Source organism: Paraburkholderia sp., assembly GCF_004298475.1.
In the GTDB taxonomy this organism is placed as follows: domain Bacteria; phylum Pseudomonadota; class Gammaproteobacteria; order Burkholderiales; family Burkholderiaceae; genus Paraburkholderia; species Paraburkholderia denitrificans.
Window position 1 is genome coordinate 57,255 of sequence record NZ_SCRP01000023.1, and the last position, 56,313, is coordinate 113,567.

Genomic DNA, 56,313 nt, shown 5'->3' on the forward strand with positions numbered 1-56,313 from the left:
CGTGACGCCGGCGGTCGTGCAGGACACGACGGTGTATCCGCCGGAAGATGTCCTGAAGAAGATGACGCTGATGAAGCCGATGCCCGCCGATATCCTGCGTCTGGAAAACCGTCTCTGGGCGCAGCTCAAGACGGGCCACTGATGCCCTGAAAGCCCCTGAAGAAAACATGAAGGAGACACTGCGGAAGAGGGATCGCTCGACCCCTCCCCGCCTGAAGCCTGAAGTCTGAAGTCCGGTTGTGCCGCGCCGTATTCCGTGACGGCGCGCACGGCATCCCCCGAGCCTCGTTCGCAGTACTGATATCCGCGAGTCGCGTCATGCGCCCCGTGCGGGACCGCTCGCGCCTGCGATCAGAAAGGAACTACAAGGTTACATCATGAATTCGACGTCAACAGTCAGCGCCAATGCGGCCGCGCGTGCATCGGGCGCCGCGGCTATCCCCAACGACGCCTTCGTGCGAATCGAAAACGTCGTCAAGAAATTCGGCGACAGCACCGCCGTGGATCATGTCAGCCTGAACATCGCCAAGAACGAACTCTTCGCGTTGCTCGGCAGTTCGGGCTGCGGCAAGTCCACGCTGCTGCGCATGCTCGCCGGGCTCGAAACCGCCACGTCGGGCCGCATCTTCGTCGACGGCGAAGACCTCGCGACGCTGCCGCCGTATCGTCGCCCCGTCAACATGATGTTCCAGTCGTATGCGCTCTTTCCGCACATGAGCGTCGAATCGAACGTCGCATTCGGCCTCAAGCAGGAAGGCGTGCCGAAGAACGAGATCCGCGAGCGCGTGGCCGACGCGCTGAATCTCGTGCAGATGAGCCGATATGCCAGGCGCAAGCCGCACCAGCTTTCCGGCGGCCAGCAGCAGCGCGTGGCGCTCGCGCGCTCGCTCGTGAAGCGTCCAAAGCTGCTGCTGCTCGACGAGCCGATGTCCGCGCTCGACAAAAAGATTCGCCAGAAAACCCAGCTCGAACTCGTGAACATCATCGAGAAGGTCGGCGTGACATGCGTGATGGTCACGCACGATCAGGAAGAAGCGATGACGATGGCCAACCGGCTCGCCGTCATGAGCGAAGGCCGCATCGTGCAGATCGGCTCGCCGAGCCAGGTCTACGAATTCCCCAACAGCCGCTTTTCCGCCGAGTTCATCGGCTCGACCAACCTCTTCGAAGGCAACGTGGTCGAAGACGAACCCGATCACATCTTCGTCGAAAGCGAGGATCTGGAAACGCGCATGTACGTGAGCCACGGCGTCACCGGCCCGCTCGGCATGCCCGTGGGCATCTCCGTGCGCCCCGAGCGCGTGCGCGTCACGCGCGAAAAGCCTGCCTCGCAGCACAACTGGGCGCGCGGCGTCGTCACGAACGTCGCGTACATGGGCAGCTACTCGCTCTATCACGTGCGCCTGCCGGGCGGCAAGGTGGTCGTCTCGAACCTCTCCAGTTCGCACCTCACGAGCGACGATGCGCCCGTCTGGAACGACGACGTCTATGTGTCCTGGTCGCCCGCCAGCGGCGTTGTGCTCACGCAATGAGGAGGATGCCAACATGAATACGTCTCTTCCCACTGCCAACGCGCAGGCCACGGCCGGGCGCAGCGGCGCGCCGCGCGCGGCGCTCGCGCGCTTTCTCTCGCGCCTTTTCTCACGCTTTGTGCCCTCGGGCCGCACCGCCGTGATCGGCATCCCGTTCCTGTGGCTGACGCTCTTCTTCGCCCTGCCCTTCGTGCTGGTGCTGAAGATCAGCTTCGCCGACCAGATCATGGGCATTCCGCCCTACACGAACCTCATCGAGATCAAAGACGGCGTCGTGCATTTCGCCATGCAGCTCTCGCATTACGCGTTCCTGCTGCAAGACGATCTGTACATCGCCACTTACATCAGCTCGCTCAAGATGGCTGCGGTCTCAACCATCTTCTGCCTGTTGATCGGCTTTCCGATCGCGTATTACATCGCGCGCTCGAATCCGGCCACGCGCAACCTGCTGATGATGGGCGTGATGCTGCCGTTCTGGACGTCGTTCCTGATCCGCGTCTACGCATGGATCGGCATTCTCAAGGATGACGGCCTGCTCAATCACGCGCTCATGGCCATCGGCCTGATTCATTCGCCGCTGCGCCTCTATCACAGCGACGCGGGCGTTTATATCGGCATGGTGTATTCGTATCTGCCGTTCATGGTCATGCCGCTCTACGCACACCTCGTCAAGATGGACCTCACGCTGCTCGAGGCCGCCTACGACCTCGGCGCGAAGCCGTGGGTCGCGTTCACGCAGATCACGCTGCCGCTTTCGAAGAACGGGATCATCGCGGGCAGCCTGCTCGTGTTCATCCCGGCAGTGGGCGAGTACGTGATTCCCGAACTGCTCGGCGGCGCCGACACGCTTATGATCGGCCGCGTCATGTGGGACGAGTTCTTCAACAACATGGACTGGCCGATGGCGTCCGCAGTGACCGTTGCGATGGTCGTGCTGCTGCTCGTGCCGATGGCGGTCTTTCAGTATTACCAGGTCAAGGAACTGGAGGAAGCCAAATGATCAAGCCCAACCGCGCCCTCTCGGCCAGCGTGCTCGCAGCCGGCTTCCTGTTTCTCTACATCCCGATCATCAGCCTCATCGTCTACTCGTTCAACGAGTCGAAGCTCGTGACCGTCTGGTCGGGATTCTCGCTGAAGTGGTACAGCGCGCTGCTGCGAGACGAAGAACTGCTCAGTGCTGCGTGGCTTTCGCTGAAGATCGGCCTGATGACCGCCTTCGCTTCGGTTGCGATCGGCACCTGGGCGGGTTATGTGCTCGCGCGCATGGGCCGCTTCAAGGGCTTCACGCTCTACACGGGCATGATCAACGCGCCGCTCGTGATTCCCGAAGTGATCCAGGGCATCTCGCTCTTGCTGCTGTTCGTTGCGCTCGAACAGATGCTCGGCTGGCCGAAAGGCCGCGGCATACTGACGATCTGGATCGGCCACGTCATGCTCTGCGTCTCGTACGTCGCCATCATCGTGCAGTCGCGCGTGAAAGAGATGAATCGCTCGCTCGAAGAAGCCGCGCTCGACCTCGGCGCGACGCCGCTCAAGGTGTTCTTCGTCATCACGCTGCCGCTCATCTCGCAGGCCCTGCTTTCCGGCTGGCTGCTCTCGTTCACGCTCTCGATCGACGACCTCGTGCTCTCCGCGTTCCTCTCGGGACCCGGCTCGACCACGCTGCCGCTCGTCGTGTTCTCGCGCGTGCGCCTCGGCCTCAATCCCGAGATGAACGCGCTCGCCACGCTCTTCATTACCGCCGTGACGATAGGGGTAATCCTCGTGAATCAGTTGATGATGGCCCGCGAGAAAAAGCGCCTGCGCGACATGCAAATGGCCTTCGTGCAGCCGGATCCCGCAGAAGGCCAGAAGCCCGCAGCGCCCACGGGCGCCGTGGGCCAGCCGATCGGCCGCCGGGCGGCCTGAATGGCCTGGGTTGCCTGTGTTGCCTGAGCGGCACACATGAAGTATCCGGGGAGCACAACGCAGCAATACAACCTGAAGCACAACGCGAAGCGAGAGCGCGGTAACCGTGCGGATCGATGTGCGGCTCGTGGGGACGAGCCGCACATCGACGGGGTATGCAGGCTAAACGCCGATGTCTTTGAAAAAACGACCCACAAGGAGAATCCTGATGAGGAAGAAATTAATCTGTTTGCTCGTGGCCGGCGCCCTGCCGGGTCTGGCCACGGCGGACGCGACCAGCGACCAGCTCAAGGCCCTGCAGGCGCAGTTGAACGCCCTGCAAAAAGAGGTGAAATCGCTCAAGTCCGAACTGGCCGCTTCGAAAAACGCGAAGGCCTCGAAGACCACGACCGCGACGGCTGCCGGTGCAGCCCCGGCCGTCGCAGCGGCGCCCGCGCCGTTGGTGGATGTGTCGTCGCCCGACTATGGCAAGGCGCCGGCGCGTCTGACCAACGACGAAGTCGAAGCGATGAAGCAGCAGATCGCCAATCAGCAGCTGAAGGTGGATTCGCTGAGCGATGCGGCAAATACGGGCCCGCTCGCCGGACTTTCGGTTACGGGCTACATCGACCCGACCTATATCTATAATCGCGCGCCGGGCACGTCGTCGTTCCTGTTCGCGAACCGCTCGGCCCAGTACAACTACTTCAACAGCACGTTCGGCGACATCTACCTCGACATCAAGAAGACCTTCGGTGTCGGGCCGATGGCGCCGTCCGCCGAAATCACGCTCATGCCGAGCCGCGGCAACGGCATCACGCTGCTCGCCGACGAGCGCGGCAGCATCACCGGCAACATCCTGAACACGGCCGTCATCACCGTGCCGGTGACGGCCACCGGAACCTTCGTCGCGGGCCTGATGCCGAGCTTCGGCGGCTACGAGGTGCAGCAGTCCAACCTGATGCTGACGCTTACGCACAACCTGCTCTACGACTTCTCGGATCCGGGCAGCTACGTGGGCCTGGGCTGGAACTGGACGCCCAGCGGCAGCAAGTGGGCGTGGAAGTTCATGATCGCCAACGAGCAGTACCGCACGAATGGCGCGGTCACGCAGACCGGCTCGAACTCGCTGCCCTTCCCGCTCACCCAGGACCCGATCACGAGGAGCAACAGAATCCCGACGTTCACCGCGCGTGCCGACTACACCTGGTCCAGCGCACTGGATATCGGTGGTTCGTTCAATATCGGACGCCAGACGCTGGGAGCCGGCACCAATCCGTTTACGGGCAACCAGGGCTTTGGCCCGGGTGCGAATGCAACGACTTCGGGCGGCTACTTCTTCTTCGGCGAACTGGATGCGACCTACACGCTCGCGGATCTGCAGTACAACGCCGAACTCGACTACGGCCAGCAGCAGCACGCGGCGTTCAACGGCGGCAACGCGCAGTGGTACGGTTTCTCGCTGCTCGCGCACCGCAAGTTCAGCATGCCGGGGCTGGGCCGCATGGGTGCGACCGTACGCTACGACCTGCTCGCCAACAGCAAGAACGGTGGCGGCGGCGGCGGCATCGTGCTCAACGGGAACGGCATGGACGTGAACAACGGCTTCGGCGTGGGCGCGGACTGCCTCGTGAACTCCGTGAACAATGGCCGCGCCGGTCTGGAGTGCAAGGGCGCAACGCGCCAGGACGTGGCACTCGATCTGCTGTTCTTCCCGACACAGCAGATCACGGTCAAGGTCGAGTATCGCCACGACTGGGCCACGCAGCGGGTGTTCCTGCGCAGCGACGGGTCGTACAGCAAGAACAACGACCTGATCGGCACGCAGCTCATCTACTCGTTCTGACGAGGCCGTGGCGGACGGCGGCTGGTGCGGCGCCGTCCGCTTTTCATTTCGACATTCACCCATGCTCAAATTCGCCAATCAGCCTCACGCCGAATCCTGGTACGCGGCCACCGCCAACGACGCCACCCGCCATCCCGTCCTGGAAGGCACGATCGACGCCGATGTCTGCGTGATCGGCGCCGGACTCACCGGCGTTTCGGCGGCGCTCAATCTCGCCGAACGCGGCCATCGCGTGGCGCTCGTCGAGGCATCGAAGGTCGGATGGGCCGCGAGCGGACGCAACGGGGGGCAGCTGATCGGCGGCTTCGCCTGCGACATCGACACGTTCGCGGCCTTCATGTCCGAGGACGAAATCAGGCAGATCTGGGCCATGGGCCTTGAAACGCTCGACATCGTGAAATCGCGCGTGGCGAAGCACAAAATCGATTGCGCGCTCACGCAAGGTTATTTCACCGCCGCCAACAAGCCGCGCGATATCGATTCCCTCAAGCGCTGGCGCGACGAAGCCGCCACGCGCTTCGGCTACGACAAATTCCGCTATGTCGACGCGCAAGGCGTCGGCCAGTACGCACAGTCGTCGCGCTATCCGGGCGGTCTCTACGATCCCGATAGCGGCCACCTGCACCCGCTCAACTACACGCTGGGCCTCGCGCGCGCCGCCGTGGAAGCCGGCGTGCGCGTATTCGAAGACAGCGCCGTGACGCGCGTTCGCGACGAGAACGGCGGCCATGTCGTCGATACCGCGCGCGGCACGGTGCGCGCGAAGTTCGTTGTGCTCGCATGCAATACCTGGCTCGGCGCGCTCGCGCCCGAACTCTCGCGCAAGATCATGCCGGTCGGCACCTACGTCATTGCAACCGAGCCGCTCGGCAAGGAACGCATGGCCGCGCTCATGCCCGCGCAAGCGGCCGTGTGCGACAGCCGCTTCGTGCTCGACTACTTCCGGCCCGCGCCCGACACGCGTCTCCTCTGGGGCGGCAAGGTGAGCTACTCGACATTCGCGCCGCCCAATCTCGGCGAAGCCATGCGGCGCGACATGCTGAAGACTTTTCCGCAACTCGCCGACATGAAAGTCGATTACGCGTGGGGCGGTTACGTCGACATCACCATGAATCGCGCACCGCATTTTGGCCGGCTCAAGCCGACCGTCTATTTCGCCCAGGGCTTTTCGGGGCACGGCGTCAACACGACAGGGCTCGCCGGCAAGCTGATCGCCGAGGCCATCGACGGCCAGGCCGCGCGCTTCGACCTGTTCGGCAAGATCCGTCACCGCGATTTTCCCGGCGGTGCCGCGCTGCGCACCCCTGCCCTCGTACTCGCCATGGCCTGGTATCGAATGAAGGATCTGCTCTGATGACTGCACGCCTCGACGCCCACGCTCACGCCCTCGGCCGCAACTCGTATTACGAGGCTTCGGTCGCGCGTCCCGCCAACGACGCCCCCGTGCTCGAAGGCACGCTCGATGCCGATGTCTGTGTGATCGGCGCGGGCTTTGCCGGCTTGTCGGCCGCACTCGAATGCCGCGCACGCGGCTTGTCGGTGATCGTGCTCGACGCGCACCGGCCCGGCTGGGGCGCATCGGGACGCAACGGCGGGCAAACGCTCGTCGGTTTTGCAAAGGACGAAGTGCTCGAAAAGCAGCTCGGCGCGCAAGGCGTGCGCGCGGCATGGGCGCTATCGGTCGAAGGCATCGCGCTCGTGCGCGAGCGCATCGCGCACTATGGAATCGACTGCGATTTCACGGCGGGCTACGTTACGGTCGCGACGAAGGCCAAGCGCGTGCCCGATCTGCGCGCATGGATGGACGCCGCGCGCACGCGCTGGGGCTATGACCGGCTCGAATGGCTCGATACCGCAGCGACGCGCGCGCGTGTCGCTTCGGAGCGTTATCTTGCAGGCGTGTTCGATCCCGTCTCCGGCCATCTGCATCCGCTCAAATACTGCCTCGGTCTCGCCGACGCCGCGCGCCGCGAAGGCGCGCAACTCTTTGCGCATTCGCGCGCGCTGAAGGTCGTGCGCGGCGTGCGTCCGGTCGTGAAGACCGCGCGCGGCGAAGTGCGATGCCGCTTCGTCGTGGCGTGCTGCAATGCCGTGCCGGGCGGCGTGCTGCCCGAGAGCGTCGCCGCACGTATAGCGCCGATTGCGTCGTACATCATCGCGACCGAACCGCTCGGCCGCGCACGCGCCGATGCGCTGATTCCCGGGCGCGCCGCCATCTGCGACAACAATTTCTTCCTCGATTACTTTCGCCTGAGCGCCGACGACCGCCTGCTGTTCGGCGGGAGGGCGAATTCGGCAGGGGCTGCGCCTGCAGAGCTAACCGAGGCGATGAAAAAACGCATGGTCGATGTGTTCCCGCAACTCGCGGGCACACGCGTGGATTATGCGTGGGGCGGTTTCGTCGACGTCACGCGCAACCGCGCGCCGGACTTCGGCGCGATCGATCCGAATTATTACTACGTGCAGGGCTTTTCGGGGCATGGCGTTGCACTGACCGGCATTGCCGGTCGCTCCGTTGCGCAGGCGATTGCGGGCGAAAGCGCGGCGTTCGATCTGTTCGCGCGGCTGCGGCATGCGCGCTTTCCCGGCGGACCCGCGTGGCGGCGGCCCGCGCTCGAAATCGGCATGCTGTATCACCGGGTGATGGAGATGCTTTGATGTTGTGCGTTGTGCGGCGTCCCGGATTGCCCGACGCCGTGATCGGATAACCGCTTTATTCGAGTCTCAACGCACTCACGCGACCAACACAAAGCAATACGACGGTGACGACACAGAAGATTGCACTGGCATAAAACGTCGCACCGGGTCCAAAACGATCCCACAGTTCACCGGCAACGAGGCTGGCCGCCAACGTGCCCACTCCCCCCAGCAGGTTGAAAAAACCGAACGCGGTACCGCGCAGTTGCGCGGGCGCAGTACATGAAACCATGGTGGCAAGCAGCCCTTGCGTGATGCCCATATGGAGCCCCCAGATGGCGACACCCACCACCACGATGCTCCAGTCGTTTGCGTTGGCGAGCACGACATCGGCGGCAATCAGCACAGCGAGCCCTGCAATCAGCAGGCGAAAATGGCTCATCGAGTCGGCGAGTTTTCCGAACGGATAGGCCGCCGCCGCAAACACGATATTCATCGCAAACATCACGAGCGGAACCAGCGCGACGGGTACGCCGCTTTTCATTGCGCGCAGAACGAGAAAGGCATCGCTGAACCGTGCGAGCGAAAAAAAGGTTCCTACCGCAACGACCCACCAGTAGTTCGCGCCCAATTGCCTGAGGTTGTGCCAGCGTGCCGGATTACGCTGCTTCGCGCCGGGCTCCCAGGCAGGCTCCTTGATGCCGAACGTCAGCAGCGCGACCGCAATGAGACCGGGAATGACGGCGAGCCGAAACGCGAGGCGGAAGTCGTCCACCCATCTGAGCATGATGAGGACCGCCAGCAGCGGTCCGAGGAAAGCACCCACCGTGTCGAGCGACTGCCGCAGCCCAAACGCCGCTCCTCGCAATTGCGACGGCGTGACATCGGCGATCAGCGCATCGCGCGGCGCGCCGCGAATCCCCTTGCCCACCCGGTCGACGATACGCGCCGTCACCACGACGCCGACCGTCGACGCAACAGCAAAAAGCGGCTTGCTCAATGCGCCAAGACCATATCCCGCCACGGCAAGCCACTTGCGATTGCCGAGATAGTCGCTCAGCGCGCCCGAAAACAGTTTGACGACCGGCGCGGTGGCCTCGGCGATGCCCTCGATAACGCCAATCGTGGCCGCACTCGCACCGAGGCTTGCCATGAGAAACATCGGCAGCAGGCTATGGATGATTTCGGATGAAACATCCATCAATAGACTGACGCAGCCAAGAATCCAGACGCTGCGTGGAATCTGGCGCAATACGCTGGCGTGCGGTTCGGTATCCATGGGGCGGCTTTCGGGAGATTTGAATAGTTGGCGCCCGTAACGCCCGATTCAACGGGGCGGAAAATCTTCGGCTCTGAAATGGACGAATACTAGATCAGGCCCGGTCGATGTCAAGTTGCGTGAGCAATGATTATTCGGCACATGCAACCTGCCCGACGACACAAACCCGCCCGAAGCGCCACGACGAAAAGCGCAGCCATTACTGGAATCGGCGGCCGGATCTGTTGTGTCGATGCTGTGTGGCGCATCGTGTCGTTGTCCGGCTCGCCGTCATGGGTAGCAGGAACGCGATTGTTGTATTTATTCGTATTTAATCGCGTTGAGTCGTATTGAATTGTATTGAATCGTTTCAGGCGGGCCGCGTGCGGGCAGCACGTGCGCCGTACACGGCGCCCAGGACGGCGCCAAAAATGAGGTGCAGCACCAGCGTCATGACCGGTCCCGCCATGCCGAGATTCAGACCAAAGAACCCGGCGCCCGCCATCGGCATCATGACGATCATCATCACCAACCAGGGCGCGATGGAAAAGAGCATGCCCCTGAGCCAGAATGCACCCGGGAGCATGTGGCTTAGTGGACCGTGCGCGTGGTGGGTACGCCGGAGTACGAACGCACCGGCGAAGAAATCCAGTATCCGGCGTCGGCATCGTAGACCGTCCAGTGATCGCTCGCATATTCCGCGCGCGTCACCAACGCAGCCTGTAGCGCAACGCCGAGCGCGTGTGCGAACGTCACGTCGTCCATTGCATCGATACGTTCGATCGACTGCGGGTAATCGTAGGCGCCGATGTGTTCCCATTGTTCGCGCATGACGTCGAACGCGCCCTGGCTGAAGTTGAAGACGGCGCCCTCGACCGGATTGGGCACGTTGAATGTGAGTTCGACGAAGCGCAGGCGCGGCGCGCCGTTCGCGATGATCAGCGCGCCCGTTGCATCGCATTCGAAGCTGAATGCCATGGCGCATTTGAGCGGCCCGTCGGCCTCCCGAATACACCCGCACAGATCGAATGCCGACAACGGTATGCATTGCCAGCCGTCCGATTCGCCGCGCGTATGGTCGATATTGCGCAGCGTGGCGTAGAGATAGGCGTGAAGGCGCGAGACGAAAACGACCAGATCCCGATGGTCCTCGCTGCGCACCCATGCGGGCTCGGTATGGTGCGAGCCGTCGGCGAGGCGCATGTGACGAATGACGATCCAGAGAGCAAAAGGGGCGATATAGTCGGTCGGCATGGGGAAAACACGTTGAATGGCGGGGTTCACCGAACGATACGTCGGCACAAAAACAGGCGCTTGATAAATGGCCGACATGCAAGACGGAGGCTACGGTTGCTGGCCAGTATCACGGGGCCTGTCTTCGCTGGCCTCGCCCATAACCGCCGGCTCCGAAGAGCCCTCGTCTCCTGCCCCATTTATTCAATGTGGACTGCAAATGATGTCACAGATCTTCGCCTATGCGAGATATTGTTAGCCGGATGAAAGATAACATACAAGACCGCGCTTTCGCGGTCTCGATTTATGGCGCTTAAGCGTCGGCGCTTCGAAGTCGTCGCGCCGCACCAGCCGCGAACAACCGGTGGCTCCATGACTTCGTGCGGTCCTGGCTCTGGCAGCGGCGTCGCGGTTCGCTTACGCTCGACGTTGTCGCCGGCCGGAGAGCCGCGACGCCGCATGCCGCATGCCGCATGCCGCGGAACATACCCAGAACAAACCGAGGAGAACACGCTTGAGCGATACCGTCGAAATCCGCCCCGTCACACCCGCCGACTACGAAGCCTGGCTGCCGCTGTGGGACGGCTACAACCGCTTTTACGGCCGCTTCGGGCCGACGGCGCTGCCAGAGGCGATCACGCGCACGACGTGGTCGCGCTTCTTCGACGGCCTCGAACCGATGCATGCACTCGTCGCCGTACGGGGTGGCCACAGCGGCGGCCATAGCGGCGGCCATAGCGGCGGCAACATCGTCGGGCTCGTGCACTACCTCTTTCACCGCAGCACGACGCTGCAGGGTCCGACCTGCTATCTGCAGGATCTCTTCACCGCCGAATCCGAACGCGGCAAGGGCGTGGGGCGCGCGCTGATCGAAGGCGTCTACGCGGCGGCAAAGGCGGCAAACGCATCGCGCGTGTACTGGCACACGCACGAAACGAATCACACGGCCATGCGCCTTTATGACGGCGTCGCCGACAAGCCCGGCTTCGTCATGTACCGCAAGGACGTGTGACGCGGCGTCAGTCGAGGTCGCTGGCGAGCGCCGCGCGCGTAGCGGCGTCGATGGTCTGAACAGGCACGCGATAGTTCGGATGATCGCAGCCGATCATGAGCGCGGCACCATCGCGCAAGCGCGCCTTCATCGCGGGCGTGAGTTCGAAGCGCACGAAATGCACCGCCGAGGTTTTCTCGGCGGTCTCGCGTTCGAGATCTTCATCGGCGATGGCATAGACCGGCGCTTCGCCCTCCACCTGCAGGAATACGCGGTCCTCGATGCCGATGAGCCGCCCGAGCGCCGCACGGCGCTCGATCTCGCTCTGGTACTCGATCTGCATCGTCGCCTTCAGGTTGCTGCCGTCGGGTACGAGCGGCTGATACACGTCCAGTTCGCTCTGGATGCCGTCTTCGTCGAAGATCTTCTCGATGTGCAGCATCTCCTGGATCTGATAGCGGATCGTTGCTTCGTCCTCGAACAGGAACGTGAGGTGATTGCCGAGCGCAACGGCACGCCGCTTCTTGTGTTCGATGATGCGAGCGCGCATGTCGTCGCGCACCTTCGCGTAAGCCTCCAGCGTCAACAGCGAATTTCTCGCGATCGTCATCGTCGGTGCCTCATGCAGTGAGTGGGTGAGCGAAGCCGCCTCAAATGCCATAGGCGCGTCGCAAGAGCGTGAGCGGATGCGCGAGCGGCGGCTCGCCAAGCTGCATTTCGCCGATGCCCTGTGCAATGTGATGGCCCGCCAGCGCGCAGTCCGATGCAATGAAGCCCGGTTCGCCCTGCGCCATCAGCCGGAAAACCGGTGTGCCGATTTTCATCGCCATCGCGTGAAATTCCTTCTTCACACCGAATGTGCCCGCATGCCCCGAGCAACGTTCGACCACGTTGACCTGCGTGTCGGGCACGAGCGAGAGCAGCTCGGACGTCTTGCGTCCGATGTTCTGCACGCGCGCGTGGCACGGAACGTGATACGACACGTTGCCGAGCGGCGTGCGGAAATCCGTCTTCAGCAAGCCGTCGCGGTGCCGCGAAATGAAGTATTCGAACGGATCCCAGAACGCGTCGCTCACGGCGCGCGTTTCGGCATCGTCGGGAAACATGAGCGGCAGCTCGTGCTTGTACATCAGCACGCAGCTCGGCACCGCGCCGATCAGCGCGTAACCCTCGCGCGCATATTGCGCGAGCACCGGCATGTTGTGCGCTTTCTTTTTCGCCACGCCTTCCAGATTGCCCTGTTCGAGCAGCGGCATGCCGCAGCACGCTTCGCTCTTGACGAGCACCCAGTCAATCTCATTGTGATCGAGCACCGCGAGCAGATCGTGGCCGATGCCCGGCTCGTTGAAGTTCACGTAGCACGTCGCGTAGATCGCCACCTTGCCCGGCGTGCGCTCGCCATTGCGCACTTCGCGTGCCTTATTCGGCGACGCGCGCTTCGCTGCGCTGCGGAACTTGTGCGGCGCGAAGTCGGGCAGCCACGCCTTGCGGTCCACACCGAGCGCTTCCTCCATCACGCCGCGCATGGCCTTCGTATGATTCACGGCGTTGACGGTCTGCGTGACCACCGGAATGCCCGCGAGATGACCGAGCACATCCGTGTTCGACAGCACGCGGTCGCGCAGCTTCACGTCGCCATTGCGGTAATCGATGGCTTTCGCGCGCAGCATCAAATGCGGAAAGTCCACATTCCACGGATGCGGCGGCACATAAGGGCATTTCGTCATGTAGCAGAGGTCGCACAGATAACACTGATCGACCACCTGCCCATACTTCGATTTGTCGACGTCATGCGCCTCGCCGGAATCGGTCGCGTCGACGAGATCGAACAGCGCGGGAAACGCGCCGCACAACGATACGCAGCGGCGGCACCCCGCGCAGATGTCGAATACGCGCGCCAGTTCGGCGTCGCGTTTTTCCGGGTCGTAGAACGCTTCGGACGTCCAGTCGAGCGGATGCCGCGTCGGCGCTTCGAGGCTGCCTTCCTTATGGGGCATGACGTCTCCGGTTCTGCGTTTCCAGTTTCTGGTTATCGGGGCGCGAGCGCAGTCAGGCAGCCATGCGCTCGCCTCGCGCCGGCGCAAAACCGGCGCGAATACAGCACGAAAGCGAAACAAAACCGGCGCAAAACCTGCACCACGCAATCAGTCCGCGAGCACGTCCAGCGCCTTCGTATAGCGGTTCGCGTGGCTGCGCTCCGCCTTCGCCAGCGTCTCGAACCAGTTCGCGATTTCGTCGAAGCCCTCTTCGCGCGCCACCTTCGCCATGCCGGGATACATGTCGGTGTATTCGTGCGTTTCGCCTGCAATCGCCGACTGGAGGTTCAGCCGCGACGAGCCGAACGGCAGGCCGGTAGCCGGGTCGCCAACCGCTTCCAGATACTCGAGGTGGCCGTGCGCGTGGCCCGTTTCGCCTTCGGCGGTCGAGCGGAACAGCGCGGCGACGTCGTTCTGGCCTTCCACGTCGGCCTTCGCCGCGAAGTAAAGATAGCGGCGATTCGCCTGCGATTCGCCGGCAAATGCATCCTTGAGGTTTTGTTCCGTCTTCGAGCCCTTTAGCTGTGCCATCTGTGCCTCCTTCCATCAGCGTCATTGTGGGGACGCAGCGCTGCCCGCGATTCTTGCAGTGCAACAGGCCATGGATGCGGGTACGCCGCAACTATCAATCTAGGAGGTGACCGGTGCCTTCCCAATTGTGATTTTCAATCCCGCCGATAGCCGCGCCACGCAAGCAAGAGCTTGATATATGTCTACTGCGAACGCATCGCGCTGCCCAATATGTGGAATTCCTCCTTGCAGTCGTACGCACGCGACCTACAGTGAGTAATTGCCACCCCTGAACACGCTCTAACGGAGCTGACATGCGACTTACGATCCTGATCAACGGTTCCGACCCGACCGTCAATCACGACTACGCCGTCCTGTGGCTCGACACCGATCAGCACCGCTGGTCGCGCGAGTCGCACGATGGGATTGCCCTGCCGGAGTGGGGCGAGTTACACGACACGAACGGCGTGACATCGCTGTGCGCGCCGCTCGATGATTCACCGCTTTGCACCTTGCGCGGCTTGCATGTAAACCGCCGCCAGGAAATCAGTTCTGCACATGGCGACGCGACCTGGTCGTGCGAGTCGTCGCATTCGCCCATGGAAGGTCAATGGCGGCTGCAAGCCGTCGACCGCCAGATCGTGCACGCCGAAAACGCGTTGTTCGCGGGCTGACGACGCAGCGCGTCGCGCAGTCCCGCTTCGGTTCCGCCCGGAATCACCTTCGAATCCACATGCACGCGGCGCTGTCCAGACAGCGCCGCGTCGCGTCTTGCGTGCATGTTTTGCGTGAATGTCTCGCGTGGATGTATTGCTTACATGCGATGCGCGCGCAATCCGTCCGATGAATAAGGCCGATGACCAGAACCAATAGGGCCGCCAGGGCCGCGCCGCGCACATGACACGCGTGGCGCAACGCGACGGCATCACTGGCCGTGCGCAAACGTGCCCGCTATACTTCCAGGCCGCCTTCAACCGCCCTGCGTTTTGCCTACCCTGCCGATGAAGAAGCTGTTTGCCTGTCTCCTGATGGCTGTCGCGAGCCACACGTTTGCCGCACCGGCCTGCGCCGACTTCGTCCCCGATGGTCAGTTCCCGAAGCTCACGAATCCGCGCATGGCGCCGAAAACGCGCATGCTCTGCTACTCGGATTTCGTGGTGCTGCATTCGGGCATCACCCATGGCCCGCTGTGGTCCGCAGAACATCTCACGCGCGAGAGGCTCGAAGCGGCGAAGGACATGACGCGCACGAACCGCTTTTTCGCGGACGAGCGCCTTCCGGAAGGCGAAGGCGCGACGCTCGCCGACTACAGGCGCAGCGGTTTCGATCGCGGCCATATGAGCCCGGCAGGCAATCGCTGGAATGAGCAGGCGATGGCGGAGTCGTTCTCGCTGGCAAATATCGTGCCGCAGAATCGTATTAACAATCAGCGTCTGTGGTCGCATATCGAAACGGCCGTGCGCCGGCTCACGATGAAATACGGCGAGGCCTGGGTCGTGACCGGCCCGCTCTTCACGGGCGCGCAGTTGCAGACGATCGGCGCGTCGCGCGTGCTCGTGCCGACGCAGATTTTCAAGGTCGTGTACGTGCCGTCGCAGCAGCTCGCATTCGCCATCGTCGCCGACAACACGACCGCCGACCATTACGAGGTGCGCTCGGTGCGCGCGCTCGAACAGCAAAGCGGGATCAGCTTTCCCGGCATTCCCGCGAACGCCGCCAGCCAGACGCGGGTATCGTTCAACGGGCACGGGTTCGGCGTAAGCAGGTGGGGCGGATAAGTTACAAACAAGCGCCGAATAAGCGGCTCGCTATACTGCCCGCCATAACGGACGTTCGAGGAGGATCACATGGTGTTCGAAGCCTACGCAAACGATGACGACGTCCTCAATGTCGAGGGCGATGCGCTCACGCTCACGAACGGCACGACGCGCGTAACGCTCGCCGGTACGCTCGCGCTGACGCGCGACAAGCGCGGGCTTGCGGCCGCACTCGCGCTCAAGGCGGCGCTCGACAGCGTCGTGCGGACCTTGCAGGCGGACCCGCATTTGCCCGCCAGGATTACCGACGAACCGGATGAAAAACCCGGCGTGGTCGATAACCCGTTCTCCTGATCCGCACCGGTTCAGTATCGGTTCCGCCTTGATCCGGTTCGCGCAGCCGTCAACGCGTGTCGGTTGCGCCCGCAACCACGAGCGGCGGCAACGCCGCAGTCCCGCGTATCCACGCATGATCGGCAAGCTCGGCCATTTCGCGGTCGCCGCGGCTGTCGCCATACGCATAGAGCGTGGCGGGCGCGCGCTCGCCCCACCATGCACGCAGCCGCGCGACCTTCTCCGGCCCCCAGCAGTTGAGCCCCGCGAGCCGACCCGTATAAACGCCGTCACGCCATTCCAGTTCGCTCGACAACACCGTCCCGATGCCGACCGTCGCCGCCCATTTGCGCAGATACACCGAAGGCGACGCGCTCACGAGCACGACCTCGTGACCGAGCGCCTGGTGTTCGCGAACGCGCGCGAGCATCTCGGGGCGCAAGAGCGCGGGCAACCGCGTATCGACGAAACGCTGCGCCGCCGCTTCGATCGTCTCGCGCCGCACGGGGCCGAGCATGGCGTACATGAATCGCGCCTTGGTCGGCCCGCGTTCGGACCAGCCGGGCGCGATGCCGACAAGCCACGGCAGGCAGCGCACCGCTGCAAGCGCGAAGCGCAGCGCGCCGCCCGTATCGAGCAGGAATGCGCGGAAGCTGTCCGTGGTGGTGAGAGTGCCATCGAAATCGAATGCGGCAACGACGCGATCGCTCATGAATCAGAAGCCGGAAGGCGGAAAAGGTGGGAGGAAAAATTGACGCCGTGTGCGGCGAAACCGCGGTCATTGTCGGCGCAGGCTGTGAACGGTTGCAAGCGGTTGCATAACCGTGAACAGGCCGACGCGTTCAAGTTACGTCCTACCGCGAAAGCCTCACATAGCGCGCGCTATGCAGCGCCGTAAGCGCAACGGCAATCCAGATCGGCACGTAAGTCGCAAGCTGACCTGGGCCCAGATGCTCGCCGAGCACCGTCACCGAGATGATCACGAGCAGCACCGGTTCGACGTAACCCAGGATGCCGAAGAGCGCCATCGGCAGCAGGCGGCTCGCCTTGAGATAGGACGCGAGCGCGACCGTGCTGATCACGCCCAGCCCCGGCAGCAGCGCGAACGTCAGGAACGGGCGTCCGCCGAGTAGTGCGAACGAACCGCCTGCCCACGCATACGCAATCGCAACAGGCAGCAACAGGATCATCTCGACGGCGAAGGTCGTGAGCGAATCCGCGTTGATCTTGCGGCGCAGCACGAAATACGGCGGATAGCCGAACACCACGAGCAGCGTCGGCCACGAAAACGCATGCGTGGCCCAGAGTTCGTGGGCCACGCCGACCGCCGCGCACCCCACGGCGAGCCACTGGAGCGTTTCGAGCCGCTCGTGATAGTAGAAGCGCCCCACCACCACCATCGCGAGCGGCAGCAGGAAATAGCCGAGCGACACTTCGAGCACGCGCCCGTGCAGCGGCGCCCAGAGAAACACCCAGAGCTGCGAGCCCAGCAGCGCGGCGCACATGGCCAGCGAAAGCGCGGTGCGCGGCTCCTTCACCATGCGTGCAGCGAGTGCGCCCAACTGCGCACCCCGCCCGCGCAGCAGCAAAACGCCGAGCGCGCCAGGCGTCGTCCAGATCACGCGCCAGGCAAAGATATCGAGGCCGCCGAGCGGCTTGAGCAGCAGTGCATAGATCGACATCAGCGCGAACAGCGCCGACGCGCCCGTGGAAAGCGTAATGCCGCGTCCCGGCTCGTACTGGTTCATCGGCGTGCAGTCGTGCCGACGACGCGCAAGAATCGGGAAAGGCGGGCAGCGTGTCTCCCCTCCGGCAGTACCGCACGGGGCGCGGGTGAATTCGTTGTCATGGTTATCGGCTATTGGTATGTGCGGGTATGTGCGGGTATGTGCGGTTATCTGCGGCGGCCAGCGCGCATTCTAGTCTGGTTCGCGCGCCCCGGCATGGCGGGCACGCGCGATGCTGAGTTTCTCGTTTGCGGCGATACTGGCGATGGCTCCGCGCGGATTTAGTCCGTGCAGATTGCACCGCAATGGACTAGAACATAATTCTCGCCACGGAGCCGCCGTCCGGCCGCTTTGCGTTGCGCCGTGCTCGCCCCGGGCCTCGCACCGTCCGCCGCCCGCCGCCCGCCGCCCGCCGCTGCCCCACCCATTCAACCCACCAGGAGCCCGCATGAGCCGACTCGCGCCCCGCCCTGCCGACGCCCGGCTGACTCCCGATCTTGCCGCTTTCGCATCCGAAGTCCGTAACGGCCTCACGCACGCGCCGCAAAAGGAGTTGCCCTCGAAGTATCTGTACGACGATATCGGCTCGGCATTGTTCGAGGCGATCACCGTATTGCCCGAATATGGCTTGACGCGCTCCGAAGACTGCCTGCTCACACGCTATGCCGCCGAAATCGTCGAGGCGCTGCCTGCCGGTGTCACCGTCGCCGAACTCGGCAGCGGCAGCGGCCGCAAGACGCGCCGCATTCTCGAAGCACTGTGCCGCAAGCGCCCGATATCGTATTGTCCGATCGAGATTTCACGCACGGCGCTGCAAGTGTGCCGCCGCGAACTCGCCGATATCGAGCGCATCTCGATCGTCGGCTACGAACGCGACTATCTCGCGGGCCTCGCCGAAGTGAGCCGTCAGCGCGCCGCGGGCGAGCAGCTTTGCGTGCTTTTTCTCGGCAGTACGATCGGCAATTTCGCGCGGCTCGCGGCCACGCGCTTTTTGCGCGAGATCCGCGCGATGCTCGAGCCCGGCGATATGCTGCTGCTCGGCACCGACCTCATCAAGCCCGTGGAGACGCTGCTCGCGGCCTACGACGACGCCATCGGCGTGACAGCCGCGTTCAACCTGAACCTGCTCGCGCGCATCAACCGCGAACTCGACGGCGACTTCGACCTCACGGCCTTCGAGCACGTCGCGCGCTTTAACCGCGATGCGCGCAGCGTCGAGATGCACCTGCGCGCGAAAACGCGCATCGAGGCGCGTGTGGGCGCAGCGAACCTCACGGTCGCGCTCGAAGCGGGCGAGACGATCTGGACCGAAAGCAGCCACAAGTACCACGCGGACGAGATCCCCGCGATTGCCGCCGATGCGGGCTTCGTCTGCGCGCATCAGTGGGTCGAGAAAGAGTGGGGATTCGCGGAAAGCCTGCTGGTGTCGGCTTGATTTGCGGCTTGATTTGCGGATCAGGCTGCGGAGCGGTGTGCCGATTGACGTGAATGCCGATTAACGTGAATCGGCCGGCAAGCCGCTCCGCACCCGACGTGACGTTCAGTGCTGTTCGAAGCGCTCGTAGCGCTTTTCGGTGAACCGTTCTTCGCTGACCACTTCCGCGACGCGCGCCGCAGGCGGCCCGTGACGCAGCCACGACAGCATGCGGTCCACCTGGTTGGCCGTGCCCTGAATCACGGCTTCGACTGAGCCGTCCTCCATGTTGGCGACATAGCCGCGAATACGCAGCGCATGCGCCTGGCGCACGGTTGCCTGCCGGAAACCCACGCCCTGCACTGTCCCGCGTACACGCACGTAATACGTTTCGACACGCGAATCCAGATCCGGTCCGGTCATCGTTCAATCTCCTGGTTCAGTCTGGTTCAGTCCTGGCATCTGGGCGGCATTGTAGACGCCATCGCGGATGAGCGCCGCGCGTCCTTGACGCGAACGCAGCCTCACGTGCGGCCCGCAGCGCCATGCGGGCTGCACACCCGGGCTGCACACCCGGGCCACACATACGCGCCTCACGCCACGTACAATCCGTGCGACGCGGGCGGCAAGACCGCCCGCTTGCAACACGATTGCAATCCCACTGCAACCCATCAGGAAACTCATCCCGTATGACCGCCAACCAACGCGATCTCGTGCTGATCACCGGCGCATCCGGCTTCGTCGGCTCGGCCGTCGCCCGCATCGCGCAGGACAAGGGCTATGCCGTGCGCGTGCTGGTGCGCCCGACAAGCCCGCGCACCAACCTCGCCACGCTCGACGCCGAAGTCGTCACCGGCGACATGCGCGACGTCGCGTCGATGCGCGCGGCCCTGCGCGGCGTGCGCTACCTGTTCCACGTCGCCGCCGACTATCGCCTCTGGGCACCCGATCCGCACGAAATCGAGCGCGCGAATCTCGAAGGCGCCGAGGCCACCATGCGCGCGGCGCTCGAAGCGGGCGTCGAACGCATCGTCTACACGAGCAGCGTGGCGACGCTCAAGGTGACGAGTTCGGGCGCGTCCTCCGACGAAACCCGGCCGCTCACCGCCGAGCAGGCCATCGGCGTGTACAAGCGCAGCAAGGTGCTGTCCGAGCGCGCGGTCGAACGCATGATCGCGAATGACGGCCTGCCCGCCGTGATCGTCAATCCGTCGACGCCGATCGGCCCGCGCGACGTGAAGCCGACGCCCACGGGCCGCATCATCGTCGAGGCGGCGACGGGCAAGATCCCCGCGTTCGTCGATACGGGCCTGAATCTCGTGCACGTCGACGACGTCGCAAACGGTCATTTTCTCGCGCTGGAGCGCGGGCGCATCGGCGAGCGCTATATCCTCGGCGGCGAAAATCTGCCGCTGCAGCAGATGCTCGCCGATATCGCAGGCATGGTCGGCCGCAAGCCGCCGACGATCGCATTGCCGCGCTGGCCGCTCTATCCGCTGGCGCTCGGCGCGGAAGCCGTCGCGCGCTTCACGAAGCGCGAGCCGTTCGTCACCGTCGATGCGCTGAAGATGTCGAAGAACAAGATGTATTTCACCTCGGCGAAGGCGGAGCGCGAACTCGGCTATCGCGCACGGCCGTATCGCGAAGGGCTGAAAGACGCGCTCGACTGGTTCAGGCAAGCAGGCTATCTGAATGTATAACTGCGCGCGCACCTGAGTACATAACTGCGCGCATAACCGGGCACGATGCATTCGCACCGTGTTATCCGGCACTTTTTTCGTGCCGGTTTTCCCGGTGTTTTTCCGGGTGAATTCGCATTTTGTTACAACTTTTGTTGCGACATGCGTGCAACGCCGGAAGGTCAATTCATGCGTGCTGTGGGTAAAATCCCAAGCCTTACCTGAGAAGCCTCGCATGAATCTACACGACCAGATCGGCGCGCTCGAAGCCGCTGTCGATCAACTCCTCGTGGCCGCCACCCCGCACGCCGCGTGCACGGCAGAGGCGGCGAACGCGGACCACCCTGTTGCGGATGCAACGGCGGATGTAACGGATACCGCCGCTGCAGCCGAAGCGCAGCCCGAAGTCACGGCGGCTGAACCCGCCGCGGCTGAATCCGCCGCTGCCGAATCCACCGGGCCGACGCTGAATCTCGCCCGTCCGTCGCAGAACGCCATCACGATGACGATCGGTGACCAGACGGTTACGCTGCATCCGCTTCAGGTCGGTCAAATGATCGAGGAACTGTCGAATGCGCGCGCGTCGATGGAACCCGAGGTGCCGCCCGGCATTCCGGGTGGCTGGCGTTTCGTGTCGACGAAAAATCCGGTCATGGCCGTGCAGAAACAGCCGAACGGCGACCGCCTGCTGGTGCTGCGCCATACGGGCCATGGCTGGGTGCCGTTCACGTTTTCGCCGGAAACGGTCATCGAGATGTACATGTTGCTCACGCAACGCTAATTCGCGTTTGCCCATCAAACCGCACGCAAAACCGCAGGCCGAAATAGAAAAGCCGTCGCATGAAACGACGGCTTTTTCTTTTTGCGCCAGCCCGTGACAGCAGCAAGTGCGCGCGATTCGCTCAGCGCCCCTGTGCGGGCGCCTGCACGCGCGCCTTCCATTGCCCGCCCTTGCCGCGCCAGAAGCGCCACGCGGAGGCGAACGTTGCGCCCACATAGAACAGCGCGACGAGCGGCAGGAACGGCGCCCACAGCGGCGAGCGGCGATAGTACGCCAGCATGGGCGCATAGGCGCAGCACATGAGCGCCCATGCGATCCACGCCGGCCAGCCCGCCGCACCGAGCACGAGCGCCACCACGGGCGGCGTGAGATAGATGACCGTCATGCCGAGAATCGTCCCCGCAAGCTGCCACGCGGAATAGTGCAGTTGCGTGAACGCGGTGCGCGCGATCATGTTCCAGATATCGCGCCACGAATCGTAAGGGCGCAGCGACACGCTTTTCGCAGCAACATCGAGCCGGATCGGATGGCGCCCGTCGCCGCGATGCTTGATGCGCGCGGCGAGGCTGCAATCGTCGATGAGTTCGGCGCGGATCGACTCGATACCGCCCGCTTCCTCCAGCGCCTTGCGGCGCACGAGCATGCAGCCGCCCGCTGCGGCGGCCGTCTTGTTGCGCGGATTGTTGACCCACGAAAACGGGTACAGCTTCGCGAAGAAAAACACGAATGCAGGAATCAGCGCCTTTTCCCAGAACGAGTCGCAGCGCAGCCGCACCATCAGCGAAACGAGGTCGCGCCCCTCGGCCTGCGCGCGCACGATGAGTTGCGCGAGCGCGTCGGCGGGATGGCCGATGTCCGCGTCGGTGAGCAGCAGATAGTCCGCATCGAGTCCGAGCGTGTGCACCGCTTCGATGCCCTGCGACTGCGCCCACACCTTGCCCGACCAGCCTGCGGGCAGCGGCTTCGCCGCCACGACCGAGAGCTTTTCCGGGCACTGCAGCGCCAGCGCCGCGGCGCGCGCGGCTTCGGCCGTGCCGTCGGTGCTGTGATCGTCGATCACGATCACATGGAAATCGCCCGCGTAATCCTGCGTGAGAAGCGAACTCACGGCTTCGCCGATTGCGTCCGCCTCGTTGCGGGCGGGCACCACGGCGCAGACGGCGGGCCAGCCCTGCGCGGGCTCGACGAGCGGCAGCGGCGCGGCGGGCCGCGCGCGCCAGAAGCCGCCGCGCGCGAGCAGCAAGACGATCCAGATCAACAGGGAAAGACAGGACAGGACAAACAGGATGGTCGTCATCATGCGTTGTTGCTCTCGATCGACGGCGTGCGCACGACGCTGCATGGCGCGTGCCCGAAGCGGCCCGGCCGACGCCGCACGAGCGGCAAGTTGTCGTATTGGTGGACTTCCATCACAGCGTCCAGAATGGGTCAAGTCGCCAGCGCCGGGCCCGGGTGAATCCCCGGGTGAATCCGGTATGAGTCCCGTGTTACCCACGCCTGGCTCCCGGGTGGACCCGCTAGTTTAAGGGTTCCGGCGCCATGTTGCAGCGCCGCGCGGCGTCGAAATCCTGACAAAAAGCCTTCATTTACACCCGCCGCACGCCGCCTGCCGCCGTCTCTGTACCGCGCGCACCACAGCCAACGGGCAGCGAAGGGGTTACGCAGCAAATGGGCGGCGAAGGGGTTAAAATGCGCGTCTAGTTTCGGTCCGGCCTATCCTGGCCGGATTTATGCACGTAATTAATATGATGGTCGCGGCGATCAAGTCACTCTTACCGGTTTCTTCGGTACCCGCGTCAGCCGGAGTTCGCCATCCCATGCGAGTCATCCTTGCCCAGCCCCGCGGCTTTTGTGCGGGGGTTGTCCGCGCTATCGAAATCGTCGATCGCGCATTGCTGAAGCACGGCGCACCCGTCTACGTTCGGCATGAAATTGTCCACAATCGTCATGTGGTCGAAAACCTGCGCAATAAAGGCGCGCATTTCGTAGAAGAACTCGATGAAGTGCCCACGGGCGCCGTCGCGATTTTCAGCGCGCACGGTGTTGCGAAGAAAGTCGAACAGGCTGCGGAAGTGCGCAGTCTCGACGTGCTCGACGCCACCTGCCCGCTCGTGACGAAAGTCCACGTGCAGGGCCGCCAGTACGTCGCCCAGGGCCGCACGCTGATCCTGATCGGCCACGCCGGGCACCCGGAAGTGGAAGGCACGATCGGCCAGATCGAAGGCACCGTGCTGCTCGTGCAGAGCGAGGCCGACGTCGCGAAGCTCGACCTGCCGCTCGATGCGCCGCTCGCGTACGTCACGCAGACAACGCTCTCCGTCGACGACACGCGCGGCGTCATCAATGCGCTGCTGGCGCGTTTCTCCGACATCGTCGGCCCGGATACGCGCGACATCTGCTACGCGACGCAGAACCGCCAGGCCGCGGTGCGCGATCTGTCCACGCACGTGGACGTGCTGCTCGTGGTGGGCGCAACGAACAGCTCGAACTCGAACCGTCTGCGCGAGATCGGCAGCGAGTCGGGCGTGGCGAGCTATCTCGTCGCCGACGGCTCGGAGATCAAGCCCGAGTGGTTCGACGGCGTGACGACGGTGGGCCTGACGGCCGGCGCGTCGGCGCCGGAAGAGATGGTCGAGAACGTGATCGACGCGCTGCGCGCGTTGGGGCCTGTCGAGGTGTCGACGATGGCGGGCCGTGAAGAAAAAGTCGAATTCAAGCTGCCGTCGAAGCTGTTGAAGCCACTCGTCGAACGCGAAGTTTAAGGAGGACACTCTTGTCTATTCCGCTGCTCCAGAAAGTCCGCGTTGGCGCCTATATCACTCGCCAGCATTTCAGCGGCAACAAACGCTACCCGCTCGCGCTCATGCTCGAGCCGCTGTTCCGCTGCAATCTCGAATGCAACGGCTGCGGCAAGATCGACTATCCCGATCCCATCCTGAACCTGCGCCTGTCGCTGCAGGAATGCCTCGACGCCGTCGACGAGTGCGGCGCGCCGGTCGTGTCCATCGCGGGCGGCGAGCCGCTCCTGCACAAGGACATGCCGGAGATCGTCAAGGGCATCATGGCGCGCAAGAAGTTCGTGTATCTGTGCACGAACGCGCTGCTGATGGAAAAGAAAATGGACGAGTACGAGCCGAGCCCGTACTTCGTCTGGTCGGTTCACCTCGACGGCGACCGCGAAGCGCACGATCACTCGGTGTCGCAATCCGGCGTGTACGACAAGGCCGTCGCGGCGATCAAGGAAGCGAAGCGCCGCGGCTTCCGTGTAAACATCAACTGCACGCTGTTCAACGACGCGATCCCCGAGCGCGTGGCGAAGTTCTTCGATACGCTGGGACCGATGGGCGTGGACGGCATCACCGTCTCGCCTGGCTACGCGTACGAACGCGCGCCGGATCAGCAGCACTTCCTGAACCGCGACAAGACCAAGCAGTTGTTCCGCGAAATCTTCAAGCGCGGCAACAACGGCAAGAACTGGTCGTTCAGCCAGTCGGGCCTGTTCCTCGACTTCCTCGCGGGCAACCAGACCTATGAATGCACGCCGTGGGGCAACCCGGCGCGCACGGTGTTCGGCTGGCAAAAGCCGTGCTATCTGGTCGGCGAAGGTTACGTGAAGACCTTCAAGGAACTGATGGAAACGACCGAGTGGGAAAAGTACGGCACCGGCAACTACGAGAAGTGCGCCGACTGCATGGTCCACTGCGGCTTCGAAGCCACGGCCGTGATGGACACCGTCGCGCATCCGCTCAAGGCGCTCAGGATTTCGATGAGCGGCCCGCGCACCGAAGGCGCGTTCGCGAAGGACATTCCGCTCGACAACCAGCGTCCTGCCGAATATATGTTCTCGCGCCACGTCGAGATCAAGCTCGACGAAATCAAGCACGCCATGAAGTCGGGCAAGGCTGTGACTGTCGCCGCGCATCAGGACGTGTGACAGCGCGGGCGCCGCGGGTGCCCGTGCACCGCTTCAATACAAGGGCGTAACGGCTCAGGCCGTTACGCCCTTTCTCTTTTCGGCGGCGCTTCAACAGCAGCGCATCAGCAGCACTTGCCGGTGCGGGACGCGTATCGCGCGTCCTGCCGCTCCCGGAAGAATTCTTCGTAAGTCATCACCGGACGATCCGGATGCGTCGCGCGCATATGCTCGACGTAGCCTTCGTAGTCCGGCAAACCGATCATCAGACGCATCGCCTGGCCCAGATAGCGGCCAGCCGTCTGCACGTTGTCGCGAAGTTCCGAGAACATAGGCGCCTCGCTCCTAGTGTGCCGCGCGCTGCGCGATGGCTGCATCGGCCGGCATCGGCTCGAACGGCGTTTCCTGAACCGTCGGATGGTTGATGCGGCGTGCGCGTGCAATCGCGATCAGGCCGTACACGAGGATGCTCACCACCACCACGATGAACAGACCCGAGAGCGCCGCATCGACGTAGTCGTTGAAGATCATGCGCTGCATCTGCTCGACCGTCTTCGCCGGCCCGACGATCTTGCCTTCAGCAAGCGCCGCCGACAACTTCTGTGCGTGCGCAACGAAGCTCACCTTCGGGTTGCTGTCGAAAATCTTCTGCCAGCCAGCCGTCAGCGTGCAGATGAGCAGCCACAGCGTCGGCAGGCCCGTCACCCATGCGAACTTCTCGCGCTTCATCTTGAAGAGCACGACGGTTGCGAGCGTCAGCGCAATGCCCGCCAGCATCTGGTTCGAGATGCCGAAGAGCGGCCAGAGCGTGTTGATGCCGCCAAGCGGATCGACCACGCCCTGATACAGGAAGTAGCCCCACGCCGCCACGCACAGTGCCGTGGCAACCAGGTTGGCCGGCAACGAGTCCGTGCGCTTGAGCGACGGATGGAACGTGCCGAGCAGATCCTGCAGCATGAAGCGGCCTGCACGCGTGCCGGCGTCGACAGCGGTCAGGATGAAGAGCGCTTCGAAGAGGATCGCGAAGTGATACCAGAAGGCCATCATCGCTTCGCCGCCGATCACCTGGTGCAGGATCTGCGCCATGCCGACCGCCAGCGTCGGAGCGCCGCCGGCGCGTGCGACGATGGTTGTCTCGCCAACCGCCTGCGCAGTGTGCGTGAGCATCTCGGGCGTCAGCACGAAGCCCCACTGGCCGACCGTATGCGCAACCGCGTCCGGCGTCGCGCCAAGCACGGCGAGCGGCGCGTTCATCGCGAAGTACACGCCCGGCTCGATCACCGAAGCGGCGACCAGCGCCATGATTGCGACGAACGATTCCATCAGCATCGCACCGTAACCGATGAAGCGCGCGTTGGTTTCGTTATCGAGCATCTTGGGCGTCGTGCCCGACGAGATCAGCGCGTGGAAACCGGACACCGAACCGCACGCGATCGTAATGAAGAGGAACGGGAACAGATTGCCCGACCAGACCGGCCCCGTGCCGTCGATGAACTTCGTGAAGGCCGGCATCTTGAGTTCCGGCGCAACGATCAGAATGCCGATTGCGAGCGCGAGGATCGTGCCGATCTTCAGGAACGTCGAGAGGTAGTCGCGCGGGGCGAGCAGCAGCCACACCGGCAGCACCGAAGCGACGAAGCCATAGCCGATCAGGATCCACGTAAGCTGCGTGCCCGTGAACGTGAACCAGGCGGCGAGCGTCGGCGAATCGTGCACGACCTGGCCGAACGCGATCGACGCCATCAGCAGGATGAAGCCGATGATCGAGATCTCGCCGATCTTGCCCGGACGGATATAGCGGACGTACAGGCCCATGAAGATCGCGATGGGAATCGTCGCGGCGACGGTGAACGTGCCCCACGGCGAGTTCGTCAGCGCCTTCACGACGATCAGCGCGAGCACCGCGAGGATGATGATCATGATGAGGAACGTGCCGAACAGCGCGATCACGCCGGGCACCGGGCCCAGTTCCATCTTCACGAGGTCGCCGAGCGAGCGGCCGTCGCGGCGCGTGGACAGGAACAGCACCACGAAGTCCTGCACGGCGCCCGCGAACACCACGCCCGCGAGAATCCACAGCATGCCGGGCATGTAGCCCATCTGCGCGGCCAGCACCGGGCCGACCAGCGGGCCTGCACCCGCAATCGCCGCGAAATGGTGGCCGAACAGCACGTACTTGTTGGTGGGCACGTAGTCGAGCCCGTCGTTGTGGCGCACGGCCGGCGTCATGCGCAGGCCGTCGAGCTGAAGCACGGTGCTGGCGATGAAGCGGCTGTAGAAACGGTACGCGATCAAATAAACGCAGATCGCGCAAATCACGATCCACAATGCGCTGACACGCTCGCCGTGGGCGAGCGCGATGGTGCCGAACGCGAATGCACCTAGCAGCGCGATGGCTGTCCACACAACGAAACTGGATGCCCGATTCATGGCGTCTCCTGTTTGTATTTATAAGAATTACCGGCTCGAGGACCGGTTCCGTCACGCCTTCGATCCACGGAGAATCGTTGCGAATCTCGTCGTGAATTTCGCGGTGAATTTCACTGTGAATTTCGCTGTGACTCGCGTCGTGAACCGGCGGCGCATTGCATGACGCGGTTGTGCCATGCTTTGGCCGTGTAGTATTCGCTTTCACAATTCATACGGCAAGCGCACAACTACGTAAGTGCTCTACGTGGAATTACGTAGACCCTGTCAAATGACAATGACTCTCAAAACGAAGATCTTTTTGCTCGCGGTCGTGCCGTTTCTGGCGGCAATCGCAGGCATCGGGATCGGCGTGCGCCAGCAGGCCACCGCGCTTGCGCAGACGCAGCACGCGACGATGCAGAAAGCCTACCTGTCGAGCAAGGAACTTGAACTGCGTCATTACGTTGAACTCGCAACGAGTGCGATTGCGCCGCTCTACAACGCGAGCCGCGACGCTTCGCCTGCCGAAGTCGCCGGGCGCCAGCGCGAAGCGCTCGCCGTGCTTCAGAAAATGGATTTCGGCCCGGACGGCTATTTCTTCGTCTACGACATGCATGGCCGCTCGCTCATGCATCCGCGCGAGCCCGATCTGGTCGGCCGCAACCTGTGGGACCTGCGCGATCCGCAAGGCGCGCTCACGATCCAGCGGCTCATTGCCACAGCCGCGCAAGGCGGCGGCTACGTGCGCTACACGTGGCTGCGGCCGTCGACGGGCAAGCTCGCGCCCAAGCTCGGCTTCGTCGTGCCGCTCGAACGCTGGGGCTGGATGATGGGCACCGGCATTTATATGGACGACGTAGTGTCGACGCTCGCGCATATCGACGAACGCGCATCCGCCAACATCGAGCGCACGCTGCAGTGGCTCGGCGTGATCGCGCTCGCGGGCGTCGGCGTGATCGCGCTCTGCGCGCTCGTGCTCAACGTCAGCGAGTACCGCAGCACCGACGCCAAGCTCAAGCGCCTCGCGCAACAGGTGGTGGAATCGCAGGAACACGAGCGCGCGCGGCTCTCGCGCGAACTGCATGACGGCATCAGCCAGATGCTCGTCTCCGTGAAGCTGCTGCTCGAATCGGCGCTGGCGCGGCTCGAACGCGGCGAAACGCGCATCCCCGCAGCAGAAGCGTCGCTCGCCACCGGGCTCACGCGTCTATCGGAAACGCTGCGCGAAGTACGCCGCATTTCGCACGCGCTGCGCCCGTCGATGCTCGACGACCTCGGGCTCGCGGCAGCGCTCGAGCAGCTCACGCGCGAGTTCGGCGAGGAATCGGGCATCAAGATCGACTTCACCCAGTCGATCTCGCCCGGCGGCGAGCCATCGAAAGCACGCACCACCGCATTGCCCGATACAGTGAACACCGTCCTCTTTCGCATCGCCCAGGAGGCGCTCACGAACATCGTGCGCCACGCCAACGCGGCGCGCGCGGCGCTCACGCTCGATGTGGCCGCAAGCGGCGTCACGCTGACCGTCGCCGACAACGGCCACGGCTTCGACGTCGCGCACGCCCAGTCCGATCCGCGCGCGGGGCTCGGGCTGCGCAACATGCGCGAGCGGCTCGAATCGCTCGGCGGCCAGTTCACGCTCAACTCGCGTCCCGGGCATACGGTTCTCACCGCCTGGGTGCCGATCAAGGCGGGCGCCGCGGCTGCAACATCCCGAACAGGCAGTAACCGGTAAAGAAAAAGACATCATGAAACACACTGGCAAGCGGGCGCGCCTCGTGCTCGTCGACGATCATCCGCTCGTGCGCGACGGCCTGCGCGCCCGGCTCGAAGCGGTCACGGGCTTCGAGGTCGCCGGCGAGGCCGGCAACGCGGACGAAGCGCTCGCGCTCGCCGCCGCGGTCGAGCCCGATCTCGTGCTGATGGATGTCGGCATGGCCGGGATGAATGGCATCGCGCTCGCGGGCATCTTCCACGACCGCTTCCCGGCGATCCGCGTGCTGATGCTCTCGATGCACGACAACGTCGAATACGTGACCCAGGCCGTGCGGGCAGGCGCGAGCGGCTACGTGCTGAAGGATTCGCCGTCGACGGAAATCGTGCGCGCCATCGAAGCCGTGCTGGCAGGACAGACGTATTTCAGCGCGGGGCTTGGCGTGCGGATGATCCAGGCGTCGGCGATGGGCATGCCTGTCGAGCGGCTGACGCCGCGCGAACGCGACATCCTCGACGCGCTCGCCGAAGGGCTGTCGAGCAAGCAGATCGCGCAGCGCGCGGGGCTTTCGGTGCGCACGGTGGAGACGCACCGGCTCAATCTCAAGCGCAAGCTCGATATCGAAGGTCAGGCGGAACTGATCAAGTTCGCGGTAGAGAACCGCAGGAAATGACCGGGCGGGCGGCCATGCCAGCCGCCCGGTTTCGATGCATATGCAACGTCAACTGCGGTCAGCTGTATTAGCTGCGCGCGTTGTGATCGACGAGAAACTTGATGAGCCCGTCGATGCCGCCCTTGGCGATCTGGTCGGCGAACTGCGTCTGGTACACCTGGATCAGCCAGGCGCCCATCATGTTGATGTCGTAGATCTTCCAGCCCGTCGGCGTGTGCGTGAGGCGATAGTCGATCGCATCGTCGCCGCCGCTGCTGATCACGTGCGACTGCACGACCGTGTCCTTCGCACCGGTAGCCGTACTGGACGGCTGGAACTTGAAGGTCACCGCCGTATCGCGCAATTGCGACAGCGATGCCGCGTAGGTTTTCACAAGCAGGAGTTGAAATTGCTCATAGAGCTTTTGCTGCTGCTCGGGCGTGGCCGTCGCCCACGGCTTGCCGATGGCGATGCGCGTGGTGCGCTGGAAGTCGGTGGCCGGAACAAAATGGGTTTGGACCACCTGGGTGATCCTGGCCATGTCGCCGCCGCGCGCCTGTGGGTCGGCCTGCATCGCCTTCACGGTGCCTTCCACGGCGGCTTTGACCGTGGCATCGGCGGAACTCTGGGCCCATGCAGCGCCCGAGACGAAAGCGGCTGCGACAAATGCTGTGAAGTAACGTTTCATACGCTCATCGGAACAGTGGGATTCAAGCGCCGCACCGCAGCGGGTCTACGGAACGGCGGATCCAGTATAACGGCTTAAGGGCGAAACCCGTGTGCGTGAGCCGCGCCTATATGAGCCAGGCCGGTATACTTATGCGCTTCGCCAAGAACAACGCCATCGTCAGGGCTCCCTCGCCTGTATGCTGAAGCCATTCATCATCCAACTCGTCGCGTGGTCGGTGCGCCGTGCGGCGTGGGTCGTCGCACTCTCGGTCGTACTGGCCGTGCTATGCGGCGTCTACGTCGCCAAACATTTCGAGATCAACACCGACGTGAGCGGCCTCGTCGAGAACGACGCGAAGTGGGCCTCGCTCGGCGACGCCATCGACAAGGCCTTCCCGCAGCGCGGCCAGGCGCTGCTCGTCGTCGTCGAAGCGCAGGCGCCCGAACTCGCCGACGCCGCCGCCAACAAGCTCGCCAGCGCGCTCAGGAAAGATTCCAGCGAATTCGGCGCGGTCTCGCAGCCTGCGGGCGGGGCGTTCTTCGAGCATAACGGCCTGCTGTTCCTGCCCGCCGCGACCGTGCTGTCGACCACGGGCCAGCTCGTGCAGGCGCGCCCGCTCGTGAACCAGCTCGCAAGAGACCCGAGCCTCACGGGCCTCGCCAGCACGCTCACGACCACGCTGTTGCTGCCGCTGCAGATGGGCCAGGTCAAACTGCCGCAGATGGCGACGCTGCTCGGCAGCGCCGCCGATGTCGTCGATCGGGTCGTGGCAGGCAAACCCGCTGCGTTCTCGTGGCGCGGGCTCGTCGACAAGGATTCGGCCGCGCAGCCCGCGTTCTCGTTCCTCACCGTGCAGCCGGTGCTCAACTTCGGCTCGCTCAAGGCGGGTGCGAACGCGTCCGAGGCGATCCGCGCGACGGCTGCGTCGCTGCATCTCGATACGGAATTCGGCGCGCACGTTCGCCTGACAGGCGAGCAACCGCTCGCGGACGAGGAATTCTCCTCGGTGCAGGACGGCGCCGCGTTCAACGGCGCGCTGACGGCCATCGTCGTGCTCGTGATCCTGTGGCTCGCGCTGCGCTCGGGCAAGCTGATCGGCGCCGTGCTCATCACGCTCGCGATCGGCCTCGTCATCACGGCCGCGCTCGGCCTCATGATGGTCGGCTCGCTGAACATGCTGTCGGTCGCGTTCATGGTGCTGTTCGTCGGCCTCGGCGTGGACTTCGGCGTGCAGTTCGGCGTGAAGTACCGCGAGGCGCGCCATCAGGACGACCGGCTCGATGCCGCGCTGCTCAAGACCGCGCGCGTGATCGGCGTGCCGCTCACGCTCGCCGCCATCGCGGTCGCGGAAAGTTTCTTTTCGTTCCTGCCCACGGCATACAAAGGGCTTTCGGAACTCGGCCAGATCGCGGGCGTGGGCATGTTCGTCGCGTATTTCGCCAACATGACCTTGCTGCCCGCGCTCATCAGCGTGTTCAAGCCGGCTGGCGAGGCGGGCTCGCCGGGGTTTGCATTTCTCGCGCCCGTCGACAAGTGGCTCGCCGATCATCGCAAGCCGGTGCTGATCGGCACGCTCATCGTCGTGCTCGGCGCGACGCCGCTCCTGCTGCATCTGCGCTTCGACTTCAATCCGCTGCACCTGAAGGACCCGCACACGGAGTCGATGGCGACGCTCATCGCACTGAAGAATTCGCCGGTCATATCGCTGAACAACGTGAGCGTGCTCGCGCCGTCGCTCGAAGAAGCCGACCGGATCGCGGCGAAGCTCGCGAAGCTGCCGGAAGTCGCGCGCGCCACGACGTTGAGTTCGCTGATTCCCGACGACCAGCCGCAAAAGCTCACGCTGATTGCGGGCGCTGCGCAGCAGCTGCTGCCCGCGCTCACGCAGCAGCCCGCCGCGCCGGTGACCGATGCAGTTCGCGTCGAAACGCTCAAGCGCGCGGCCAACCAGCTTGCGCTCGCCGCCGACGATCACCCGGGCCCGGGCGCCGCGCAGGCGAAGCATCTGTCCGAGGCGCTGACGAAGCTGGCAAGCGCCGACGCGGCCACGCGCGAGCGTGCCGAGCAGGCCTTCAGCCTGCCGCTGCGGCTCGCGCTTGCGCAGCTTGCGAACCTGCTGCAGCCCGCGCCGGTCACGCGCGAATCGCTGCCGCCCGTGATGGTGCGCGACTGGGTGGCGCCGACCGGCGAGGCGATCGTCGACATCGCGCCGCACGTGCCGGCGGGCGTCGATCCGAACGACGACCAGATGCTCGCGCGCTTTTCCCACGCGGTGAAGGCGGCCGCGCCGGGCGCGATTGGCGGGCCCATCTCGATCCTGCATTCGGCGAACGTGATCATTCTCGCGTTCCTCCAGGCGGCGGGGTGGTCGGTGCTGCTCATCACGCTGCTCCTGTGGATCACGCTGCGCCATTTCGGCGACGTGCTGCGCACGCTGATTCCGCTGCTGGTCTCGGCGCTCGTGACGCTGGAGTTGTGCGTCGTGCTCGGCATCCAGCTCAATTTCGCGAACATCATCGCGCTTCCCCTGATGCTGGGCGTTGGCGTCGCGTTCAAAATCTACTTCGTGATGGCGTGGCGCGAAGGCCAGACGGGCCTCCTCCATTCGAGCCTCACGCACGCCGTGCTGTTTTCCGCCGCGACAACCGCCACCGCGTTCGGCAGCCTGTGGCTCTCGCATCATCCAGGCACGTCGAGCATGGGCAAGCTGCTCGCACTCTCACTGTTCTGCACGCTCATCGGCGCTGTCGTATTCCAGCCAGTGCTGATGGGCAAACCGCGCGTCACGCGACGCGCAAGACCGCAATCCCAAGGGACCGATTAATGAAAAACAAGCAAGCCGCGCTGACCATGGCCGCGGCAAGCCTCGCACTCCTCGTGACGTCCGGGTGCGCCACGGGCCCCGACCGCAAGCCGGGCGATCCGTTCGAGCCCGCCAACCGCGTGATCTTCAAGTTCAACGACACGATCGACCGCGCCATCGCGCAGCCGGTTGCGAAGGGCTACCAGAAGATCACGCCGCACCCGGTGCGCCAGGCGATCAGCAACTTCTTCTCGAACCTCAGCGACGTCGGCAACCTCGCGAACAACCTCCTTCAGTTGAAGATCACCGACGCCACCGAAACGCTCATGCGTATCGCGATGAACTCGACCTTCGGCCTCGGCGGCCTGATCGACTTCGCGACGCCCGCGGGTCTGTCGAAACATCCCGAGGACTTCGGCCTCACGCTCGGCCGCTACGGCGTGCCGGCCGGTCCGTACCTCGTGCTGCCGCTGTTCGGGCCAAGCTCGGTGCGCGACGGCATCGGCATGGGCGTCGACGTGAAGTTCAATGTACTCAACTACATCGACCCTGCCGTGCGCAATCCGATGTACGTGGCGCAGTTCGTCAGCGTGCGCTCGGATCTGCTCGGCGCAACCGATCTGCTTTCGCAGGCGGCGCTCGACAAATATTCGTTCGTGCGCGATGCCTACCGCCAGCAACGCGAGTCGCGGGTGCACGGATCGTCGGGCAATCAGCCGCTGCCGAACTACGGCGATCCCGATCAGTCCGGCGGATCCGGTAATTCGAACGACGCGCCGAACTACGAGGATCCGGGCGATTCCGGTGATTCCGGCGGCGCGGGCGCCGCGGGCGCCGCAGCAGCTGCCGTGACGGCATCGGCTGCGGTTTCGGCATCCGCCGCGCAAGCGCCCGTGTCCGCTTCCGCACCCGTGCCTGCATCGGCGGCCAAGGCCGCGCCGAACGCCGCTGCGTCGGCCCCGGTGCCCGCTTCGGCTCCCTGAAGCGCACGCCGCGACCCGCTTCACGACAAAAAACCCCGCCAGGCATCACGCCTGGCGGGGTTTTGCTTTCCGGGTTCCTCGCGAAGAGGCGCGGGATTTAGTGCTTCGCCGTCTCGTCGCCTGCGTCAGCCGCCTGCGCGTTCTGACGATAGTGCTCGTAGGCCTCCTCGGCGTAGCGGATGCGCTCGCGTCCGTGCGGCACAGGCTTGCCGTCCTCGCCCATGTTCACGAACACCATCTTCTCGATGGTCAGGATGCTCTCGCGCGTGATCTTGCTGCGCACCTCGCAGCGAAGCGTGATCGACGTGCGGCCGAAGTGCGTGGCCGTCATCCCGAGTTCGATGACGTCGCCCTGACGCGCCGAACTGACGAAGTTGATCTCCGAGATGAATTTCGTCACGACGCGCTTGTTGTCGAGCTGGCAGATCGCGTAGATCGCCGCTTCTTCGTCGATCCAGCGCAGCAGGCTGCCGCCGAAGAGCGTGCCGTTCGGATTCAGGTCTTCAGGCTTGACCCATTTGCGGGTGTGGAAATTCATGGCTGGCAACCCTGGTAAAGTGATCCATCCCCAAGCCATGGAGACGACTCAGGGTAAACGCGGAGATGTTACCAGAGATAAGGGTTTCCCCTGGGTATTCCAATAGCCCGGGCGGGTTATTGGGGAAAAAACTGGGGAAAAAACGCGCCGGATGCCACCAGCACTTGCCGCGCGGCGGCGAGCGATTGACGCGCCGCGCGGGCGTCGGCGGCAATGCGCAGCAGGCCGCCCAGTTGCGAGGGCTCGCGCGCGAGTTCGCGCAGAACCGGCCAGATCGCCGTGGTGCCGTCGTCGCGCAGACCAGCCATCGCGGCTTTGGGCAAGCTGCGCCAGGCCGGATCGACGATCGCGCGGCACACCGCGAACGGCAGGCCGCGCGCGGCGGCGGCGGCCGCCGCCATGTGCGATTCCATATCGACTGCGAGCGCACCGCCCGTCGCGGCATGCAGCACGGCCTTGTCCGCCGCGCCGGTGAGCGGCGCTCCGGCCGCCGCCTCGACGCCGCGCCGCATCTGCGCCGCGAGCGGGGAGGCCAGCAGCGCCTCGGCGAGCCGCGCCGACCACGCGGCATCGGTTTCGATACGGCCAAACGGGCCGTCCACGGCATCGGCGATGACCAGCGTGCCCGGCTCCAGATCGGGCGCGAGTCCGCCCGCCGTGCCGAAACTGATCACGCCCGACGCTCCGCGATCGAGCGCGGCCGTGAGCGCGCGGTCGAGCAGATCGGCGCGCGCCGCATACACCGCCGTGACGTTGTCGCGCCCGTCGCCTTGCGCGACGCGCGCCTCGAAGGCCATGCCCGCGACGACGACCACGGGCCGCGCGCCGCCATGGGCTGCGCGCGTCGATGCAGTCGCGCTCACCGTCACATCCCGACCGTTACGCGCGTCTCGCCGGACCGCTTGAGATTGCGGTAACGCGCGAGCGCCCATAGCGGGAAGAACTTGCGATAGCCGTGGTAGCGCAGATAGAAGACGCGCGGAAAGCCCGTCGCCGTGAAGCGCGTCTCGTCCCACAGGCCGTCCTCGCACTGCGTCTTTTGCAGCCATTCGATGCCGCGCGCGACCGCAGGATGATTCACCGCACCCGCCGCCATGAGCCCGAGCAGCGCCCAGGCCGTCTGCGACGCCGTGCTTTTCGCGCGCTCGTAACCGCGGTATTCGAGCTTGTAGCTCGCGCCGTCCTCGCCCCAGCCGCCGTCGTCGTTCTGGATCTTCACGAGCCACTCCACCGAGCGCTTCATGCGCGGCTCGTCGTGCGGGATGCCAGCGGCGTTCAGCGCGCACAGCGCGGTCCACGTGCCGTAGATGTAGTTCATGCCCCAGCGGCCGTACCAGCTGCCGTCGGGTTCCTGATCCTCGAGGATGTAGTTGTACGCGCGACGTGCCGGCTCGCTCGCGTCCGGCAGCTCGCCGAGCTGCGCGAGCATGGACAGGCAGCGGCCCGACACGTCGACCGTCGGCGGATCGAGCAGTGCGCCGTGATCCGAGAACGGAATGTTGTTCAGGTAGTACTGCGTGTTCTCGGGTTCGAACGCGCCCCAGCCGCCGTTGCTGCTCTGCATGCCGACCACCCATTCGCGCGCGCGCGCGATCGGCTCGCCGTACGCGTTCGTCTTGTCGAGCAGATCGACGCGCTGCATCGCCATCACGACGACCGCCGTGTCGTCGACGTCCGGGTAGTGCGGATTCGCGTACTGGAACGCCCAGCCGCCCGGACGCACTTCGGGACGGCGCGAGATCCAGTCGCCGCGCACGTCGAGAATCTGCAGCGGGCGCAGCCATTCGAGGCCGCGCCGCGCCGCGGCTTCGGCGCGCGCATCGCCCGTTTCGAGCAGCGCGTGCGCAGCAAGCGACGTGTCCCAGACCGGCGAAAGACACGGCTGGCAATACGCCTCGTCTTCGTGGATCACGAGCAGCTTTTCGAGCGACTGGCGCGCGATGGCGCGGTGCGGATGCTCGGGCGGATAGCCGAGCACGTCGTACATCATCACGGCGTTGGCCATGGCAGGGAAGATCGCGCCGAGCCCGTCGTCGCCGTTCAGGCGCTCATCGACGAAGGCCACGGCCGCGTCGATCGAGCGCTGGCGCAGGTAGTTCGGCACGAGCGGATCGGCCACGCGCAGCGCGCCGTCCACGGCGCGAAAGAAGCTGAACCAGCCCTTGCTCTGGTGCGGCGCGCGCTTGTTCAGCCCCGTGGTCACCGGCGCGCGATGGAACAGTTCGTCGATGCGCACGTTGAGCGGATTCTTCGCCAGCGGGCGCTTCGCGTTCAGCACGAGCAGCGGCACGATCACCGTGCGCGCCCAGTACGACACCTTCGAGAGGTGGAACGGGAACCACTCCGGCAGCAGCATGATTTCGACCGGCATGATGGGCACGGCGTACCAGCTCACCACGCCGAAGAGCGCGAGCATCACGCGCGTAAACACGTTGACGGCTTCCGCGCCGCCCGCCGCGAGAATCGCGTCGCGGGCGCGCACCATGTGCTCGGCGTCTTCCGCGTCGCCGATCGTCTTCAGTGCGAAATACGCCTTCACGCTCGCGCTCACGTCCATCGCGCCATCGGTGAAGAGCGGCCAGCCGCCCTGGGGCAGCTGGGTGCGGCGCAGGTAGCGCGCGATCTTCTGTTCGAGCTCGCGATTCGGCGTCTCGCCGAGGTAATGGACGAGCAGCACGTATTCGGCGGGAATCGTGACGTCGGCTTCGAGTTCGTAGACCCAGTGGCCGTCGTCCTTTTGCACGGCGAGGATCGCGTCGGTTGCGCGCGCAACGCTGGCGTCCAGCGGGTCGGCAACGGCGGTGGCGAAGCCGCCCGCGAGGTCCCCGGCCGGCATGGCGTGGGATAAATCGTTCATCTGCATTCCATGTTCTCGGTAAGCAACAGCTCCGCCGCCTTGCGGCCGGAGCGAATCGCGCCTTCAATCGTTGCGGGCAGACCGGTAGCCGTCCAGTCGCCTGCGAGCATCAGGTTGTTCCAGCGTGTGCGCGTCCCCGGACGGCGCAGTTCTTCATCGGGCACCGCCGCGAACGTCGCGTGCGGCGCCGCCACGACCTGCCACGGCGGCAGGCGGCCGGCCGGCAGCGACGCCGCCGCGGCCACGTCCTCCCAGACCTTGAGCGCAAGCGTCTCGGCGGGCAGGTCGAGCACGGCGTGCGCATCGTGGATCGTCGCCGAAAGGCGCCCTTGCGCCGCGACCAGCCAGCTGGCCGCGCCATTCACGAACGCCATCGGCGACGCAAGCCCGTGCGGCGGCTCGACGGCGAAGTGCACGGTGGCCATCGCCGTGAAGCGCTGCGGCGTCTGGATCGCGGGCACGAGCGCAGCGGCCGCCTTCGACGTCACGGCCAGCACGACGGATTCGTCGGGGCCGAGCGCGATGCGACCGGTGGCGAAATCGAGTGCGACGACGCGGCGCGCCGCGTCGTCGTACGCGATCTCGAGGAGCGGCGAACCGAGCCGGATCGCCGCGCCGCCGTGTTGCAGCATGCGCAGCGCCGGATCGACGAAGGCGCTCGACAAACCGTTTTTGGCAACCAGCGGGCGAAACGCGTCGCCACCGGCCGTGAGCGCCTCGCGCAGCAGGTTGGCCGCGAGTTCGGCGCTCGCCGCGCGCGGCTCGACGTTGAGCCCCGCCAGAAAGAACGGGCGCAGCAGCCTGTCCCACAGCGTACCGTCGCAGCGCATGGTCTGCGCGAGCGTGCGTCCCGGCTTCGCGAACAAAAGCGGCAGCAGGCCGAGATAGTCCGCGGTCTTCGTACCCGGCACGCGTGCGTTCGCATCGCCGATCCAGAACGGCACGCGGCCGCGCGAAAACCGCACGGCCCAGCGCGCGCGCGACGCGAGATCCATGAACGCGAAGCCCGGATCGGCCGGACCGGCCAGCGCCTCGGCCGCGCCGATCGTGCGCGCATATTCGAGTGTCTGCGCATGCCCCGCCAGCACCAGATGATTGCCGCAGTCGAGCGTCGCGCCGAGCGTGCTGTCGTAAAACGAGCGGCACCGCCCGCCTGCCTGCCCGGCCGCCTCGTAGAGCGCGACCTGCACCCCGCGCCGCTGAAGCCCGACCGCCGCCGCGAGGCCTGCGAGCCCGGCGCCGATGACGTGGACGAGCCTTGGCATCAGAACAGCGCGTAGCGCATGACGATCCACATCAGGCGCGCTTTGGGTTTGGTGACTTTCGTGCGCGGCAGATCGAAGCCGCGATCGAGCGTTCGCTCGAGCAGCACGCGATACACGCCCGACATGATGCGCGGCGCTTTCACCTGCGCGCGCGGCGCGGCATCCATGATCGCGTCGGCTTGCGCGAAATGCTGCTGCGCGCGCTCGGCGAGCGTCGCGCATACGCGCGGCAGCGACGGATCGGCGGCGATCTGGTGCGGGCTCGTCGCCGCGATGCCCTCGCGCGCGAGCAATTCGAGCGGCAGGTAGCTCCGGTTGATGCCCGCGTCCTCGTCGATGTCGCGCAGGATGTTCGTGAGCTGCAGCGCGCGGCCGAGATGATGCGACAGCCTGCGGCCCGGCTCCTCGGCCATCCCGAATATCCTCACCGATAGACGGCCGGCCGCGCTCGCCACGCGGTCGCAGTAGAGGTCGAGCGTGGCTTCGTTGGGCGCGCAAATGTCTTCGGCGGCGTCCATCGCCATGCCGTCGATCATCGCGTGGAAATCTTCGCGTTGCAGGGCAAACGTATGAATGTGGCGCGTCAGCGCCGCGAGCGCGGCGGGCGGCGTGCCTGCGTAGCACGCGTCGATGTCGGCGCGCCAGCGGTCGAGCCCCGCCGAGCGCTCGGCGCGCGGCAGCGCGCTGTCCGCGATGTCGTCCACCGCGCGGCAAAACGCGTAGACCTGGTACATGGCGTCGCGCTGCGCCGCTGGCAGGATACGCATCGCCAGATAAAACGAGCTGCCGGACGAAGCGGCAGCGGCGTCGATTTGTTGTGTATCGTCCACGACAAGGTTGGAAACGGCCAAGACGATCTCCGCTGTGGGGCGCCCGCACAGGGGGCTTTCAGATATTCGGGCCCGCATGGAGCGGGTCGCCCGCGCGCGCGGATTACGCGCGAGGCAACCGGCACGCAAACGTCCTCATGGGGTGGTTGGCGGCCGGAAACGGGCAAAAGTATAGCAACCTTTGCCTGCCACCGCAGTCTCTGTCCGCCGCAAACGCGCGGCGAGCCGCGCCGGCGCGCTCAGGACAATGCAACCGAGCGGTTGCGTCCCTCGCGTTTGGCGCGATACAGGGCCTCATCGGCGTCGTTGATCATGGCCTCGTAGCCGGCCGCGCCGGGGCGTGCGGCGGCGACGCCGATGCTCGCCGTCACGGGAACGGCCACGCCGAGCACCTCGACAGGCTTCTCGCCGATCGCCAGACGGATCTTCTCGGCCACGCAGAATGCGTCGGCGAGCGGCGTGAACGGCAGAATCAGGGCGAATTCCTCGCCGCCGAAGCGGCCGAACACATCCTGCTTGCGCACGACGTTCGAGACGCGCTGCGACATCACGCGCAACACCGCATCGCCGGCAACGTGGCCGAACTGGTCGTTGGTGCGCTTGAAATGGTCGAGATCGAACAGCAGCACCGAGAGGTCGCCGCCGCTGCGCTGCCAGCGGGCGAATTCGTCGGCGAGCTGCGTTTCGAAACAGCGCCGGTTCGCAATGCCGGTCAGGCCGTCGCGGTCGGCGTATTCGCGCAGTTTCTCGACCGCCTCTTCGCGCTCGCGCTGCACGATGCTCACGTGCGTGACGTCCGTAATCGTCACGCAGACGGCGATCACCTCACGCCCGCGCATGAGCGGCATGAAGGTGCAGTCCTGCTGCATGTAGTCGACGCCGCCCGTGATCGGGCGGTCGTGGTCGAAGCGGAACAGCCACGGCCGCTGCTCCCACGAGCTGAACGCGAAACTGCCGAGCTGGAACACGCTATTGACCTTGTGCGTGAGCCATCGGCGCGGCAGATCCGGGAACAGGTCGAAAATCGGGCGGCCTATCGCAGCAGAGGCCGCGATCCCGCTGTGGTCCTGCATGAAGCGGTTCCACATCTGGACGCGCATGTCCCGGTCCAGCACGAAAATGCCGAAACCGACCCGCTCGACGACGAGGTCCGACAGCGACAACTGGTCGACGGTCGCGTTCATAGACTATGCAGCAGGGCGTCGATTGCCTGGCTCACAAGGTGGATCGAGTCTTCGGCCATCAACATGACCAGATGGGCGCGAAAACGCTGGTCTTTCGACGCGAAGTTCACCTCGACGAGCAAGGCGAAATCCCAGGCGAGCAGGCCCGGCTGGAACACTTCGTCGAGCATGACGTGTTCGCCGAGCAGCCCCGGCTGGGTGAACACGGGCAGCCGCCCGAGCTGGTCGAGCATCGCCGACACGCACGCGCCCGTGAGCGCGTTCGCGACGTCGAAGATCAGCTCCGTGTTCATCGGCGATTCGCGGTCCGTCGCGGCGTAGGCTCCGCCGTTCAACGTATACAAGGCGCCGATCTCGTCGCTGCGGCAGATGACGAGCGCCTCGCCCTTGATCTCCGAGCGAAAACCCTGGCGCACGGCGACCACCGGGCCGTCGATGCCCGTCATCTCGCGCAGGGCCAGCGCGGCCTCGCGCACCTCGACCACGCGAACGCGCGGCACCGACAGTTCGATGAATTCGTCGAGCAACGCGGAGAGGCGAGTCGCCGCCTGCCCCATGCCGAGATTGGCGATTTCCTGTAGCGCGTCGCGCTGCACTTCCGTAAGGATTCGATCAGGCATACAACCCGTACTCCTTCAGGATGGGTAGCAGCGCCTCCTGGGTCACCGGTTTCGCGACGAACGCCACTGCGCCGAGGTCGCGCACGCGCGCCTGGGCAAGCGGCTGGACATCCGCGGAAACGACGATCACGAACGAATTGAGGTCCTCGTGCTGCAGGGTTTCAAGCACCTGGAAGCCCGTCATGTCGGGCATCGTGAGGTCGAGAAACATGACCGCCGCGCGGCCCGCGCGGTAGAGATCCAGCGCCTGATGCCCGTTCGACGCATACGAAATCTCGACGTCCCAGTCGCCTGGCAGCGCCTTCGTGAGCACCTTTCGGGCAAGCAGCGAATCGTCGGCAATCACGATGGGCAGGGACATGGATATGCTTCTTGAGTGTGCGTGGGACGGACTGCGTTGTGATGGTTTAACGGCCGCGCGCGCAGTTTCTTTAGGCCCGGCGCCGGTCACCCGGACTGCCGGCTCGGCACACGCAGCGAACAGGCGTGTCCAGGTGCGTCGCGAACACGCTCCCGCGTGGCGCAACCCCGAACCGTGCCCATCCTGCTCCACATGAGAAAAGCCACCCCGTCCTGGCTCCGGCATGAAACATCGCCGTGAAAGACGCCTGAATTTATTGCGCGTTATTAACTTGGCGTGCCCGGGATTCTCGAATCATTCGAAATGAAATACAACTCACCGATAATGGTGAAACGAAGAGGATTAACTCCAATTTGCCAATTTTCTGAAAATATTCGATCCGCCCCTCATTGCAGGCCGAAATTTTTCCTTTTGTGTACGTTTGCGCTTCGTGGATTTTCGCGAATTTGGTGCATTGAGCAAAATTCACCTTGTGGGATGCCCGTACGCGATAGCGCATAAAAACCGGCCTTTCTGTCATGGCACCGGAGCGCTGGCGCGCTCGTTTATGATGTCGGAAGCTTCTGCTGTCCGATTCCGCCCGACCGACGATGATTCCAGACCGGCCCGCACGGCCAGACGATCACATACCCGCGCCGCCCCGCAATGATCACGCGCCGTTTCCGGCGGCGCCCGGTCACGACTTCACGGTGCGCCGCCGCACGCTGATCGCGCTCCTGATCGCAGCGATCGTGCTGCCGTGCATCTACGTCGCCGCCATGGCTTACAACGACCTTCGCACGCGCGAAGCCGACGCGACCGACGCAGCGCTGCGCACGCTGCGCGTTGCCCAGGAGCACGCGCTGAAGGTGTTCGACATGAACGAGGCGCTCGAGGCCCGCATCGTCGAACTCGTGCATGGCGAGGACGACAACGGCATCCGCGCGAACGAGGCGCAGATCCACAAAAAACTCGACATGATCGGCGGCGGTTACCCACAAGTGGCGTCGGTGTCGATTTTCGGACGCGACGGCGACCTGCTGGCGAGCAGCCGGTACTCGCCACCGCCGCCCATTTCGATTGCGACGCGCGAAGACTTTACAGGCATTCGCGACGATCACGCGATCGATCGCGTCTCGCGCGTGATGGTCAGTCCGGTCAGCCACGAAACCGTGTTCGATACCGGCATCGAGCGCCGCGACGACGCCGGTGCGTTCGCGGGCCTCGTTTCGATCGCGCTTCGGCCCGAGTATTTCAGCGCGTTCTACCACGACCTGCTGGGCGCGGGCTCGCCGATGAACATGGGCCTCGTGCGCAGCGACGGCGCGATCCTCGCGCTCTATCCGCAGCCACGCGGCGGTGCGGCGAATATCACGCGGCACACGGCGTTCGACGCGGCACTCGCACGCGGCGCGGAATCCGGCGTCGTGCGCACGCGCTCGCAGGTGGTCGGCGGCGGCTTGATCGTTGCGTACCAGCGCGTCGGCGCGTATCCGGTCTATGTATCGTGCGGCTATCGCGTGGCGGCAATCTGGGCGGACTGGTGGCGGCATCTGAGCGTGCTGGTCATCTCGATGTTCACGCCGTCCATTGCGCTCTGGTGCGTGATCTGGCTCTCGCTGCGCCGCCTCGCCGCCGAGGAGGAGGCCTGGGAGCGCTGGCAGGCCGAAGCCGCAATGCGCCGCTCGATCGAATCGGCCTACCGGCAGTCGCGCAAGATGGAAGCGCTCGGCAACCTTGTCGGCAGCGTCGCGCACGACTTCAATAATCTGCTGATGATCGTCTCGGCGAATGTGCAGATTGCCCGGCGCCGCGGCGCAGCGGGCATGGAGCGCGAACTCTCGGCCGTCGAGCGCGCGCTCAAGAGCGGACAGTCGCTCACGCGCCAGCTGCTCGGCGTCGCGCGCAAGCAGCCGCTGCACACCGAGACCATTCACGTCGGCCGCTGGCTGCCGGCATGCCGCGAACTGCTGGGCGCGTCGCTCGGCGCGAAAGTCTCGCTCGTGATCGACGTCGCCGATGACGTCTGGCCCGTGCTGGTCGATGTCGCCGAATTCGAGCTTGCGCTCATCAACCTCGCCGTCAACGCGCGCGACGCCATGCCCAACGGCGGGCGCTTCACCGTTCGCGCCCGCAACATCAGCTTCAGGCCGGGCGAAGGATTCCCGCTCGACGGCGACTTCGTGCAGGTCTCGCTGGAAGATACCGGCGTCGGCATGCCGCCCGACGTGCTCGCGCGCGCCTTCGAGCCGCTCTATACGACCAAGCCGAAGGGCACGGGCACCGGACTCGGCCTGCCGCATGTGTTCGCGTTCTGCGAGCGCTCGGGCGGTCTCGCGGCCATCGACAGCGCGATTGGCGCGGGCACGTCGGTGCACCTTTACCTGCCGCGCGCGCTGTACGCGCCCGCTGCCCAGCGCCCGCCCGCGCCGCCGAAGGAAGACGCGAGGCCGCGAGAAGGTCTGCGCGTGCTGCTCGTGGAGGACAACGACGAAGTCGCGGCAGGCACCGAAGCGCTGCTGCGGATGATGGGCCACGAGGTCACCTGCGCCAACGATGCGACGAGCGCCTTGCCGCTCTTCGAGGCGGGACACGCCGCCGGGCATGGGGACGGCGTATTTGTGCCGCGCTTTGACCTTGTCATCTCCGACATCCACATGCCGGGCGAGATGAACGGCATCGACCTCGCGGAAGCGGTACAGGCCATCGAGCCGACGCTGCCGGTCATCCTCGTAACCGGCTACGCGGAGGAGCTGGAGCGCGCGCGTCATGTCGACGTGCGGGTGCTGTCGAAGCCGTTCGATATTGGTCTGCTCGAAAAAATGCTCGAACAGATTCAGCGCGATCGGTCGGAGCGGGCGCGGCACGCGCGCGATGCGACGCTGGGAGGGTGAATCGCGGGGTAAATCGCGGTTTGAACCGGCGGCGCGAATCTTCACACGAAACGGCGATTGCACGCTCAGCCGGCACGCCATGCGTGTTGAGCACATTGGGCGCGTTGGGCGCATCATGTGCTGCATGGCGATTCATTCCATCGAGGAGGGAGCCATGAGACAGACCGTGACCGGTCGCTTCAAGACCTGGAATGACGCGCTGCACGCGCAGGACGTGCTGATGATGAAGGGCTTCGAGGCAAGCGACATCGAAGTCCCCGCACACAGTGAAGGCGTGCTTGCGGGAATCGAACGCCTCATCGGCGGCTTCTTCGCACACGACCCGCGTGCAGGCGGCGCACACGATGTAGACCCGACACAACAGCAGGCGCCCGAGGAGACCGTGCTTGTCGGCGTGCACGTCGTCGATGAAGTCCACGCGCTGCTCGCACGCGACACGCTACGCGAAGAGCGCGCACAAAACATCTCGACCCACGGATTAGGCTGGGCCTGGCCAGATCCAGGCACGCCCGGCGCGCGCGAGCATTCCGCATTTGAGGAACTGGGGATCGCGCAACTCGCCGATACAGTGCGGCGGCGCGTTACCGCCGCACGTTCGCATACGCCGCAAGCGGAAACGGAGGCCGCTGCGGATTTACGTCAGCGCGGCAACGAGGTTGAAGCCACGGTGCCGACCTCGGCTAGCGCGCCGGGTGCGGGTGCCGCGATGGGCCACCATGTGGACGTGCCTGGCGCACCCGAAGCAATGCGGCCCGCCCAAGGCGCTGCGGCGCAGATCCCCGACGAATTCCTCGAATACGAGGACGACACGCCTTCACATCATCGGACGCTGCACTGAGCGCCGAGCCGTGGCAGCACGCTTGTGCGCGCGCTGCCACGCGTCTTTGTGGGAGCCGCATTGGCGGCCGATCATATGCAAGCAGAATCGACTGTGGATAAGTCGAAGAGCATGTGTTTTATCCACAATTTTTCTGGATAACCTTGTGGACAAATTACGCGAAGGCCCGATACCAACGGGCCTTGCGTGGGATTGGATTGGTAAATTTCCACTGCTCACGTTTTAGGCGTCGTGCATATCGGCGCGCTGAACGATAAGCTGCTCAACGGAAGAGAGCCTCGACGTTCTCAGGCGGGCGGCCAATCACGGCCCGGCCGTTTCGCACCACGATGGGCCGCTGGAGCAGAATCGGATGGCTCACGATTGCTTCGTAGAACTGACCATCGGCGATATCGGCTGAGTCGAGACCCAGCTCCTTGTATTCGGTTTCGCCAGTGCGGATCATCTCGCGCAACGGGCATCCAAGCATGGCGTGCAGTGCCTTCAACTGGTCGACGGTTAGCGGCGTCTTTTGATAGTCGATCACCTCGACCGGTTCATTCGTGGCATTGCAGGTCTGAGTAACAAGCTCGCAGGCGGAGCGGGACTTGGAGCAGCGGGGGTTGTGATAGATCGTAATCATGGGTGTGCAAAGACAAGGGCAAGTGGACGGCGGGCACATACGCGTGGCCAACCGGTCGGCAGGATTTTACCGGGGTCCCCGGGATGCTGCTGGAGCACCTGTCCCCTGGCCGGAGCGATGCGTTAGTAGTGAATTGAATTCCGCTCGTGTGAGAGGCGTGTGGCGTTGCACCTGACGATCCGTCCGCCGTGCTTTATGCGCATAAAGCAACCGCCGACACCAGCCAATATCCATTACGAACCGCAACCAGCTCACACGATCAGTTAGCACCGTTATCGACTCTGATCGTCCAGACACATTCTCACGGCGCACCTTTATGCGCATAAACCTTAGCCAAACGGCTAATCTGCCGCCTGAATGCAACAATAATCGTTGAATTGAAATTTATTCCCGGTAAAATCACTAGCAATTTGCGAAACGGGAGAAAACCAATTGGCGGCAGAGATAATCGCAGTCACGCAACAAAAGGGCGGGGTCGGCAAGAGCACGATCGCGATGCATCTCGGTGCCGCATTCCATGAGAAAGGGAAGCGAGTCCTCGTCGTCGATGCAGACGGCCAGAACACGCTCATTCATTGGGCCAGTGCTTCAGGTGATGACGAAGCCGGTATCCCGTTTCCCGTCGTGAATCTCTCCGAGGCCGGAAGCCAGATCCACCGCGAAATCAAGAAATTCATCGGAGACTACGACGTCATCGTGGTCGACTGCCCACCGTCCATCACGGAAAAGGTGTCGGGCGTCGTGCTCCTCGCTGCATCGATTGCCATTGTTCCCACATCGTCGTCACCCGCCGACTACTGGTCGAGCGTCGGGTTGGTCAAATTGATTCAGCAAGCGCAGGTCATGAACGAGGATCTGCGTGCTGTATTCCTGCTCAACAAGACGGAAGAAAAGCGCATGCTCACGCGCGAGCTAAAGCGAGCGCTCGAGGAACTCGGCTTTCCATTACTCAAGACGCAAATTCCGACCCGTGAGGCGTACAAGCAAGCGATGGCGCTCGGCCAAACGGTTCTGCAAATGAGCGACCGCGGCGCGCGACTGGCAGCTCTTGAGATACGCGCCGTCGCCGACGAACTCACGGCGATGCTCCCCTGACTTTATGCGCATAAAGGACCCTGAATGAAACCCTCACAATTTGCCAAAGGCTTTCAGGCGCGGCCTGACTCGACGAGCAGCGAAAAGCGTACGGCACTCGACCGCCTCAATGCGATCGATGGGCTCGTCCAGGATAAATCGCGTCCCCAGGATGACGCGGGCCGCTCGAGCCAGTTTCAGGTCGAAACCGCGATTCCCGCCGATGGTGCGCTCGATCCAGTCGAAAACGAATCGTCCGAATATCGTACGTGGAGGGCAGAGCACGGCTACCGCACCGGACAGATCATCGAACTGCCATTGAAGGCGATCAAGCCGAGCCCCTTCAATCCACGATATTTCTACGTGAAGTCGTCGATAGCCGAACTCGCCGTCAATCTCGCTAAGCAAGGCCAGCAACAAGCTATTCACGTCATTCCCGACTACGCAGCGCCCGGCAGCTACTACGTCAGCGACGGTGGACGCCGCGTACGCGCACTGAAGGAAGCGAACAAGGAAACGGTCAAAGCGATCGTCGTCGATCTGCCCGTTGGCATTCAAAGCTACAAGCTCGGCTACGATCTCAACGTCCAGCGAGATTCACAGACCGTTTTCGACAACGCGATCGTGTGGAAGCGGTTTATCGAAGAGAAATTCTTCCAGAGCCAGCGCGAACTCGCCGAACACCTTGGGCTTGATGAGTCGACCGTTGCGGTCGCACTTTCCATTGCGAAGCTGCCGGAATCGGTCATGCATGAAATGGTCGCTCGGCCCGACCGCTTCGGTTCGAACATGGCCTATCAGGTCGGCCGCTATCATGGAGCGCGCGGGACAGACGCCACGTTACGCCTGATCAACCGGATTCTCGCGGACGATCTCAGCACGCGTCAGGTCGCCGATATCGTCAAGGGCAGGTCGAGCGCACCGGAAAGCCCCAAACCAGCTGGCCGTCAACGTTACGCCCAGCGACTCGATATTAAGCTGGACGGCGTATCCGTCGGCGATCTCAAATCATATGGGGACGACAGGCTCGAACTCCGGCTCAAGGGATTATCGAAAGAGCGGCGCGACGCAATCCTGCATCAAATCGAGCAGATTCTGCAGACCCAATAACGGCAGGATGATTCAAGAGACGACCCTGGCCCAACAGGCCGGGGTTCGCATCGCCGGATTGCCCGGCAATGCGCAACTGAGAGCCCACTCAACGCAAACTCAGAACAGGTTCAGAGCAAACCCAGGTCCGGGCTCAAGCTGCGCGCGACTGGCTCAGCGTAAATGCGAGCAGATCGCCGTCGGTCGGCTCACCCCAGGTTTTCCGTGCCAGCCAGTCGAAGAATGCGGTTTCCCCCAGCTTCGACTCGAGGCCGCGCCGCCGCCAGTCATCGCGCAGATGCGTGCCGAGGCCCGGCAACTCGTCGCTCTCGAACGACTGGCGCGCCAGTTCCCGCTCCATCTCACCTTGCTCGTCGTACAGCGCACGGGCTTCCTTGCGGCGATACGCCGTGTACTCATCGAGAAGCCGCGCCTTCGGATCGTCCGCGCTCAGTGCGGCCCCCTTGCCGGCGCCAGCCGGGCCTGAAATCACCGTATCCAGCGGCGGCGCATAGCCCTTCTTGAGCGCATCCTTGAACAGCGCCGCCGCGCTGCGGACAGGCGGCAGACTCGTACTGCGCATACGCTGCTCCGTGAGCTGGAGAGCAGCGCGAATCCGGTTTTCCTCACTATCGGCGTAGAGCGACTGCGCTTCCTTCAAAGGAATACCGATCTTCACCATGCGGTCGACGAGCGTGCTGTCGAAGACGTTCGGATGCTCGTCGAGCGCCAGCATGGGTTGCTTGCGCTCGGTGACGCGAAACTGGATCTCGGCAACCCGGCGGCCTTCGCGATGTTCGATCAACTCGACGAAGATATTCGTAACCGCATTGACTTCGGCGATGGCGGGCCGAAGATAGTCGCGCTTGAAATATTTGTATTCGCGCTTGGCCTCGTCGCCAGCCTCGGTATCCGGCGTGCCCGACAGGATCGGCCGCCACCATTCCCACGTTTCGCGCATCGTGAGATGGCTCGGGTTCGTCAGGTAACGTACGCAGATTTCGTAGAGCGCGAGCCCCGCGCTGCTGCGCAGCTGGCTCTGAAACTGCAGGCTGAGGCGCGCGTACTGAACAGGATCCAGCAGCTTTTTCTTGATTTTCGGCGCGAACGAGAACTCGACCCAAACGCGTCGCGTGGCTGGATCTTCGAGGATTTCGGCATCGGCAATCAGCGTTGAAATGCCCCACTTGCGGCCCGGCTTCTGACTCGACGTCCCCTGGCTCCATTCGACCTGCACCGACACCATGCGGCGAAGGTGTTCCTTCACGAGCGCGGTATCGTTGGAGTCGAACGCCGAATTGGCAACGATGTCGGACAACAGCGCGCGATAGGTATCGCCGGACTCGTCCGCCTGCTGGGCCACCGCGAGCAGCACGTTGAACAGCTTGCGGGTCAGCAGCGTGATCTTGCCGCTCTTCGGCTGAATCGCAATCGCCTCGACGGCCTTGCGCAATTCTGCCGAGCTGGGGCTTACCACATCGGTTTTTTTCACGCGCTTCGTGGCCATGCGTCGGGTCGAGGAGTGATTTTCGCGAAAGGATACCGCCTGTGGTGATAGGCGTCTATAGGGTCGCTCTCACCGTTGCCGGTGATGCACACGCGCCGCGCGCAACTCACCGCCAGGCGATCCCGAAAAGGCTCACTCATCGCAGCAGAGCGAGTTCCACGCAAACGTTATGTGCCGTGCGATCCGCACGAATGGCCCCGATCGTGCAGTCAAACAAGCTCGCGAGACGGCTCCCGTATCGTCTCACCGCAAAAAAATTTGAGGTGCTCCGGCTTCGCATGCGGAATGCCATCCGGGCGCTCCCCCTTGACGCGCTCAGGATGAAGGCAACCCAACGCCTGCGAACGGGCGCTGCGCCGGCTGCAAATCCGATGGCAAGTGCATCAGACACCGCAACGATGCCTGCGCAAAGTCGTTGATTGTGGCTTCGGACCCGGCATTTTCAATCGGCATGGTCCGTCAATGCTTCGCACCCGCGTATCACAGGACCCGTCAGGATCGGAGCGGCAAGACTCGAAAGGGCGCTCACCCGTCGGCGTTCGTCACACGGCACGCTCTTGCATCTCCCGAAAAACCTCACCGATAGCGTGCGGCCGATGCCGTTCTCATGCTGCCTGCGGCCATTTAGAGGCTGGAAAGCGTCGAATCAGGCTCCCGAAAATGCTCACCCTTACCAAGATTGGACACCCTGCGGGCACCCGGCAGATACCCAACCGCCACCGGGAAGCCGCCGATCGCAAGCCCCCGGAAAAGCTCACCGTTAGCCACGCCGCCGGGAAAAAGCCAATGGATTCCGAGGCTTAACCATGTGCCGACGTGGCTCGCATTGCTGTCCGCCTCATCCTGAAAAAGCTCACCTTTCGGCTGGAATCTGGCGGAAAGCCGGCAACCTGTCTGCCGCGGCAGGTTCCGGTCACACCTCCCGAAAAGGCTCACCTCATGAGATGGTGCATTTCCGGTTAGCGCTCCCCGAGGTCCTGTGTGTCGCCAGTTTCAGGTGAGTGAACACCAACTCTCTCCTGAAAAGACTCACCTCTACAGGGCGAACGCGCCAAAAAAGCCCCCGAAAAACCTCACCATACAGCGGCGATCCACCGCCGGTGCCCAGACACAGCAGCAACATGCCTGACGATAGCTGCCCCCCCTCGCTCCCGAAAAGACTCACCTAAAGCGTCCCTGAGGCCCCGCCAGGCCTTAAATGTGCCTCCAGCCCCTGAAAAATCTCACCTCAGGAAGCGGATTTGTCCCGATTCATCTCACCTGGGCCTCCGAAGCCGCCTTTTTCTACCCGAAAATCGTCCCGACACCCGTTCCTGAATTCGCTCACCGTTGCAATTCAGGAAACATTGAACACGCGCGCGGTGGCGCGGGGGGCGCCGCGATATCCGCTCCCGTAATTTCTCACCGTTGCACCAGTGATGAAAATCCGCTGCTCCCGAACCCGCTCACGTCCGTTCCCGAAGCGGCTCACCGGCCTCCCCGAAACCCATCACTGCCGCATCCCGCAGTCCCTCACCCTACATCCCGTAAAGCTTCACCCGAGTGCGCTGAAACCCTTGCCTGGTAAGGGTTTGCCAAGGCGTTAACGTTTTTAACAGGTATCAAGGGTGTTTACTTTTATTACTCTCAAGCACGTCTACCCCGCGCGTTTCCCGCAAAATCCCCAACAAACGGGCTCATTCGACGACCCGAACCCCGCCAGCCGCCGTGAAACACCATCCAAAAATTCCACCACAACAAAAAATCACATATTTACAGTCACTTATGAAACAAACCTCACTTTGTTTCACGATGCTGCCCTATTCGGGGATAGAGCAGGCGGTGCAAAGAAGCAAATCTTGCCGAATTGCAGCCCGTGTACGACGCTACCCGTCAGTTCGTAGCGATTAATACGTAATCTGTTATTATTTACGCGTTGCCGTCCAATCGCGAGATAACAATGATGCAAGAGGAAGATCGCCAGAATCTGCGTGACGAACTGGAAACACTCCGCAAAGACGGGGCGCGGCGACAGGAGCTGTCGCTTCATGCATGCAAGCGCCTCTTTTTCGATTTCGGCATTCGTCCATCCATGGCCACGGTTCGCGACCTGACGCAAACCGGCAGCGCAAGCGACATTCCAAAAGATATCGAAGTGTTCTGGCAGCGGATCCGCACGGCCTCACGCGTACGCGTCGGCGTAGGCGCCATTCCGCCGATACTCGAAGAGCGTGCGGGCGAACTGCTCGGCGCCCTCTTCCAGGAAGCGCAGACACTCGCACATCAGGCGCTCGAAACCGAACGCGCCGATCTCGAAACCGGCAAGCATCACGCTGAACAAGCCGTCCGGGATGCCGACGCGCGGCGCGCCGCGGCCGATGAAATGCTTCAGCGCAGTGAAGCCCGGACCGAAACGGCCTGGGCAAAGGTTCGCGAACTCGAGAGTCAGCTTGCGGCAACGTCGGCGCACGGGGCCGTCCATCACGATAGCCTCCAGGCCACCGCACGGCGACTGGAGGCAGAAAACGAAATCCTGACGAAGCGGCTCGACGTCGAACAGACCACCAATGCAGGGCTGCGCGATCGTATCGACGCCCTTCATGCGGATCTGCGCACAAGTACCGAGCACTACGCCCAGCAGATCAAGGATGCACTCGCGGAAGCCGAACGGCGGGTCAAGCCCATGCTGGTCGAACTCGATTCGTTACGCACGATGTCTTCGACGTGGCAGGCGGCCCAGCGCGATGCCAGCAAAAAAGAGTTCGATTTCATCCAGCAGCTCGCGACCGCCAAAGCGCGGGCGGATCGTCTCGACGCGCTGCTACGTGAGCGTTCCGATGAAGTCGACGTCCTCACGCGCCAGGTTACCGGGTTGCGCGGACTGCAAGGTGTCGATGCATCGGTCGCCCAGGTGCTGTGCGCACTCGCCAGCGCGGGTCGACTCAGCGACGAAGAATTCACGCAGCTGGGCACCGTCGTTGACGGATATGTCAGCTTGCCGGCGCGCTGTCCGAAGTGCCGGGAGGGTGAGCCTGAACTTTCCCAGGTTGATAACCGTTATGAACTCTCGTGTCCGGAATGCGAGCACACGTCCGGTGCGGGCGGCTCGCGTCTCGAAGCCGTCAGCCGTTTCATGTCTGGAAAGGCGGTGCCCGGCGCTGCTTGAGGTGAGCGGTTACGGGAACCGGGGTGACGATAGGAAGTGAGTTTTTACGGGAGCCGCCGCGGTGCCTGGGTTGACGCGTGCCTTGTCACTCAGGGCCGCGCACCCTTTCCGCCGTTGCATGGTCGGCCCACATTTTCCACGCGCGATGCAGCCGGCCAGCTGAAATCGGCTGCATGAAACCGAGCCATTGTCCGACCTGCTCGGCGTTTATTCCCTGTTCGAAGAGATCCGCGGCAAACGTGTTGCGCAGCGTCTGCGGACTCGCGCGCTGCGTGCGCGTTTCAGCGATGCCTGCTGCCTCGACGATCGCGTCGATCGCGCGCAGGATGGTGGCCTTGTGCATCGGCCGTCCCGAGGGGGAGCCCGGAAACACGAGTTGTCCCGGCAATCCTGCTTCGCGCCGCGATTCGAGCCAGGTGCCCAGGATCTCCACGGCGAAAGGGGCAAGCCGCGTGGAATGCGAAAACACCGGATTGTCGGCTTCAATCGTGAGCCACGCCTGGCCGGACTTGACGGCGTCGAGCGTCAAGGCAATCGCATCGCCCGTTTTCAGTCCGCCGCCGAGAAACACGGCGACCAGTGCGCGATCACGGTGTTCGCGCCAGCGCTTTGCGGCCGATTGCTCTTCCAGCGGCGTAAAGAGCTGGGTCAGGATCGCGGCGCGTTCGGCGGCATCGAGAAAGCCGGTGGGTTCGTTATCGCTCGCGTTGCGCCAGGCCGCTTCGCCGTCCTGGGCGATGAAGCGTGCCGGGTTGGTCGACGCGAGTTCGATCTGCCGGACGTGATCGAGGACGCGCTCGATCAACCGAAGGTAGCGCAGGCGCTGCGGCCTCTTTATGTCGAGCCCGGCGACGAATTCAGCAATGGTTCCGGTGTCGACCGAGAGAATCGTCTTGTGTCTGATCGCGATCCATTCGAGAAAGCAGCCCCACTGGACGCGGTAGACGTCGGCCGATGACTGGCGAAACTGCTGCGAGGCCAGCCAGGCATCAAAGGCGCTGGCCGGATCGCACTGCCAGTCGGCGCGTTGCTGGTCAAACAGATCGCGTGGGGGTTGGGAGGACGCCATTGCTCTCATTCCGTTAGTTGCATTCTGGGTGTGAATTCTAGCGGTAGGCCGAATGGATCGGGAGATTTATTGCCGACCTATGTTCTGGAAGATCGGCATGAGCGTCTTGCGCGGCTAGCCGCCCCAGGCACGCATCCGCCGCTGGAGCGGACGTTGTTTCGGCGTCTGCGACTGCGCTTCTCCGGTGTCTCGCATTGCGCGTTCGTAAGCGGCAACCGCAAAGGCAAACACAGCGGGCAACGCGTCAGAGCGCCCGAAATCGGCGGGATCATCGGTTTCCGGATAAGCGAGTTCGCCCGGACGCTGAAAGAGCCCGAGCATGATCGCATCGTGCCGGCTCGCGAATCCGAGATCCGCAAGCGCTTCGGCCTCGATTGCGTGCAGCAGCCGCCACGTGAGCGGAACCTGCTGCGCGATATACCGCTGCGCGATGTTACGCACGATCTGCTCAAGGTCGCGCGCGGCCGTCTGAAAGCGTAAGGCGGCTAGTTTTGGCTCGTCAGGGGTCTGCATGGCGGCTCCAGTCGATCAATGAACTGTATAAATATACAGTAGTCGGCGCGGCGATGCAGCCCCTCGCGCACTCAGCCGTGGATGACGACGAGCAGCGCGCGCGCTTCGCCCTTGCCAGCGTTGCGGATTGCGTGCGGCTGATCGGCGATGTAGCGCGCCGTGTCCGCGGACTTCAGGCGTTGCGCGGTGCCTGCAGCTTCGATGTCGATGGTTCCCTGCAGCACGGTCAGGTGCTCGCGCGTGCCCGGTTCATGCGCGCCTGAAACCAGCGCGCCGCCCGGTTTCAACGTCAGTTCATACCATTCGAAACGGCCCGCAAGCTCGATCGGCCCCCAGACGCGCAACTGGTAACCCGCGTCATGCCCATGCAGCGTCGGGATGTCGTGCGGACCCGCGACGGTGATGGCTTCCGGTGCCTTCGACGCAGCAAACAGCGAATCGAGTTTTACGCCCAGCGCGTTCGTGAGCCGCCAGGCCACGGCAATGGTCGGGTTCGCTTTGTCACGTTCGATTTCCGATAGCATGGACTTCGAGACACCCGCCGCGCGCGACAGGTCGTCGAGGGTCATGCTGCGTTCGTTGCGCAGCCGCTGAATTTGCTCGCCGACACGCGGCGGCGTAACTGGCGAACCGGCCGGCGCGGCTGTAACGGCGTGCGTTGATGCGTCTCGCGGCGTCGCGGTGCCCGGCGTGCGTGGTTTGCGGGTGCTTGCCATTTGCTGCCCCATCGTTTAGAGTTTGTTCGATATCTCGAATTTGCGTTCGGAAAAACGAATATTTCCCGTAAAAGCTAACAGCGACTATAGCAAACCCGGCAAACCCGGCAAACCGCGGCCAGCCCGGACAGGAGGACGACTGATGAGAACCCCTTACCTTGCGCATCTGCGCGCGACGCTCGACCAGATTCGCGCCGATGGTTTTTACAAAAGCGAGCGCGTGATCGCGACGCCGCAATCGTCGGATATCCGTCTCGCCGATGGCACCGGCGTACTGAATTTCTGCGCGAACAACTATCTGGGTCTTGCCGACGACGCGCGCCTCATCGCAGCGGCCAAGGACGGGCTCGATCGCGATGGCTTCGGCATGGCGTCGGTGCGTTTCATCTGCGGCACGCAGACGGTGCACAAATCGCTCGAAGCCGCACTCGCGCAGTTCTTGCAGAC

52 protein-coding genes (2 of these 52 running past the window's edge) are annotated in these 56,313 nt (G+C 64.0%); 26 read left to right on the forward strand and 26 right to left on the reverse strand.

Annotated elements, in window-relative coordinates:
* The 7 genes from EPN59_RS12910 to EPN59_RS12940 form a co-directional block, all read left to right on the forward strand.
* A protein-coding gene (locus tag EPN59_RS12910) for a polyamine ABC transporter substrate-binding protein (RefSeq protein WP_293034689.1) crosses the window boundary here: on the forward strand, window positions 1–142 show its final stretch. 980 nt of this gene lie to the left of the window's left edge; 142 of the gene's 1,122 nt are visible here — the last part of the coding sequence; its start codon lies beyond the left edge, outside the window; its stop codon occupies window positions 140–142.
* A gap of 235 nt (window positions 143–377) precedes the next feature.
* A complete protein-coding gene (gene potA / locus EPN59_RS12915; protein WP_293034691.1) occupies window positions 378–1,532 on the forward strand; it encodes a polyamine ABC transporter ATP-binding protein in 1,155 nt (384 codons plus the stop codon).
* Between the two features lie 13 nt (window positions 1,533–1,545).
* Window positions 1,546–2,532 (forward strand): ABC transporter permease subunit, encoded by a 987-nt coding sequence (locus EPN59_RS12920; RefSeq protein ID WP_293034693.1) that lies wholly within the window; start codon window positions 1,546–1,548, stop codon window positions 2,530–2,532.
* The gene (locus tag EPN59_RS12925) at window positions 2,529–3,440 is read left to right on the forward strand and encodes an ABC transporter permease subunit (RefSeq protein WP_293034695.1); all 912 of its coding nucleotides are present in this window, start codon (window positions 2,529–2,531) and stop codon (window positions 3,438–3,440) included. Before EPN59_RS12920 ends, EPN59_RS12925 begins: the two co-directional genes overlap by 4 nt.
* A 208-nt stretch (window positions 3,441–3,648) precedes the next feature.
* Window positions 3,649–5,265: a DUF3138 family protein gene (locus EPN59_RS12930; RefSeq protein ID WP_293034697.1), complete on the forward strand. Its 1,617-nt coding sequence runs from the start codon at window positions 3,649–3,651 to the stop codon at window positions 5,263–5,265.
* Window positions 5,266–5,326: 61 nt separating this feature from the next.
* Complete coding sequence (locus EPN59_RS12935) at window positions 5,327–6,619, forward strand: FAD-binding oxidoreductase (RefSeq protein ID WP_293046131.1); 1,293 nt, start codon at window positions 5,327–5,329, stop codon at window positions 6,617–6,619.
* Window positions 6,619–7,923, forward strand: a complete 1,305-nt coding sequence (locus EPN59_RS12940; RefSeq protein ID WP_293046134.1) for an FAD-binding oxidoreductase — start codon at window positions 6,619–6,621, stop codon at window positions 7,921–7,923. Before EPN59_RS12935 ends, EPN59_RS12940 begins: the two co-directional genes overlap by 1 nt.
* A gap of 55 nt (window positions 7,924–7,978) precedes the next feature.
* On the opposite strand, the gene EPN59_RS12945 is transcribed toward EPN59_RS12940, so the two are convergent.
* The 3 genes from EPN59_RS12945 to EPN59_RS12955 form a co-directional block, all read right to left on the reverse strand.
* The gene (locus EPN59_RS12945) at window positions 7,979–9,181 is read right to left on the reverse strand and encodes an MFS transporter (RefSeq protein WP_293036644.1); all 1,203 of its coding nucleotides are present in this window, start codon (window positions 9,179–9,181) and stop codon (window positions 7,979–7,981) included.
* 349 nt (window positions 9,182–9,530) lie between these two features.
* Complete coding sequence (locus EPN59_RS12950; protein ID WP_293046136.1) at window positions 9,531–9,716, reverse strand: DUF6789 family protein; 186 nt, start codon at window positions 9,714–9,716, stop codon at window positions 9,531–9,533.
* A 35-nt stretch (window positions 9,717–9,751) separates the two neighbouring features.
* Window positions 9,752–10,414 carry a hypothetical protein gene (locus EPN59_RS12955; protein WP_293046139.1) on the reverse strand — a complete coding sequence of 221 codons (663 nt, stop codon included), beginning with the start codon at window positions 10,412–10,414 and terminating at the stop codon, window positions 9,752–9,754.
* Between the two features lie 493 nt (window positions 10,415–10,907).
* On the opposite strand from EPN59_RS12955, the gene EPN59_RS12960 reads away from it, so the two are divergent.
* Window positions 10,908–11,405, forward strand: coding sequence for a GNAT family N-acetyltransferase (locus tag EPN59_RS12960; protein WP_293034444.1), 498 nt, complete (start codon window positions 10,908–10,910; stop codon window positions 11,403–11,405).
* 7 nt (window positions 11,406–11,412) lie between these two features.
* On the opposite strand, the gene EPN59_RS12965 is transcribed toward EPN59_RS12960, so the two are convergent.
* From EPN59_RS12965 to EPN59_RS12975, 3 genes are all read right to left on the reverse strand, one after another.
* The gene (locus EPN59_RS12965; protein WP_293034443.1) at window positions 11,413–11,994 is read right to left on the reverse strand and encodes a DUF3501 family protein; all 582 of its coding nucleotides are present in this window, start codon (window positions 11,992–11,994) and stop codon (window positions 11,413–11,415) included.
* A 40-nt stretch (window positions 11,995–12,034) separates the two neighbouring features.
* Window positions 12,035–13,381: a heterodisulfide reductase-related iron-sulfur binding cluster gene (locus EPN59_RS12970; protein WP_293034442.1), complete on the reverse strand. Its 1,347-nt coding sequence runs from the start codon at window positions 13,379–13,381 to the stop codon at window positions 12,035–12,037.
* A gap of 147 nt (window positions 13,382–13,528) precedes the next feature.
* Window positions 13,529–13,951 (reverse strand): rubrerythrin family protein, encoded by a 423-nt coding sequence (locus EPN59_RS12975; protein WP_293034441.1) that lies wholly within the window; start codon window positions 13,949–13,951, stop codon window positions 13,529–13,531.
* Between the two features lie 293 nt (window positions 13,952–14,244).
* On the opposite strand from EPN59_RS12975, the gene EPN59_RS12980 reads away from it, so the two are divergent.
* The 3 genes from EPN59_RS12980 (at window position 14,245) to EPN59_RS12990 (ending at window position 16,041) form a co-directional block, all read left to right on the forward strand.
* Window positions 14,245–14,604: a DUF3564 domain-containing protein gene (locus tag EPN59_RS12980; protein WP_293034440.1), complete on the forward strand. Its 360-nt coding sequence runs from the start codon at window positions 14,245–14,247 to the stop codon at window positions 14,602–14,604.
* Window positions 14,605–14,931: 327 nt separating this feature from the next.
* Window positions 14,932–15,708: a DNA/RNA non-specific endonuclease gene (locus EPN59_RS12985; RefSeq protein ID WP_293034439.1), complete on the forward strand. Its 777-nt coding sequence runs from the start codon at window positions 14,932–14,934 to the stop codon at window positions 15,706–15,708.
* Between the two features lie 72 nt (window positions 15,709–15,780).
* On the forward strand, window positions 15,781–16,041 hold the full coding sequence (locus EPN59_RS12990; RefSeq protein ID WP_293034448.1) for a hypothetical protein: 261 nt from the start codon (window positions 15,781–15,783) through the stop codon (window positions 16,039–16,041).
* Window positions 16,042–16,090: 49 nt separating this feature from the next.
* Here EPN59_RS12990 and EPN59_RS12995 read toward each other — a convergent pair whose 3' ends face one another.
* Both EPN59_RS12995 and rarD read right to left on the reverse strand, forming a co-directional pair.
* A complete protein-coding gene (locus EPN59_RS12995; protein ID WP_293034438.1) occupies window positions 16,091–16,732 on the reverse strand; it encodes an HAD family hydrolase in 642 nt (213 codons plus the stop codon).
* A 142-nt stretch (window positions 16,733–16,874) separates the two neighbouring features.
* Window positions 16,875–17,768 carry an EamA family transporter RarD gene (gene rarD / locus EPN59_RS13000; protein WP_293034437.1) on the reverse strand — a complete coding sequence of 298 codons (894 nt, stop codon included), beginning with the start codon at window positions 17,766–17,768 and terminating at the stop codon, window positions 16,875–16,877.
* A gap of 427 nt (window positions 17,769–18,195) precedes the next feature.
* On the opposite strand from rarD, the gene egtD reads away from it, so the two are divergent.
* Window positions 18,196–19,182 carry an L-histidine N(alpha)-methyltransferase gene (gene egtD, locus EPN59_RS13005; protein WP_293034436.1) on the forward strand — a complete coding sequence of 329 codons (987 nt, stop codon included), beginning with the start codon at window positions 18,196–18,198 and terminating at the stop codon, window positions 19,180–19,182.
* Between the two features lie 105 nt (window positions 19,183–19,287).
* Here the strand turns inward: egtD and EPN59_RS13010 are convergent, their stop codons facing one another.
* On the reverse strand, window positions 19,288–19,584 hold the full coding sequence (locus EPN59_RS13010; protein WP_293034435.1) for an acylphosphatase: 297 nt from the start codon (window positions 19,582–19,584) through the stop codon (window positions 19,288–19,290).
* 266 nt (window positions 19,585–19,850) lie between these two features.
* On the opposite strand from EPN59_RS13010, the gene hpnA reads away from it, so the two are divergent.
* Entirely contained in the window at window positions 19,851–20,861 is a 1,011-nt protein-coding gene (hpnA, locus tag EPN59_RS13015) for a hopanoid-associated sugar epimerase (RefSeq protein ID WP_293034434.1), read from the forward strand.
* 214 nt (window positions 20,862–21,075) lie between these two features.
* A complete protein-coding gene (locus EPN59_RS13020; RefSeq protein ID WP_293034433.1) occupies window positions 21,076–21,621 on the forward strand; it encodes a hypothetical protein in 546 nt (181 codons plus the stop codon).
* 121 nt (window positions 21,622–21,742) lie between these two features.
* Here EPN59_RS13020 and EPN59_RS13025 read toward each other — a convergent pair whose 3' ends face one another.
* Complete coding sequence (locus EPN59_RS13025; RefSeq protein ID WP_293034432.1) at window positions 21,743–22,921, reverse strand: glycosyltransferase; 1,179 nt, start codon at window positions 22,919–22,921, stop codon at window positions 21,743–21,745.
* Window positions 22,922–23,438: 517 nt separating this feature from the next.
* On the opposite strand from EPN59_RS13025, the gene ispH reads away from it, so the two are divergent.
* Together ispH and hpnH are read left to right on the forward strand one after the other, a co-directional pair.
* On the forward strand, window positions 23,439–24,383 hold the full coding sequence (ispH, locus tag EPN59_RS13030) for a 4-hydroxy-3-methylbut-2-enyl diphosphate reductase (protein WP_293034431.1): 945 nt from the start codon (window positions 23,439–23,441) through the stop codon (window positions 24,381–24,383).
* Window positions 24,384–24,394: 11 nt separating this feature from the next.
* Window positions 24,395–25,555: an adenosyl-hopene transferase HpnH gene (gene hpnH, locus EPN59_RS13035; protein WP_293034430.1), complete on the forward strand. Its 1,161-nt coding sequence runs from the start codon at window positions 24,395–24,397 to the stop codon at window positions 25,553–25,555.
* Between the two features lie 104 nt (window positions 25,556–25,659).
* Here the strand turns inward: hpnH and EPN59_RS13040 are convergent, their stop codons facing one another.
* Together EPN59_RS13040 and EPN59_RS13045 are read right to left on the reverse strand one after the other, a co-directional pair.
* Window positions 25,660–25,866, reverse strand: a complete 207-nt coding sequence (locus EPN59_RS13040) for a YbdD/YjiX family protein (RefSeq protein ID WP_293034429.1) — start codon at window positions 25,864–25,866, stop codon at window positions 25,660–25,662.
* Between the two features lie 13 nt (window positions 25,867–25,879).
* Window positions 25,880–27,964: a carbon starvation CstA family protein gene (locus EPN59_RS13045; protein WP_293034428.1), complete on the reverse strand. Its 2,085-nt coding sequence runs from the start codon at window positions 27,962–27,964 to the stop codon at window positions 25,880–25,882.
* A 274-nt stretch (window positions 27,965–28,238) separates the two neighbouring features.
* Between EPN59_RS13045 and EPN59_RS13050 the strand changes: the two genes are divergently transcribed.
* On the forward strand, window positions 28,239–29,678 hold the full coding sequence (locus tag EPN59_RS13050; protein WP_293034427.1) for a cache domain-containing protein: 1,440 nt from the start codon (window positions 28,239–28,241) through the stop codon (window positions 29,676–29,678).
* A 13-nt stretch (window positions 29,679–29,691) separates the two neighbouring features.
* A complete protein-coding gene (locus tag EPN59_RS13055) occupies window positions 29,692–30,330 on the forward strand; it encodes a response regulator transcription factor (protein WP_293034426.1) in 639 nt (212 codons plus the stop codon).
* A 67-nt stretch (window positions 30,331–30,397) separates the two neighbouring features.
* Here EPN59_RS13055 and EPN59_RS13060 read toward each other — a convergent pair whose 3' ends face one another.
* Window positions 30,398–30,997, reverse strand: coding sequence for an ABC transporter substrate-binding protein (locus EPN59_RS13060; protein ID WP_293034425.1), 600 nt, complete (start codon window positions 30,995–30,997; stop codon window positions 30,398–30,400).
* Between the two features lie 178 nt (window positions 30,998–31,175).
* Between EPN59_RS13060 and EPN59_RS13065 the strand changes: the two genes are divergently transcribed.
* Both EPN59_RS13065 and EPN59_RS13070 read left to right on the forward strand, forming a co-directional pair.
* A complete protein-coding gene (locus EPN59_RS13065; protein WP_293034424.1) occupies window positions 31,176–33,803 on the forward strand; it encodes an MMPL family transporter in 2,628 nt (875 codons plus the stop codon).
* Window positions 33,803–34,765 (forward strand): VacJ family lipoprotein, encoded by a 963-nt coding sequence (locus EPN59_RS13070; protein ID WP_293046143.1) that lies wholly within the window; start codon window positions 33,803–33,805, stop codon window positions 34,763–34,765. The genes EPN59_RS13065 and EPN59_RS13070 overlap by 1 nt, the downstream gene beginning before the upstream one ends.
* A gap of 97 nt (window positions 34,766–34,862) precedes the next feature.
* Here EPN59_RS13070 and EPN59_RS13075 read toward each other — a convergent pair whose 3' ends face one another.
* From EPN59_RS13075 to EPN59_RS13110, 8 genes are all read right to left on the reverse strand, one after another.
* The gene (locus EPN59_RS13075) at window positions 34,863–35,303 is read right to left on the reverse strand and encodes a hotdog domain-containing protein (protein WP_293034422.1); all 441 of its coding nucleotides are present in this window, start codon (window positions 35,301–35,303) and stop codon (window positions 34,863–34,865) included.
* Between the two features lie 116 nt (window positions 35,304–35,419).
* Entirely contained in the window at window positions 35,420–36,100 is a 681-nt protein-coding gene (locus tag EPN59_RS13080) for a phosphorylase (RefSeq protein ID WP_293034447.1), read from the reverse strand.
* Between the two features lie 68 nt (window positions 36,101–36,168).
* Window positions 36,169–38,139, reverse strand: a complete 1,971-nt coding sequence (gene shc / locus EPN59_RS13085; protein ID WP_293034446.1) for a squalene--hopene cyclase — start codon at window positions 38,137–38,139, stop codon at window positions 36,169–36,171.
* Window positions 38,140–38,156: 17 nt separating this feature from the next.
* Window positions 38,157–39,425 (reverse strand): hydroxysqualene dehydroxylase HpnE, encoded by a 1,269-nt coding sequence (hpnE, locus tag EPN59_RS13090; RefSeq protein WP_293034421.1) that lies wholly within the window; start codon window positions 39,423–39,425, stop codon window positions 38,157–38,159.
* Window positions 39,425–40,276: a presqualene diphosphate synthase HpnD gene (gene hpnD, locus EPN59_RS13095; protein ID WP_293034420.1), complete on the reverse strand. Its 852-nt coding sequence runs from the start codon at window positions 40,274–40,276 to the stop codon at window positions 39,425–39,427. Before hpnD ends, hpnE begins: the two co-directional genes overlap by 1 nt.
* A 218-nt stretch (window positions 40,277–40,494) precedes the next feature.
* Window positions 40,495–41,439: a sensor domain-containing diguanylate cyclase gene (locus tag EPN59_RS13100; RefSeq protein ID WP_293034419.1), complete on the reverse strand. Its 945-nt coding sequence runs from the start codon at window positions 41,437–41,439 to the stop codon at window positions 40,495–40,497.
* A complete protein-coding gene (locus tag EPN59_RS13105) occupies window positions 41,436–42,059 on the reverse strand; it encodes a chemotaxis protein CheC (RefSeq protein ID WP_293034418.1) in 624 nt (207 codons plus the stop codon). Before EPN59_RS13105 ends, EPN59_RS13100 begins: the two co-directional genes overlap by 4 nt.
* On the reverse strand, window positions 42,052–42,420 hold the full coding sequence (locus EPN59_RS13110) for a response regulator (RefSeq protein WP_293034417.1): 369 nt from the start codon (window positions 42,418–42,420) through the stop codon (window positions 42,052–42,054). The genes EPN59_RS13105 and EPN59_RS13110 overlap by 8 nt, the downstream gene beginning before the upstream one ends.
* Before the next feature lie 590 nt (window positions 42,421–43,010).
* Here EPN59_RS13110 and EPN59_RS13115 point away from each other — a divergent pair.
* Both EPN59_RS13115 and EPN59_RS13120 read left to right on the forward strand, forming a co-directional pair.
* The gene (locus EPN59_RS13115) at window positions 43,011–45,293 is read left to right on the forward strand and encodes a hybrid sensor histidine kinase/response regulator (protein ID WP_293046146.1); all 2,283 of its coding nucleotides are present in this window, start codon (window positions 43,011–43,013) and stop codon (window positions 45,291–45,293) included.
* A gap of 154 nt (window positions 45,294–45,447) precedes the next feature.
* Entirely contained in the window at window positions 45,448–46,131 is a 684-nt protein-coding gene (locus tag EPN59_RS13120; protein WP_293034220.1) for a hypothetical protein, read from the forward strand.
* Between the two features lie 262 nt (window positions 46,132–46,393).
* Here the strand turns inward: EPN59_RS13120 and arsC are convergent, their stop codons facing one another.
* Entirely contained in the window at window positions 46,394–46,753 is a 360-nt protein-coding gene (gene arsC, locus EPN59_RS13125) for an arsenate reductase (glutaredoxin) (protein ID WP_293034219.1), read from the reverse strand.
* Between the two features lie 432 nt (window positions 46,754–47,185).
* On the opposite strand from arsC, the gene parA reads away from it, so the two are divergent.
* Both parA and EPN59_RS13135 read left to right on the forward strand, forming a co-directional pair.
* Entirely contained in the window at window positions 47,186–47,848 is a 663-nt protein-coding gene (gene parA / locus EPN59_RS13130; RefSeq protein ID WP_293034218.1) for a ParA family partition ATPase, read from the forward strand.
* Between the two features lie 24 nt (window positions 47,849–47,872).
* Window positions 47,873–48,937, forward strand: a complete 1,065-nt coding sequence (locus EPN59_RS13135) for a ParB/RepB/Spo0J family partition protein (RefSeq protein WP_293034217.1) — start codon at window positions 47,873–47,875, stop codon at window positions 48,935–48,937.
* A 133-nt stretch (window positions 48,938–49,070) separates the two neighbouring features.
* Here the strand turns inward: EPN59_RS13135 and EPN59_RS13140 are convergent, their stop codons facing one another.
* On the reverse strand, window positions 49,071–50,423 hold the full coding sequence (locus EPN59_RS13140) for a replication initiation protein (RefSeq protein WP_293034216.1): 1,353 nt from the start codon (window positions 50,421–50,423) through the stop codon (window positions 49,071–49,073).
* A 1,939-nt stretch (window positions 50,424–52,362) separates the two neighbouring features.
* Here EPN59_RS13140 and EPN59_RS13145 point away from each other — a divergent pair.
* Window positions 52,363–53,568, forward strand: coding sequence for a DNA-binding protein (locus EPN59_RS13145; RefSeq protein WP_293034215.1), 1,206 nt, complete (start codon window positions 52,363–52,365; stop codon window positions 53,566–53,568).
* Between the two features lie 85 nt (window positions 53,569–53,653).
* Here the strand turns inward: EPN59_RS13145 and EPN59_RS13150 are convergent, their stop codons facing one another.
* The 3 genes from EPN59_RS13150 to EPN59_RS13160 all read right to left on the reverse strand — a co-directional run bounded on the left by EPN59_RS13150 (window position 53,654) and on the right by EPN59_RS13160 (window position 55,866).
* Window positions 53,654–54,637, reverse strand: a complete 984-nt coding sequence (locus EPN59_RS13150; RefSeq protein ID WP_293034214.1) for a site-specific integrase — start codon at window positions 54,635–54,637, stop codon at window positions 53,654–53,656.
* Between the two features lie 114 nt (window positions 54,638–54,751).
* Window positions 54,752–55,150, reverse strand: coding sequence for a DUF2471 family protein (locus EPN59_RS13155; RefSeq protein ID WP_293034213.1), 399 nt, complete (start codon window positions 55,148–55,150; stop codon window positions 54,752–54,754).
* Window positions 55,151–55,221: 71 nt separating this feature from the next.
* On the reverse strand, window positions 55,222–55,866 hold the full coding sequence (locus EPN59_RS13160; RefSeq protein ID WP_293034212.1) for an XRE family transcriptional regulator: 645 nt from the start codon (window positions 55,864–55,866) through the stop codon (window positions 55,222–55,224).
* Between the two features lie 142 nt (window positions 55,867–56,008).
* On the opposite strand from EPN59_RS13160, the gene EPN59_RS13165 reads away from it, so the two are divergent.
* Window positions 56,009–56,313, forward strand: the 5' end (the start) of a protein-coding gene (locus EPN59_RS13165; protein WP_293034211.1) for a glycine C-acetyltransferase. It continues 895 nt past the right edge of the window; the window shows 305 of its 1,200 coding nt (coding positions 1–305); it begins with the start codon at window positions 56,009–56,011; its stop codon lies off the right edge, out of view.

What these genes read in the sequence shown, in the direction of transcription:
- EPN59_RS12975 (WP_293034441.1), bottom strand. Translation starts at nt 13,951, where the DNA reads ATGGCACAGCTAAAGGGCTCGAAGACGGAACAAAACCTCAAGGATGCA.
- EPN59_RS12940 (WP_293046134.1), top strand. Translation starts at nt 6,619, where the DNA reads ATGACTGCACGCCTCGACGCCCACGCTCACGCCCTCGGCCGCAACTCG.
- EPN59_RS13100 (WP_293034419.1), bottom strand. Translation starts at nt 41,439, where the DNA reads ATGAACGCGACCGTCGACCAGTTGTCGCTGTCGGACCTCGTCGTCGAG.
- EPN59_RS13150 (WP_293034214.1), bottom strand. Translation starts at nt 54,637, where the DNA reads ATGGCGTCCTCCCAACCCCCACGCGATCTGTTTGACCAGCAACGCGCC.
- EPN59_RS13140 (WP_293034216.1), bottom strand. Translation starts at nt 50,423, where the DNA reads ATGGCCACGAAGCGCGTGAAAAAAACCGATGTGGTAAGCCCCAGCTCG.
- EPN59_RS12980 (WP_293034440.1), top strand. Translation starts at nt 14,245, where the DNA reads ATGCGACTTACGATCCTGATCAACGGTTCCGACCCGACCGTCAATCAC.
- EPN59_RS12955 (WP_293046139.1), bottom strand. Translation starts at nt 10,414, where the DNA reads ATGCCGACCGACTATATCGCCCCTTTTGCTCTCTGGATCGTCATTCGT.
- EPN59_RS13160 (WP_293034212.1), bottom strand. Translation starts at nt 55,866, where the DNA reads ATGGCAAGCACCCGCAAACCACGCACGCCGGGCACCGCGACGCCGCGA.
- EPN59_RS12950 (WP_293046136.1), bottom strand. Translation starts at nt 9,716, where the DNA reads ATGCTCTTTTCCATCGCGCCCTGGTTGGTGATGATGATCGTCATGATG.
- shc (WP_293034446.1), bottom strand. Translation starts at nt 38,139, where the DNA reads ATGCCGGCCGGGGACCTCGCGGGCGGCTTCGCCACCGCCGTTGCCGAC.
- EPN59_RS13060 (WP_293034425.1), bottom strand. Translation starts at nt 30,997, where the DNA reads ATGAAACGTTACTTCACAGCATTTGTCGCAGCCGCTTTCGTCTCGGGC.
- potA (WP_293034691.1), top strand. Translation starts at nt 378, where the DNA reads ATGAATTCGACGTCAACAGTCAGCGCCAATGCGGCCGCGCGTGCATCG.
- hpnE (WP_293034421.1), bottom strand. Translation starts at nt 39,425, where the DNA reads ATGCCAAGGCTCGTCCACGTCATCGGCGCCGGGCTCGCAGGCCTCGCG.
- EPN59_RS13135 (WP_293034217.1), top strand. Translation starts at nt 47,873, where the DNA reads ATGAAACCCTCACAATTTGCCAAAGGCTTTCAGGCGCGGCCTGACTCG.
- hpnA (WP_293034434.1), top strand. Translation starts at nt 19,851, where the DNA reads ATGACCGCCAACCAACGCGATCTCGTGCTGATCACCGGCGCATCCGGC.
- ispH (WP_293034431.1), top strand. Translation starts at nt 23,439, where the DNA reads ATGCGAGTCATCCTTGCCCAGCCCCGCGGCTTTTGTGCGGGGGTTGTC.
- arsC (WP_293034219.1), bottom strand. Translation starts at nt 46,753, where the DNA reads ATGATTACGATCTATCACAACCCCCGCTGCTCCAAGTCCCGCTCCGCC.
- EPN59_RS13070 (WP_293046143.1), top strand. Translation starts at nt 33,803, where the DNA reads ATGAAAAACAAGCAAGCCGCGCTGACCATGGCCGCGGCAAGCCTCGCA.
- EPN59_RS13010 (WP_293034435.1), bottom strand. Translation starts at nt 19,584, where the DNA reads ATGACCGGACCGGATCTGGATTCGCGTGTCGAAACGTATTACGTGCGT.
- EPN59_RS13155 (WP_293034213.1), bottom strand. Translation starts at nt 55,150, where the DNA reads ATGCAGACCCCTGACGAGCCAAAACTAGCCGCCTTACGCTTTCAGACG.
- EPN59_RS13110 (WP_293034417.1), bottom strand. Translation starts at nt 42,420, where the DNA reads ATGTCCCTGCCCATCGTGATTGCCGACGATTCGCTGCTTGCCCGAAAG.
- EPN59_RS12970 (WP_293034442.1), bottom strand. Translation starts at nt 13,381, where the DNA reads ATGCCCCATAAGGAAGGCAGCCTCGAAGCGCCGACGCGGCATCCGCTC.
- EPN59_RS13020 (WP_293034433.1), top strand. Translation starts at nt 21,076, where the DNA reads ATGAATCTACACGACCAGATCGGCGCGCTCGAAGCCGCTGTCGATCAA.
- EPN59_RS13145 (WP_293034215.1), top strand. Translation starts at nt 52,363, where the DNA reads ATGATGCAAGAGGAAGATCGCCAGAATCTGCGTGACGAACTGGAAACA.
- EPN59_RS13050 (WP_293034427.1), top strand. Translation starts at nt 28,239, where the DNA reads ATGACTCTCAAAACGAAGATCTTTTTGCTCGCGGTCGTGCCGTTTCTG.
- EPN59_RS12945 (WP_293036644.1), bottom strand. Translation starts at nt 9,181, where the DNA reads ATGGATACCGAACCGCACGCCAGCGTATTGCGCCAGATTCCACGCAGC.
- EPN59_RS13065 (WP_293034424.1), top strand. Translation starts at nt 31,176, where the DNA reads ATGCTGAAGCCATTCATCATCCAACTCGTCGCGTGGTCGGTGCGCCGT.
- egtD (WP_293034436.1), top strand. Translation starts at nt 18,196, where the DNA reads ATGAGCCGACTCGCGCCCCGCCCTGCCGACGCCCGGCTGACTCCCGAT.
- EPN59_RS13045 (WP_293034428.1), bottom strand. Translation starts at nt 27,964, where the DNA reads ATGAATCGGGCATCCAGTTTCGTTGTGTGGACAGCCATCGCGCTGCTA.
- EPN59_RS13040 (WP_293034429.1), bottom strand. Translation starts at nt 25,866, where the DNA reads ATGTTCTCGGAACTTCGCGACAACGTGCAGACGGCTGGCCGCTATCTG.
- EPN59_RS12965 (WP_293034443.1), bottom strand. Translation starts at nt 11,994, where the DNA reads ATGACGATCGCGAGAAATTCGCTGTTGACGCTGGAGGCTTACGCGAAG.
- EPN59_RS12995 (WP_293034438.1), bottom strand. Translation starts at nt 16,732, where the DNA reads ATGAGCGATCGCGTCGTTGCCGCATTCGATTTCGATGGCACTCTCACC.
- EPN59_RS13025 (WP_293034432.1), bottom strand. Translation starts at nt 22,921, where the DNA reads ATGATGACGACCATCCTGTTTGTCCTGTCCTGTCTTTCCCTGTTGATC.
- EPN59_RS13075 (WP_293034422.1), bottom strand. Translation starts at nt 35,303, where the DNA reads ATGAATTTCCACACCCGCAAATGGGTCAAGCCTGAAGACCTGAATCCG.
- EPN59_RS12930 (WP_293034697.1), top strand. Translation starts at nt 3,649, where the DNA reads ATGAGGAAGAAATTAATCTGTTTGCTCGTGGCCGGCGCCCTGCCGGGT.
- EPN59_RS12985 (WP_293034439.1), top strand. Translation starts at nt 14,932, where the DNA reads ATGAAGAAGCTGTTTGCCTGTCTCCTGATGGCTGTCGCGAGCCACACG.
- EPN59_RS12925 (WP_293034695.1), top strand. Translation starts at nt 2,529, where the DNA reads ATGATCAAGCCCAACCGCGCCCTCTCGGCCAGCGTGCTCGCAGCCGGC.
- EPN59_RS12935 (WP_293046131.1), top strand. Translation starts at nt 5,327, where the DNA reads ATGCTCAAATTCGCCAATCAGCCTCACGCCGAATCCTGGTACGCGGCC.
- rarD (WP_293034437.1), bottom strand. Translation starts at nt 17,768, where the DNA reads ATGAACCAGTACGAGCCGGGACGCGGCATTACGCTTTCCACGGGCGCG.
- EPN59_RS13055 (WP_293034426.1), top strand. Translation starts at nt 29,692, where the DNA reads ATGAAACACACTGGCAAGCGGGCGCGCCTCGTGCTCGTCGACGATCAT.
- EPN59_RS13120 (WP_293034220.1), top strand. Translation starts at nt 45,448, where the DNA reads ATGAGACAGACCGTGACCGGTCGCTTCAAGACCTGGAATGACGCGCTG.
- EPN59_RS13115 (WP_293046146.1), top strand. Translation starts at nt 43,011, where the DNA reads ATGATTCCAGACCGGCCCGCACGGCCAGACGATCACATACCCGCGCCG.
- EPN59_RS13105 (WP_293034418.1), bottom strand. Translation starts at nt 42,059, where the DNA reads ATGCCTGATCGAATCCTTACGGAAGTGCAGCGCGACGCGCTACAGGAA.
- EPN59_RS13080 (WP_293034447.1), bottom strand. Translation starts at nt 36,100, where the DNA reads ATGGCCTTCGAGGCGCGCGTCGCGCAAGGCGACGGGCGCGACAACGTC.
- EPN59_RS12920 (WP_293034693.1), top strand. Translation starts at nt 1,546, where the DNA reads ATGAATACGTCTCTTCCCACTGCCAACGCGCAGGCCACGGCCGGGCGC.